Consider the following 57671-nt stretch of genomic DNA (forward strand, 5'->3'; position numbering starts at 1 on the left):
TCAATACCGGGGTTTTGCGGTCGAAACCATATACAGCCCGACGGTCATCGGCCCGTTCGCCAATCCGAACACCATCATCACCACTACATTTGGCGGACAAATGGATTTCTCCTTTGTTTCCAACGAAGCATTCATGCCACGCGATGTAGCCCTGAAAATCCGTGAAAAAGCCATGGAGATCCTGTTCGAAACCGTGCCCGTTCCTGAACCCGTGCGCCTATGAAAAGAAAGATGGAATTCCTGGAAGCTTCCATGTACGCAGGCCCTGATACACCGGTGAATGTGGTTTTTCCCGTAACAGTCGAAGGACGCCTCAACGAGAATGCCATTCGGACTGTATTGCACAAAATCCAGCGGAAACATCCTTTTCTCCGGGTAATCATAGAAACCGGCATCGATGGCATCCCCTGGTACGTCACACCGCCCGCCATTGCGCCCATCCCGGTGCGGATTGTTCCGCGGTCGTCCGAGGAAGTGTGGATAGTCGAAGCGGACACCGAGTGGAAAAATCCCTTCAGCGCGCCCTATGCTCCGCTTGCACGCCTCGTGTGGGTACGCGCACATGAAGTGTCCGAGCTCCTGATCGTCTGCCATCATTGCATTGCCGACGCCACGTCCATCATAACCCTTATGCGTGAGCTCCTGGAATGCCTCGCCGACCCCGGCAAAGAACTGGAACCTTACCTCCCTTTTGTTCCCGAAGCGCTGGTAGGTACAGCGATCAGGGAAAGTCTCGTAAACCGGCTCGCTGCCAGGACGCTAGCAACGATCACAAAAATCTTCCTGCTAACAGTATCGGGCATGAATGTGGTACGAAAAGACCGGTTTTACACCATCCGGTGGAAACTGGATGCTTTCCAAACCAGTGCATTACTATCCATATGCAAGGATCAGGACATCAATCTGAACGCCGCATTGACGCTCGTCTTCATGCGCGCCTTCGGACATGCCCGCAATGTACCCACGACCGGCAAAATGTACACTTCGGTAGACATGCGCCGCTTCATACCCGGTATCGACAGAGACCATCTCTTCGCATTCCCGTCCATGGTCGGACTCAGCACACCCGCCGACACGGAAAGCTTCCGCGATCAGGCCAATTCATTGAGAGACAAGCTATATCGGCATATAAAAAAGACGAATGCCCAGAAAATACTTTTTTTTACGAAACACCTTCTGCCCCTTTACCCACAGAGCATCCGCTACGCCAAAGCCGGCAAAGGCGACCACGATTTCGCCTTTGCCAACCTGGGAAGGATCCCATTGAACGATCACTATGGAGATCTCAGGGTCACAGACGTGTATAGTCCGTTTTCAAGGTTCCCGATGGGTAATCCATCCAAAGTGTCAGTCTCCACTTTTGGCGGCCGGATGGATTTTGCATTTACTTCGGAAGAAGGTTATCTCTCCTACGACGACGCCATTTCCATTACCCGACAAGCCATGCTGTTACTCCAACGGCATTTACCCATTCCCGAACCTCTTATCAGCCCGGACTTGAAATGAACAGACCCATGATCGTCGGAGAGCGGATTATGTATGCCGACGGGCATGCGCCCGTCAACTGCGTTTTTACCGCCACTGTGGAAGGAAGTTTTACCGTTGAACAGATCACAAATGTCCTCGCAAAACTACAACAACGACATCCGCTACTTCGCGTCAATGTCCGTCATGAAAAGACAAAAGTCCCAACTTTCGTTACCAATACCGCCATTCCCCCCATTCCTTTACACATTATTCCGCGGACATCCGACCTGCAATGGCAGGAAATCAGTCTGAACGAATGGATCATTTCCTTCGATCTCGCAAACGACCCGCCCGCGCGTTTGGTTTGGTTGAAATCCGACGATATCTCCGATTTTCTGCTTGTGTGCCCGCATTGTGTGTGTGACGGATCCGGTTTCGTCACCCTCATGCGCGAGTTGCTCATTACACTGGATCAGCCTGATACCGTGTTGGAACCTTATGAAGGGTTTCAATCAATCCGTGAGCTGGTCCCCCCGGAAATCCGCAACAGCAAATCGATCCGTTTCAAAGGAACCTTGTTTTCATGGTTGGCAAAAGGATTTTTCACTTTCCTCAACCCCAGACCCGCCGATCGGGAAGGCGGTTTTTATTTCCTGACCGGCCCGCTGGATGTGGATACGACCCGTGCATTGGTACGTAAATGCAAAGCCGAAAAGACATCCGTGCAGGCTGCCTTATGCGCCGCTTCTTTGCTGGCCCACCGGTCGGTAAGAGGTAAAATGGCCCGGAACAAGGCTATCAGTCCTGTCGATATCCGGCGTTACCTGCCCCTGATTGGTCGTGATCACCTGTTTGCATTCGCGCCCATCGTCGAATTATCACTTTCAGGCAACAGCGCTGATAGCAACCTTTGGGAGGAAGCGCGGAAAATGAAAGAAAGCCTGGTTCAAAAAGCCGACAAATTGAATGCGGCCGAAATGCTGTTCATCACCGAGTATTTTCACTCGTCAACAGGCGCACTGCTGCGGCACATGCGCAGCACACGCGGAAGCCACGACGTTACCATCTCCAACATGGGAGTACTCGACATCCCTTCGGACTTCCGGTCTTTTAAAGTCAAAGCCATTCACAGCCCCTCCGTGGGATTCCCCTGGCGCAACAGCAACACATTGGTGATCAGCACCTACAACGGACAAATGGATTTTTCCTTCTGCTCCCACGAAAGTTTCCTTCCCCAGATCGAAGCCCAAAAAATATGCGGCGAAGCCATGCACTTGCTGATGAAGGATCTGTATGTCAATGCTTCTTTACCTTCGTCTTCAGGAGAAAATCTCACCAGGTAAGGAGGGACCGTAGCTTTTTGAATTCACTGAAATGCTCAGGAAAGCAAAAAATAAAGCATATTTATGAGTTGGCGACAAGTGTAAGCACCCTGCATACACACCTAAAACTATTGATTAACGCCAAAATTATAGTCAACCAAGAAATAACACTAAAACCTAAATGTACATCATTGAAAGTTACTCTACTGCCGTCTTGTTTTGCATTGTTACAATGATTTCCTGGGGTTCCAGTTCGAACACCCAGAAGCTTGTCACTTCGACCTGGAGAGCTGAACTTTATTGTTGGGACTATGCTTTGGGCATATTAATAACGTCTCTCATTTTTGCTTTGACTATTGGCAGTTATGGAGCAGAAGGGCGAAGTTTTATTGTTGATATTCAACAAGCAGATATGAGAAGTATCAGTAGTGCATTATTAGGAGGAGTTATTTTCAATGTCGCCAATATTCTATTTATTGCTGCGGTATCTATTGCCGGAATGTCCGTAGCATTTTCAGCGGGCTCGGGTTTAGCGTTAGTAATTGGTGTAATTGTTAACTATTTAGACATCCCATTAGGAAATGTCTATCTACTTTTCTCAGGGGTCTTTCTTATTGTAATTGCTATTCTGCTTAATGCTGTTGCTTATAAAAGAATGGATGACAAGGCAACTTCCAGTTCAACAAAAGGGCTATTCATATCCATTATGAGTGGCATTTTAATGGGGCTTTTCTTCAAATATGTCGCTAACTCGATGTTTCCGGATTTCAATAACCCTATTGAAGGCAAACTTAGCCCCTATTCCGCCACTTTTATTTTCTCATTGGGTGTATTTGTCAGCAACATATTTTTCAACACTTTCATTATGTTCAAACCATTTATTGGTACTCCCGTTGCTTTTGCTGATTATTTTAAGGGAAGTATCAAAAATCACCTTTTAGGAATTTCAGGCGGGTCGATATGGTGTATTGGAATGTGTTTTAGCATTATTGCTTCTGATAAAGCCGGAACTGCTATTTCATATGGGTTAGCTTCCGGTGCAATCGTAGTAGCCTCTATTTGGGGGATTTATTTTTGGAAAGAATTCAAAACTGCTCCCAAAGGCACGCCTTTCTTGCTTCATATCATGTTGTTATCGTTTTTCGCCGGGCTCATATTAATTGTAATTTCAAGATAGCATGACCCAAATGAAGGCTATACAAACATAGCGTCTGATAATCAAATAATTACTTCCTATCTAATAGGGCTTTCACGCGATGTATTTTGCACTGATGCCATTGATCCGGCAATTCAAAGCAATAAAAAAATCTCCTAACTCGATCTTTTATCCCTTAATAACATATTCATCGCATCATCGAGGGAACCGGCGCGGTTGATTTCGCCGGAATTGACGAAGAAGATCTCGTCGGCGTTTTCAATGGTGTTGAGCCGGTGTGCGATGATCACCTGGGTAGTAGTTTCGGGAAGTTGTTTCAGGATGTCGCCGAGCAGTTTTTCAGTCACTGTGTCGATGTTGGCTGTGGCTTCGTCGAGGATCAGCAACTCCGGGCTTCTCAGCACGGCACGCATGAATGCGATCAGCTGCTTCTGTCCGAGGCTTGTACTATCGCCCGTTGCCGACACTTTTGTGTCCAGGCCATGCTCGAACAATGCCAGAATTTCGCCGAGGTTGGCGTTCCGGATCACCTGCTCGATCTTCTCGTTGGAATAACCCTTAAACTGCTCGTTACCGTACAGGATGTTATCGCGAATGGTACCTGTAAACAGGAAGGGCTCCTGCAATATGAAACCGATCTTGCGGCTGCGCTCCTCAGGCGTGTAGGTGCGGATATCCCGCCCATCGAGCAGTACAGTACCATCCCTCGGATCATAAAGGCGCGCAATCAGCGAAGCCGTGGTCGTTTTTCCGCCTCCGGTCGGACCGATCAATGCATAGGTTTTACCGCGTTCAAGTTTGAAATTGACCTGGTGCAGGATTTCACGGCTGTCATAGCCGAAACGTACATTCCGGAATTCCAGCAATGAACTGTCAGTTTCCCGGGTCGTTTCTGCCAGCGGAACCAGGTCCGTTTCCAGCGACAGGATCTGCGAAATGCGGTCCCAGCCCGCCATCGCGACCTGAAATGTGGTCCACAATGCCGCCAATTGCCGTAACGGATTGTAAAAATTGGCAGCATAGGCCAGGTAGCTGACGAGCAAGCCCACGCTGAACTCGCCGGCGGCGATCAGATGGATGCCGTAGCAAAGCACGATCAGCTGTGCGATGTTGGCGAAAAACGAGTAGGTAGGCAGAAAAATGTTATTGGCCAGGCCGGCGCGGATCGCTGTGCGATAGTTCCCCAGGTTAGCAACCTGGAAACGCTGGCGGAAATAGTCGCGCCGGTTGAATGCGATCACCACCTTGAAATTACTCAGGCTCTCCTGAATTTCGGCACTGAGGTCGCCCGTGCTTTTCAGATTCTTCGCGTTGGTTGCCTTTACCCAGGGCGAAAGCAGCATCGTAAAAATCAGGATCACCACAGCCGGGGCCAGCGTGGCTGCGCCCAGTTTCACGTTGATGACAAGGAGAAATATCCCCGCTCCGATCATCGTAAAAATGCTTCCTACAAACTGCATCAGGGATTGGGAAAAGAACTGATTCAGTTTATCCGTGTCGTTATTGACACGCGAAATGAGGTCACCCGCCTTGTTCTGGTTAAAAAATGCGACCGGCAACTGCTGCAACTTATTGAAAATAGCATTCCGGAGCGTGAACAACAACCGTTGCCCCACACCGCCCATGAGTTTCGTTTGCTGATAGGCAGTGAGCAATCCCAGGAGGTACATGCCCAGCAGAATCCCCCCGAAAACGAGCAGTCCGTGAAACTGTTTGGTCACTACATACTGGTCAATCGCATGGCCGATCAGATACGGGCCGAGCAGGTTGACGGCCGTATTCAGCGTGATCGCACCCAGCGCCAGTGCGAGATTCCCACGCTCATGTGAAATCAGCTTCAACAACTTTCCCAGCGCCTTGCGGGTAGAGGTCCTGGCTTGCTGTTCCGAAAGTTTGTTAAGATCGTAATTCATAGTTGCTGGTACTTTGTTGCGAATTGAAAATCTGCACATATTCCGGGCTCGTATGCATCAGCTCCTCGTGCGTACCGCATCCGATGAGCTCACCTTCCATGAGCACGACGATCTGGTCGTAATGCCCGATTGCCGCAATTTTCTGCGTTACCGATATCAGTGTGGTCCCCGGATAGTTGCGCTCCACATTGGCCAGGATTTTCTTTTCGGTATTGGTGTCCACGCGCGCCGTAAAATCGTCCAGCAGCAGCACCCTGGGGTTCACTGCCAATGCTCTCGCCAGCATGATCCGCTGTTTCTGTCCGCCCGAAAGGCTGGAACCACGCTCGGAAACGATCGTATCGAGCCCATCCGGCAGGCCTTCGATAAAAGCCGTCAGTTCGGCGGTGTCAATGGCTTTTTGCAGGGATTCGTCTGTTACGGTGGTACTGAATGCGATGTTTTCACGGATACTCATGTTGAAAATGATGCTATCCTGAAACACAAAGCCCACCTGCCTGTGAAATGATTCACTATCGTAATAATCAATGGGCTTGCCGTCGTAGGTAACGCTCCCTTCCTGCGCCGCGATGAGACCGGTGAGCAGGTAGAGCAACTGTGTCTTGCCGGCTGCCGTTGGCCCGATCACCGCGATCCGGGACCCGGCCTGCACCGACAGGTTAATATCTTTGAGCGCAGGCTTTTCGCCATAGCGAACCGTCACATTCCGAAGTTCGGTATTCCCTTTCAACAGCTCTTGTGAAGCACCACTCTCCACGGGGTCCGGCGCATTCAAAACAGAAGAAATCCGCTGAAACGAGGCCGTCGCCTGGGCAATGATGTTGCTCATGAACCCGATGACCAGGATCGGGAAGATCAGGATCATCAGGTAGCTGTTGAATGCCGCAAAACTTCCCAGTGTCATATCCCCTTCGATGACGAAATGCCCCCCGAGTACCAGGATCGTAAGCCCCGCAAGGTTCGCCGTAAATGTCACTACAGGAATCAGCCCGGCAAACAGGTTCAGAATCGCCAGACCGAAGCCTTTCGCCTTGGTATTCGCTTCCAGGAACTTGACATACTCGAGTTGCTGGGAATTGACCACACGGATCAGCGCGGAACCCAGGATACTCTCATTGATGATCTTGTTGAGCCAGTCGATCACTTCACGGCTTTGAACAAAGAGCGTACGGACCTTTTTTAAGGTTAGGAAAAAAGTACCCCCGATGATCGGGATAATGGCTATGACCGTCAATGCGAGTTTCCAGTTAATGCTCAGTAACAGGACACTCGCCCCGATGATGATGAAAATGGATGAAACAATGGAAACGATAGCCTGGGATACGAACAGCTTGATCGAATCGGTATCTGCTGTGAGGTTGGTCAGCAGTTTCGAAGGGTTGGTCTGCTCGATGAATGCATGGCTTTGGCGTGAGATCTTGTCGGAGAGCTTCGTGCGCAGGTCGCGTGCCACCTTCTCCGAGGCATAGGTCTGAACCACGCTCTGAAGGTACCCGAAAACAAACACCAGCGTCACGGAAATGGTAAATTCAATCAGAATGCCTTCCAGGTCGAAGCGCTGATGGGTGTAATCGTCGATGCCGTCGGCGATTAATGTGGGTAACCAAAGGTTGATCCCATTGCCCAGCAACGCAAACAGTAACAATAACACGATCAACCCCTTATATGGAGCCAGCAAGCTGAATATCCCCGGCTGTTTGGGTGCTCCGGGTTTGGCTTTTTCGGACATGCGGGTTTAGTTTTGAATAAGTCCGTAAATATACACGAACCCGGAGGTTTCGGGAAACACAATGCATTTGTTATCGGAATTTAACAGAATAACTGCCCTCCCCCTTATCTTTGAAAACTGCCCGCAGCAGACCTTTATCCTATACCCAAACCTTTATGCCCAACCTGACCCTGTTTCTCGCCGCCAGCCTGGCAGGCCTTTCCTTTACACACCAGCCACCAAAACCGAAAGACCCGCAGCGCCCGAATATCATTTACATCTATGCAGACGACCTCGGATACGGTGAACTGGGTTGCTACGGACAGCAAAAGATCAAAACACCCAACCTCGACCGTCTCGCCCGGGAAGGTATGCGGTTCACCCAGCATTACACCGGCACACCCGTATGCGCCCCCGCCCGCGCCATGCTCATGACCGGCAAGCATGCAGGCCACTCGGCCATCCGCGGGAATCTTGAACTGGGTGGTTTTAAGGACGAGGAAGAACGCGGACAAATGCCGCTGCCCGCCGGAGAATTCACAGTAGCCGAATTGCTGAAACAAAAAGGCTATGCTACCGCGCTCACCGGTAAATGGGGAATGGGAATGAACAACACTGAAGGGGCCCCCAGTAAACAGGGCTTCGACTATTACTATGGCTATCTCGATCAGAAACAGGCCCATAACCAGTACCCCTCGCACCTCTGGGAAAATGATCGCTGGGACACCCTTGCACAACCCTGGCAGGACGTTCACCGGAAACTGAACCCGGCTACCGCTACCGACGCCGACTTCGAGTCCTTCAAGGGAAAAGAATATGCCCCGCTGAAAATGACCGAGAAAGCACTGGCATTCATGGAAAAGAACAAGGACAAACCATTTTTCCTTTATATGCCTTACACAGTACCACACGTGTCGTTGCAGGCGCCGGATGAATTTGTAAAACAATATGTAGGCCAGTTCGACGAGAAGCCCTATTATGGCGAAAGAGGTTATGTCTCCACCAAATACCCGCTTTCCACCTACGCCGCCATGATCACATTTCTGGACGAACAGGTGGGAATCGTGATGGACAAAATCAAGGCCATGGGACTGGAAGACAATACGATCATCATGTTCAGCAGCGATAATGGTGCTACTTTCAATGGAGGAGTGGATGCGAAATTCTTCAACAGCGTGGCCGGATTGCGTGGGCTGAAAATGGATGTGTACGAAGGTGGTATCCGCGAACCATTCATCGCCCGCTGGCCGGGTAAGATCAAGGCCGGAAGCGTGAGCGACCACATTTCCGCCCAGTTCGACCTGCTGGCGACATTAGCCGAATTAACCGGACAAAAAACACCGCCTACCGACGGCATTTCCCTGCTTCCTGAGCTGCTGGGACAGAAAAACAAACAACGGCAACACGCCTATCTGTACTTTGAATACCCTGAAAAAGGCGGACAGATCGCCGTCCGAATGGGTGACTGGAAGGGCGTCAAGACCGACCTCCGTAAAAATCCAGGCAATGGCTGGCAGTTGTTCAATCTCAAAACCGACCGTAGCGAAACGACCGATGTCGCCGCTCAGCGGCCTGATATTTTAAAGCAATTTGACGATATTGTAAAAAAAGAACACCGGGAAACCGAAGTGCCTGCCTGGCAGTTTGTAATGCCGGTGATCGCAGCAAGCACGAAGTGATATGGCCTATGTCGAATATCGCCCCCACCCCGCCCTGACGCCTTACATCGATGCCTACTGGCAGTTTAGGGGCGACGGAATGCCTGCGACCGTCCAAAGCATTCTGCCGGATGGCTGTGTGGATATTATCGTCAACCTCGGCGACGACGAGTTGCCCGACGCGAATGGCTTTTTCATGAAAAGCGAGCAGAGCTATCTCGTCGGGACGATGTCGCACAGCATCGACTCGACCGTTTCGCCTCATTCCCAACTGATCGGCATACGTTTCAGGCCGGCTGGCTTTTCTGCTTTTTACCGATACGGACCGTTGCACGAGTTTACCAATTTGACCGTCGAATTCGATAACAAACTCGCTCCGGACCTCCACCGTACGGACATTTCGCCGAAGGTATGTCTCGACGAGTTTCTCCTGAAAAGACTGCATGGGGCACTGCCCCGCCTGATGCCGGTTATCGGGGAAATAGAAAGCAAAAACGGCATGATAGAGGTCACCACCCTCGCCCAAAACCACTGCACGACCGTACGCCAATTACAGCGCGCATTCAAGGAATACGTAGGCCTAAGTCCAAAGGAATTTATCAATGTGATCCGATTCAGATATGCTTTGCAATTGATCAAAACCAGCGACCGGCATGCGCTCCTGGACATTGCACTGGAAGCAGGTTACTATGATCATGCCCACTTAACCAACGAAATCCGGAAATACGCGGGCGTCGTCCCATCGCTGCTCTGATTTTGTCGCATTTTTCCAAACACGACCTGCCCGGCAGCCATTAGTTTTGCTCCATCAACAAATTACCTATGATGATGGAACAAAGAATGAGCGTATTGATGCTGGCAGCGGACGATCTGCCAAAACTACGGGACTTCTACGCCGGAACGCTGGGGTGGCATATCGAAGCTGCCAACCAGGACATTGTATTCTTCAAACTGAATGGCATATTGCTGGGTTTGTATGGGCGGAAAGATCTTGCGAAATTCAACAATGCGAGCCCCGAGGGTACGGGATTCCGGCCGTTCAATCTGGGATACATGGTCAATTCACGCCGGGAGGTAGAGGATATTTATCATGATTTGCTAGCCAAAGGCGTCAGCATCATCCAGGAGCCCACAGAACCTGCTATCGGGGGCTGTTATTTTCTGTTTTCCGATGTGGAGGGAAATATCTGGGAAGTTTGCTACAACTTGTACATTCCGATCGACGCAGCAGGGAATGTGATCCGGCATGCGCCCATCGATCATCTATAACCATCATAAACATGGCACAATTCGCATACACCATCTTGTACGTCAGGGATGTAACCGCATCGATTACCTTTTATGAAAGGGCATTCGGCTTTGAAAGAAAATTCATCTCACCTGACAACGACTATGGCGAACTCAATACCGGGAGCACGACGCTCTCATTTGCCGCCGCCGGCCTGGTACAAACCAACATTCCCGGCGGCTTCACCGAGAGCGACCCGGCAGGAAAACCGTTCGGGATCGAGATCGGCTTTACGGTCGGCAATGTGGAAGAAGCATTCCAAACAGCATTGACGGCCGGAGCCACGCTGGTTTCAAAGCCCCAGACCAAGTCCTGGGGACAGGTTGTCTCTTACGTCCGCGACCCGAATGGCTTTCTGGTTGAAATCTGCACAGCTATGGGATAGCAGGTACGATAACACCTCATTCAATTCACTGATCCGCTCGCGGAGTCGTTTAAGTCATGGAATGTGGATGGTACCATCCACATTCCATGACTTGAACGATTCCATCAGGGTGTCATTATTTTTGGACCGGCAACTTCTGTTCAAGGCTCTACCGGAAACGGCCCGTCCTCAAATTCCTCCTCGTGATAACCTTTACTCCCTACCTTCCGGGCCAGCTCACTCCTGAAATCCGTTCCGTTTTGCAAGCTTTGGAGTACGTACCCAAAGTCATATTCCGCCCGCCAGCCCAGTTCCTGTCGGGCCTTTTCATTCACATATACCCGATCTATTCCAGAGAAAAACTTCCACCCGTTCACTTCAAAAAGTGCTTCACATGACGGATAGAGTGATCGGATGACCGCCGCTGCGTTGGAATGGAGTTGCGCCAGGTGCGGAGGCGTAAAAGGGGTGGTCGCCGAAATAATATATTTACCAAAGCCTATCTCCGGCGCTTTTTTCATGGCTAATAAATGCGCGGTGACGGCATCCGCCACGTCGACCCGGCGATAGAGCAGTTCGAGGGCCTGCACGTTGGGCGTGCTGAAAAGTCTGCGGGTTTCGGCATTGTCGTCGTCTTCCGGAAAGAAGCGTGACGTCCTCAGGATGAGCACAGGCAAGCCGGTTTTGCGGTGCATCAGCTCACAAAGGTTCTCCGCGGCAAGCTTCGTTACACTGTATATGTTTTTTGGCAATGGATTAACATCCTCGGTGATCCATGCCGCGGGCTCGTCCTTGGCCGGATTCATCGCCGCACCGAACGTGCTGGTGGTACTTGTGAAAATAAACGAAACTACGCCCTGCTCTGCGGCCTCTTCCAGAAGATTGAGTGTGCCGGTAATGTTTGTATCCACAAAATCCTGCCTGCCGTGCGTGGCGACATGCGGCTTGTGCAGGGTCGCGGTGTGGATGATATTTGTAATGCCTTTAACGGCCACGGCGACAAAGGCCCGGTCGGCAATGTCGCCCACCAGGTCGGTGTAGGCCGACGGCTTCATGTCCAGCCCTGTCACAGGTGTCCCATTCGCCCTCAGCGTGCGCATCAGCGCCTCACCCAAATGCCCTGCGCTGCCTGTTACTAAAATGCTCATTTCAATACAAACTGGTTTTAGGCAAAGGTATGATCGCGCGGCTTTGAAAAATATTGGGATAGAGGATAAAAACATTGAAATTTGCATATGGCCTATATCATTGATCATGAATCATACCGGGAGATCGCGGCCAGGAAGTTCCTTACGCAGCCCTCGGTGGATACTTTCGAGCACGATGCGCCGCGAATACCCTTCGTGAACCACCGCGTGAAGAATCTTTACGCCCGCAATTTCGGCATTATCCGTTTTCAGGCCGATTTTATGGAGGACATGCAAATCCGGGGCATGAAAAGCGAGCCGCACATCAGCCTCCACTTCCAACTGACCGGGTTTTCCAATGCACGGTTCCGCGATATCCCCGGAGAGCATCCGCTGCAACCCGCCGAGTACAACATTTATTATTCTGAAAATTTCGATTCGGATATCTTTTACAACCGTCAGAAAGGATTTGAATACCTTGCATTGATCCTGAAAAAGGAGCATTTGCTGCAATTTCTGCAACAAAATGGCAGTCCGGTAAAAGAACTTGAAACTGCCCTGGAAAACCAACGGCCTTTGGCGCTTTTCGACAAGGCGGCACCGGTCAATGCTGAAATGCATTCCGTTTTGCACCGCATCCTTCATGCACCCGTCGCTGATGACCTCGCTGAAATGTACCTGAACGGCAAAATACTCGAACTGCTGGCTTTGCAATTGCAACAATACCAGGAAGAACATACCGCATATCGCCCATCGTCGGAAACGAACCGGCAACTTGCTGAAATCCACGAATACCTGAGTACCCATTACCTGACCATTCATTCGCTGGAAGACATTGCAAAACATGCTCGCCTTTCGGAACATCAGATCCGTGAAGGTTTCAGGCGGAATTACAATACGAGTGTGTATGAGCTCATTCATGAAAAAAGGATGCTATACGCCAGGCACAAGCTCCTGTACTTCGATATGACGATCGATGAAGTAGCAAGCCAGGTCGGTTATGCCAATGGCAGCAACTTTATCCAGGCTTTCAAAAGAAAATTCGGCATCACACCCAAGCAAATGCAGCTGAGCTGCCGGCGTTAAGACAGGCCCAGTGATTCAGATCATCCATTTTCGCTCGGTGGTGAAGGAGATCGTCAGCCACATTTTGTAGTCGCCCCGGATGCGTTCGTAGAGCTCTTGCCGGACACCATCCAGCTCCCTTACCTGCATGGCCGCCAGCTCTTCCGGCAGCAGAAAGTCGATCTCGATGGTGTAGCTGCTGCCCGTTTTGGCCACCCTTACGTATTCATCGACAAAACCGTAGCGTTTCGAAATAGCTTCCGCCTCGAGATGGATCTTTTCCTCCACATCGTCATCGGGTGCGAATTGCAGCAGTTCCCGCACATTTTTCCAGAACGTGCGCACAGGAATGCGCAGAAAAAGGATCGAAATGATGATCACCATACCAGGATCGAGGTAGGGGATCAGGTATGCCAGAGGTGTGTCCCGCAAAAAGTAGCCCAGCGATAGCACCACCAGTACACCGGTGCTCAGTAATGCATCCAGCTGCCATTCGGTAGCCTCTATCCGGACGTACTCCGACCGGATTTGCAGCGCCATTTTTCGAAAATACAGCCATAGCAGAAAGCATCCGATGATGGATGCGATCAGGTAGGGCAACGCAATGTCGAGCTCCACCAGCTTGCCGCCGTTGATCATATCCATGACGGACGTCGCAAGTGAATACAAACAGAGGAAAATGATCACCGCCGATTGCAGCGTCATCGAAAACGGCTCGAACTGTGCCCGGCCGAATGGCAGGCCGTCGTCGTCCGGCTTACGAACAAAATTATTCACAAGCAGCGACACCCCTGAAAGGCTAATGCCCACCATTGAAAAAAGTGCGTCGAAAATAATGGATTTGGAACCACCTGCTATACCGACGATGATAGCCCATATCGTAAAAACCGATCCGGTAAGGATGGAAAGTTTGATGAGTCGTCGCTCCCGGAGCCGTTTCTGTCTTTCGTTCATATCAACCCGGTCGTGACCGATCGCCGGCACGACACCTTTACATAAGATAAAAAGACATTCCAGATAAAGCAAGTTCCAAAAGGTACGTTAACAGATTGTAAAGCATTGCCCAAGCCCTGGCCATCGCAAATGTTACGAAAACCATTACTTTTATGCACTACAGCCAGGCCCGCAGGAATTAATCATCGCGAACCATCGTTTACCCCGAATAATATATTTTGTATACAAAAATTAAATGAAATCAGATTCCCAAGCCAACAAAGTGTACCTTGAAATGCGGCGCAAGATCCTCTCGAACCAGCTTGCGCCGGGCAGCAGGCTCAAAGAAGACGAATGGGCACGTCGTACGGATGTCAGCCGCATTTCGGTCAGAGAAGCCCTCAACCGCCTTTTGGGCGAAGAATTGGTTGTTTTCGGCGAGAAGGGAGGTTTTTTTATTCGCCCGATGACAGCCGACGATGTGCGTGAGATCCGGCAGATGCGGCAGATCCTTGAAATTGGCGCGTTGCGGATACTGGTACAAAGCGCTACCACTCAAAACATTGCAGAACTCGAAGAGATATGCGAGGATTTTTCATCCATGATCCGCCGGGGCTACCTGAGCGGCGCATGCGAAGCCGATGTTAAATTCCATGAGACATTGATTGCCAGCGCGGGCAATAAAAAGCTGATTTCTCTCTACCAGGTCAGCAACATTCCGCTTTTTCATCAAAAACTCGGTCAGGCCCAATCCCATATGGATGACTACGAGCTCACCGACAAAGAGCACCGGGAGATCGTCAGGGCTATTAAAGAAGGAGATCTCGCGCAAGCGGAAACCGTCCTGAACAAACATCTCCTCCGCGGCGAAGCAGCCGTACTCGACGGCGTCACCGAATAAGCCGTCGCCCACCCAGCATTTCATAAAATTCCGTATTCTATTTTCCCGGCAAGTGGATTCTTTGGCAAAAACCGCCCAGGGATCCACTTTTTAGCATTTTTCGCCAAAAACATGCACATAAATTTTTTGTATACAAAAATAATATATATTTGTATACCATAATAACCACTCGCTTAACCCAATCCTGCCCGATGAGAAAATCAAACCTTTACTACCTGAGGTTCGTCCTCCTGCTCCTGTACTTCTGTTGCGGCTCACTGGCAGCCGAATCCTTTCCGATCCAGCAGATCGAAGGAACCGTCACCGAAAAGGCTAGCGGCCAGCCGCTGCCCGGCGTCAACATCATTATCAAAGGCACCAGTCGGGGCACGACTACGGACAACCAGGGCCGTTTCAACATAGACGCCACCGCCGATCAGGTGCTCACATTTTCATTCATCGGGTATATCAGCCAGGACGTGACGGTCGGCACGGCTTCGGTACTCAACGTCCAGCTCGCTACCGACGCGCAGGCATTGAACGAGATCGTAGTAACAGGCTATTCGAGTCAGCGAAAAAAAGACATTACCGGTTCAGTAGCGGTCATCAGCATGGATGCGGTAAAGTCAGTCCCAACCGGGTCCACCTTCCAGGCGCTGCAGGGACAGGCAGCAGGTGTAAACGTGATCAGCTCGGGGGTCCCGGGCAAGGGAAGTAATGTATTTGTGAGAGGGATTTCCTCTTTTGGAAACTCTGCACCACTGGTACTTGTGGACGGCGTAGAAGCGGATCTTAACAATATAGCCGCCAACGACATAGCATCCATACAGGTACTGAAAGATGCCGGGGCCGCGGCGATTTACGGCGTCAGAGGCTCCAACGGCGTATTGATCGTCACTACGAAGAAAGGCCAGGCAGGAACAACAACTGTCAGCTACGACGCTTACGCTGGCGTGCAGGTCCCGCTTTCGGGCAACCCGTTCAACACCATCCGCGACCCGGAAACATTTTCAAGGCTATCCCTGATCGCCAATCCGCAAAACCCATTGTTCGTCAACGGCATACCCGATTATCTGTACGCCGGCCCGCAGGGAAACGGCATTGCCAACGAAGGTAATCCACTGGTTGATCCGTCGCGCTACCGGTTCGACCCGATCAATCCCGCCAACAACTACCTGATCCAGAAAGTAAACAAAGCCGGAACCGACTGGTTTCATGAGTTCTTCAAACCCGCCATGCGGACCGACCACAACCTGTCGGTCCGGGGAGGGAACGACAAGTCCAGCTACTTCGTGTCTGTCGGCTATCTCAACCAGCAGGGAACTGCCATTGAAACCTATCTCAAACGCTACTCTGGAAGGGTGAACACCTCGTTCAACATCGGCAAAAACGTGGTGGCCGGACAAAATCTGAACCTGTATTATCGGTCGAGCCCCGGCATGGCCACCGACAACCAGTTCGGTAATGTTGCGGAAGTTGCGCGGATGATGCCCATCATCCCTACTCACGATATCATGGGCAACTACGGCGGTACGCGTATGGGCGTGAACGTTGGCACCGGTACCAACCCGGTTGCAAGCCAGGAGCGCACGGCCATTAATCAAAATAACTCCTGGAATGCGGTGGGTAATGTCTTCCTGGAGATCACGTTCCTGAAAGATTTCAAACTCAGGACCAGCTATGGCGGAGTCCTCACTAATGCCTACAATTATGCTTTTACCTACACCCCTTACGAACGAGCCGAGGGATTTCTCAACCCCAACTCGTTTAGCGAAAGCTCTTCCTTTTTCAGAAGACTGGTTTGGACCAACACATTGACTTACAGCAAATATTTCGGCAAACATAGCCTCACCGCACTCGCCGGTACAGAATCCATTGAGCAAGCGGGAAGATCGCTGTCGGGCTCGCGTGCCAAATACTTCTCCGCGGATCCCGATTATCTCACACTGGACAACGGCACCACCAATATTGCCAACTCCAGCGGAGCCAGCGAGGAAGCATTGTGGTCTATGTTTGGCCGGCTCGACTACGCATATGACGACAGGTATTTGCTGGGTGCGACCGTCAGAAGGGACGGCTCTTCCCGCTTCGGGCCGGAAAACCGATACGGTAACTTCGCCTCGGTCTCGCTGGGCTGGCGCTTGTCGGGGGAAAAGTTCATGAAGAATGTAAATTGGGTAAGCGACTTAAAGATCAGGGCCAGCTACGGCGTGCTCGGCTCCCAAAACAACGTAGCCCCCGAGAACCAGTTCGATCTTTACGGAGGAACGGCCGGTAATGCGTACTACGACATTAAGGGTACAAGCAACAGCTCCGTGCAAGGATTTATCCAGACCCGCTCGGGCAATCCCCGGACCGGTTGGGAACGGAACGTCATCTCCAACATTGGTCTCGACGCTTCGCTGTGGAACAACAAGCTGGATTTCTCCATCGAATACTACAAAAAATCAATCAAAGGTTTGCTCTTCGGCCTGACCTTGCCGGGCATTGCCGGCGGGGTAACTCCCGCAACGGTCAATATCGGCGATATCCGGAACAAGGGCGTCGATATCGCAGCCACTTTTCACGGCAAAGGAGGAGAAAACCTCTCCTACTCGATCGGAACCAACATCACGGCCTACAAAAACGAGGTTATCAAGGTTCCTCAACCGGGCTACTTCGATGCGGCTAGCCACCAGCAGCTGGGACCCATCGTGCGGAATCAGGTCGGCCAGGAGGTGAGTGCGTTCTACGGCTACAAAGTCACGGGGCTTTTCCGGGATGAAGCGGAGGTAACCGCTGCACCTACCCAGAATGCAGCCGCACCGGGGCGTTTCCGTTATATGGACGTCAACGGAGACGGAAAAATCGACCCGTCCGACCGCACATTCCTCGGCAGCCCGAACCCGGACTTTACTTATGGCGTAAACCTGTCCCTAAAATACAGACGGCTGGATTTTTCGGCTATTTTCTTCGGCTCGCAGGGTAACCAGGCCGTCAATGCGATCAGGGTGCAAACTGACTTTTTCGGTACTTACGTCGGCGCAAAGAGCAACCGGCTCCTGAATGCATGGTCTCCCGAAAATCCCGACACGGATATTCCAAAGATCGAAGGACAAAACAGTTTTAGTACCGCTGGCGTTTTTAACTCCTACTTTGTCGAAAACGCGTCCTTCCTAAAACTGAGGACATTGAGTGCCGGCTACAACTTCGGCAATCTGCCTTTGCTGCAATGGGCCAAGTTCAAAAACCTGCGGGTTTATGCACAGGCAATGAATCTGTTTACCATCACGAAGTATACAGGTCTCGACCCCGAGCTGGACGGAAGCAGTTCAAGCTTCGGGATCGACTGGGCCAACTATCCCAACAATGAGCCCGTGTACCTGCTGGGGTTAAACCTGTCATTTTGAAATACCTAAACCAAACAGCGATTGGAAATCATGAAAGCGATAAAAGCAAAAATCACAAGAATAACCCTGCTGGTCCTAACAGCCCTGCATATCACCTCCTGCCAGGATGACTTCCTCGACAGAGCACCAAAGGGGGCATTGTTTTCAGGCAGTCTTGCCAACGAAGCAGGTGTCAATGGCCTTCTCATCGGCGCATACTCGCTCCTGGATGGCAACCCCGGCGGGGGCTGGGCAGCGGGAAGGTGGATCTTCGGCGGCGTCACCTCCGACGACGCCCATACCGGAACGGAAGCAGGCGCTTTGCAGCCAGTCCCGACCTACGAAAGCTATACGCATACCGCCGCCACCCAAGGCATGAACGAGCGCTGGAAACAGCTGTATGCAGGCGTCCAGCGGGCAAACGATGTTTTGCGACTGCTCAAAATAGTGGAAGAAAACGGCGGGATTGCCGAGGCGGCCGCCGGACAGATCAGAGCGGAGGCGCGCTTTCTGCGCGGGGAATACCATCTGGAAATAGCCATGATGTGGAAGAACATTCCATTTGTGGATGAAACAATCAGCGCCACGGCAGGCAATTATTACGTCCCGAACACGGCACCCGCATGGCCCCTGATCGAAGAGGATTTCCAATATGCGGCAGACCATCTTACGCCGACCAAAACGGAGGTGGGCAGAGCCAACAAATGGGCTGCCAAGGCATTTCTGGTAAAGACCTATATGTTCCAGAACAAACACACGGCAGCAAAGCCGCTGCTCGACGACATCATCCAGAACGGCGTCACCAGCAACGGGCTCAAATACAACTTGCACGAGCATTATTTTGATAACTTCCGGCCATCCACAAAGAACGGTCCCGAGCAGGTTTTCGCGATTATGTATTCGGTCAACGACGGAGCCAATGGCGCCAATGGCAACGGACCGGGCGGAGATGGAAATGCCGGTCCTTACGGCGGCCCCTTTCCCAGTTATGGTTTCTATCAACCCTCCTTTTCGCTGGTCAATTCCTACAAGACCGACCCGGCTACCGGTTTGCCGCTGCTGGACACTTTCAATGATTCGGATGTCAAGCACGACCTGGGGATTTTATCCTCTAGTCCTTTCGAGCCCTACAAAGGCACACTGGACTCACGCCTGGACTGGACGGTCGGCAGAAGAGGAATCCCCTATCTCGATTGGGGGGTTAATCCGGGATTGTCCTGGGTACGGCAGCAAAGTGTAGCCGGCCCGTACCTGCATGTGAAGCACGCCAACCCACAGGCAGAACCACTTTCACGGGAAGTCCAAAGCACAGCCAATACGTATAACCTCATCCGTTTCGCAGACATATTATTATGGGCAGCCGAGGTAGAAGTGGAGGTAGGAAGTCTTGCGCAGGCGGAGATCTACGTAAACAGGGTAAGGGCGAGAGCCGCAAACCCGAAAACATGGGTCAAAAAATACATCGACGACAAGGATCCCATGAAAGGGGTCACCAACGAATTCGCCGCCAATTATAAAGTAGGGCTATACAACGGCCATTTCACTCAAAAAGGCAAGGATTTTGCCCGCGAGTCGGTGCGCTTCGAACGGAAACTCGAGCTGGCCATGGAGCACCACCGCTTTTACGATCTGCAGCGGTACGACAAGGGGACCGGTTACATGGCCAAGGTACTCAACGACTACATCAAACATGAAGTCAATGTCCCTAATTTCAACCATTATTATATGGTGGGAGCCCAGTTTGTGCAGGGCAAGAACGAAATTTACCCGATCCCTCTGGCACAAATTGACCTGAGCATAAAGGACGGCAAGGCGACGCTGGTCCAAAACCCGAACTATTAAGTAATTTCAATAAACTACCCGGAAAACGATATTAAACCTAATTCCCAAATTCAATGAGCATGAAAGAGATACAAAATCAGATTGATCGCCGCAGGTTCCTGACGCTGGCAGGCGCCGCTGCCTCGGCTTTGTCGATATCACCACGATTTGCATTCGCCGGGCCTCCTGTTTCAGACCGGAAATTGCGCGTCGGCGTGGTGGGTGGCCGGTTCGGGCTTGGCTTTTACTTTCATGAACATCCCAATTGCGTTGTAGAAGCCGTCAGTGATCTCATTCCCGACCGTCGCGCCGCATTGATGAAGACCTACCAATGCAGCAAGTCCTACGAGTCGCTCGAAAAATTACTGAAAGACCCCAAAATAGAGGCCGTTGCATTGTTTACGCCCGCACCCGACCACGCAAAGCATGTGATACAGTCGTTGCGGGCGGGCAAGCATGTATTGTGCGCAGTGCCGGCAGCTATGAACATCGAAGAATGCGGGCAGGTGCTCGACGCCGTTAAAAAGACCGGACTTACTTACATGATGGCTGAAACCTCGGTATTTCGCGAGGAAACCCTTACGGCCAGGCAGCTTCACAAGGAAGGCAAGTTCGGCACGATCTTCAGCAGCTCGGCCCAGTACTATCACCCGGGACTCGAAGTGCTGTATTTTGAAAATAATGGCAAACCTACCTGGCGCCACGGACTTCCGCCAATGCTCTACCCTACCCACGTCACGTCTTTCCTGATCGCCGTCACCGGTGAAAGACTGACGCATGTGTCCTGCCAGGGCTGGGGAGACGATAGCCCCATGCTGAAAGGCAACCCCTACAAAAATCCATTCTGGAACGAAACAGCTTTTTTCAGAACCAACAAAGGTCATGCATTCACAGGCGAAGTATGCTGGAAAGGCGCATTGGTAGGTTGTGAGCGGGGTGAATGGCGGGGCGACAAGATGAGCCTTTACAGCGAATACAAGCACAATGAGCCGCACAAAGTATTCGCAACGGAAAAGGTTGGGACCGACGACGGCGGCTTTAAAATCGCAGAACCGGAAATGCAGCCGTACAAACCTGCCGACTGGTGGAACACCGACCTGCTTCCGAAAACGCTTCGCCACAATAGTGGCCACGGCGGTTCACACACGTTCATCACGCACGAATTTGTGGATGCCATTATCAACAACCGCAAACCCGTGATCGATATCCACGAAGCGCTGGCTTACACCGCCCCGGGCATTGTCGCACATCAGTCGGCGCTGAAAGACGGGGAATACATGAAAATCCCCAGTTTCGACTAGAACTATGACAGTGGTGATGTATGCTGATACCACATATTGTCCCCCCGAGCGCAGCGACAGCGCTCAGGGGACATTACCAGGATATATATGCAGATTGACCGGCTGCGTTCCGGGCCGCAGCGTCGAAATGTATTTTTACATTAACAACCATCTCCAATAGTATCGAATCGGTGCTACTCCGCTATGTTTCTAATTTTGTATACAAAAAATTAATATATTTGTATACTAATTAAAAGTCATACACTACCTTCACTAAACAATAAAACTCAGCCAGCACCGACAGCCCTTTCCTAAACCTGATAACTACGCTCCGGGCACGTTCCCGGTCCCGGAAAACACGATACTCATGCAAATCCATTACAGCTTTTATCCAATTCAAATACCAAACAAACACATCCGATGAACAAGTGGCCAAAATCACTCGCACTTCTGAAAAACAACGAACAATGGATTCCTGGCGGCGTGGTGTCGCTCAACAGGAAATCTGATCCGAATATCTGCTTTACAAAAGGACAGGGAAGCCGCGTGTGGGACCTCGAGGGCAATGAGTATATCGATTATCAGGCTGGTTTTGCAGCTTCTTTTCTGGGGCACAATGATCCCGACATTAACCTGGCCGTACAGGACCTCCTCGGTCAGAATGCCGTACTCATGGGCGCCGGCCCTACCGACCTCGAAGGGCAGTTTGCAGAACTATTCTGTCAAAGCGTACCGTCCGTCGATAGCATCCAGATCACCACTACCGGTTCCGAGGCGACCTATCACGCCATTCGCATTGCGCGTTCGGTGACCGGCAAAGATCATGTGATCGTCATGCAGGGCGGCTACAACGGCTGGCATAACGACGTGGCCTGCAATGTGATCAGCGCTCTCAGCGACGTCGGCGAACGTGTGAGTCCGGGTGAATATCCTTTTGATTCACTGTCTGCCGGGATCCCTGACGAGCATAAATCACTGATCCACGTCATCAACTACAACGACCTTGAATCGGTGGAATATATCCTGAAACGCTACCCCGTGGCTTGCCTGATACTCGAACCGGTCCTGCAAAACATCGGTATCGTAAAACCGCAACCAGGTTACCTTGAAGGCCTGCGTAAACTGGCGGACGAAAACGGCTTCCTGCTGATTTTTGACGAGGTAAAAACAGGTTTCCGCCACGCGCTGGGCGGTTATCAGAGCATCAGCGGCGTTACTCCCGACCTGAGTACGTTTGGCAAAGCCGTCGCCAACGGGTACCCTCTGGGTGTGATCGGCGGCAAAAAGGAGTACATGGATTATTTCGTGCATCCCGAGCGCAGCAAACGTGCGCTCATCGCCGGAACCTACAATGCATTCCCCCTCACGACCGCAGCAGCCATTGCGACCCTGAAAAAACTGGCATCGCGGGAACACGATGTGTACGGTCATATCTACAAACTGGGACAAATGATGGAGGATGGGCTCAACGCCATTTTTTCGGGTCTCGACAAACCTTACCATATTGCCCGCCAGGGGTCGGCCTATTGCATTTATTTCATGGACCACGCACCGGTGGACTTCCACGACATCGCGAAAAACCATGATTTCGCATTTGATAAAAACTACCGCCTGAAACTGATTGAAAAGGGGATTTTCAACTTTCCACTGCCGATCAAGCAGGGAAGCATTTCATTTGCCCATACCGAAAAAGACATTGAAATCACGCTTGAAAAAACCCAGGAGGTCATTAGCGAAATATTCCAGACCATTACCCAGTAGCACGCGATGAAGATTACCGCCATTGAAACCCAGGTTTGCCATGCCCGTATGCGCAACTGGATTTTTGTAAAAGTAGTAACCGACCAGCCCGGCCTCTGGGGCTGGGGTGAAGCCACGCTCGAATGGCACACCCGCTCGGTCGTAGGAGCCATTGAAGACCTTTCGCAGTTGCTAATCGGCGAAGATCCGCGACGGATCGAACATCTCTGGCAGATGATGTACCGCCAGCATTTCTGGCACGGCAATGGCGTTGTACGGGGTACAGCCATCAGCGGCATCGACATCGCGTTGTGGGATATCCTTGGAAAAATACATGGCGTACCTTGCCATGAACTGTGGGGAGGCCGTGTGCGCGACTATATCCGCTTGTACTGCCATTTGGGTGGCGGTAAAATGGAAGATTTTTACAACACCCGCCCCGACGACGCCAAGCGCTTCGGAGAACTGGCGCAGCGTGCGGTGGAGGATGGTTTTACTGCATTCAAATCCATGGCGGTGCCTGAGACAGCCCCGCTGGAAGGCCTGCAACCCGTACATTATGCGGAAGCCTGCGTAGCCGCCATGCGCGAAGCCGTTGGCGACGAGATCGACATCATGGTCGACTGCCATGCACGCCCTTCCCCCCGCATGGGAATGCTTTTCGCGAAGGCGCTGGAACCCTATGGTCTGTACTTTTTCGAAGAACCCTGCTGGCCGGAATGCGTCGACGACATTGCGCTGATCCAGCGTGCCGTAAAAACCCCGATCGCGAGCGGAGAGCGCCTCACAGGGGTACATGCGTTCCGCGACATGCTCGAAAAACGGGCCGTGAGCGTAATCCAGCCTGACATTACGCATTGCGGCGGCCTGAGCGAGGTCCGCCGGATAGCGGCATTGGCAGAGGCTTACAAAGTGGCCGTTGCGCCGCACAATCCCCAGGGACCGGTAAGTACCGCGGCATCCATCGAATTTGGCTTCGCCACGCCTGCCTATGCGATCTGCGAAAGCGTGCACAACGACGTCCCCTGGCGATCCGATGTCGTGAGTGAAGGTTTTAAGGTAGAAGAAAAAGGGCGGATCGTGTATCCCAACTCCCGTCCCGGGCTCGGAATTGAGATCAATGAGGAAGAAGTGCGGAAATATCCCTTTCAACAGGAAGTGCTGCAACGTTCATTTTACAAGGATGGCAGCGTAGGCGATTGGTAAAATTATATGGATCATACATTCAAAAACAGGATTGTACTGCTCAGCGGCGGATTGGGAGACATCGGTAAAGCCATTGCATTGGAATTTGCGCAAAAAGGGGCTTCCATGGCGGTAGGTGACATCAGAGAACCCAAAAAGGCCGCTGAACTCCTCGCGCGCCTGCATACGTACGGGGCAGCACATACGTACCATCAGGTAGATGTGGGCAATGCCTCCGCGGTACACGCGTGGATCGATGGCGTAGAACAGGCACTCGGAACACCCGATCTGATCATCGCCAATGCGGCGACGGTCACACTCGCGGGTATCCACGCCATCACGCCGGAACAATGGGCGGCCGAATTGAACGTAAACCTCAACGGTGCCTTTTTCATGACACAATATGCCACATCCCGGCTTCTTGCCCGCAAGTTACCGGGACGGGTCGTTTTTACAGGCAGCTGGGCGGCACACGCTGTGCATCCCGGATTACCGGCCTATGCGGTTTCCAAGGCGGGCATTCGTATGCTCTGCCAGAGTATGGCCCTGGAACTGGCACCGCATGGCATCCTCGTCAACGAAATAGCCCCCGGCTACGTGAATGCAGGACTGAGCGCGGGTATCTGGGCTGCCAATCCCGAGCTGCGCCACCAGGCCGAACAGCGGGTACCCATTAAAAAACTGATCAGCGTGGAGGAAGTAGCGCAGCAGGTCGCGTATCTCTGCCATCCTGATAATAACCATATGACCGGCAGCACGTTGCTGATGGACGGAGGGCTTTCCTTACTAACCTAGATGCAAAAGCAAAACTATCCCGAATTCCGTAATCCTTCCTTTGCCGGACGGATCGGCGTGGCGCAGGAAGATATTACGCCACCCGTTGGCATTTATGCGCGCAACTGGGGCGCTGCCACCCATGAAGTGGCCGAGGGCATTCACCGTCCGTTGATCCTCACCTGCCAGACATTTCGGGTATCGCCGGATGCCGCGCCGCTGGTATTGATCGGAGCTGACCTGGGCTGGTGGAAAAGCGCGGAAGACGAACGTCTTCTCAGACAGGGCATCCTCGACGCGCTGGGACTCGGCCCGGCGCAACTCATGTTTTGCCTCTCCCATACTCATGCAGGACCCAGTCTGTTCAGTGAAGACGCAGATAAACCGGGCGGATCACTGATTGCCCCCTACCTGCAAAAGGTAATGGACGCGGCTATCCGGGCTGCACTCAGTGCTCTGGCTTCTGCCTGCGAGGCTACACTTTCCTGGGGTTATGGCCAATGCGGCCTGGCCGCCAACCGCGACCTGCCTGAAACCGACAGCGATCGGCTACTCGTCGCATTCAACCCTGGTATGCAGGCAGATGAGACACTCCTGGTTGGGCGCATTACCGACAGCAATGCAAAGGTGATCGGCACGATCGTCAACTACGCCTGCCATCCCACCACCCTGGCCTGGGATAACCGGCTGATATCCCCGGATTACATCGGCGCCATGCGCGAAACCGTTGAATCCGAAACACGGACGCCCTGCTTGTTCTTGCAGGGTGCGTCGGGCGAGCTGGCACCCCGCGAACAGTACAGCGGCGACGTCACGCTGGCCGATGGTTACGGACGGCAGCTGGGACACGCAGTGCTTTCGGTGCTGTATGGTATGCAACCGCCACAAACCGGTCTGCGGTTCAGCGGTGCGGTGGAATCCGGTGCTCCCCTCGGAATCTGGAAAAAGGAGAAAGCGGCACCATCCCGGCATTTGGCAGTGGTCCAGATCGATGTACCGTTTGCATTGAAACCGCTCCCTTCACTGCATGAAATCGAGCAGGAATGGGAGGTTTGCGAAGATAATGTACTGAAAGAAAGACTCTGGCGAAAACGAGGGATCCGAAAAACGGTAGGCGACGGCGACACTTCCCCTATGCCGCTCTGGGTTTGGAAACTTGGCGATTCTTTCCTCATCGGCCAGCCCAACGAAGCTTATTCCTCGTTCCAGACCGACCTGAGAAACGCGCTGGCGCCACAGGCGGTCGCCGCCATCAACATTGTGAACGGCTATGCAGGCTACCTGCCACCTTCCGGACTGTATACGAGCGATAGGTATGCAGTATGGCAGACTCCTTTTGCACCCGGCTCGCTCGAAAAACTGACTACCACAGCCATCGAAACGGCTCAACGTATGAACTAGCCCTATGAACCTTAACCTTACCACCCTGGATGCCAGCATCTTTGCCATTTACATGCTCGGAGTGCTGGCGTTGGGCATTTATGCTTCCCGCCGCGGCAAGCAAACGAAGCGCGACTATTTCCTGGCCGGCGACAAACTGCCCTGGTGGATGATCGGCGGCAGCATCATTGCCTCGAACATCAGCAGCCACCACCTCGTAGGGGCCATGGGTGCCGCCTACAACCGCGGTTTCGTGGTGATCGCCATGGAATGGGGTGCAATCCTGATGGGTTTCAATGCACTGCTCTGGATATTCCTGCCCTTTTACATCCGTAATGGCTTTTTCACCATCCCTGAATTTCTTCACCGGCGTTTCGGCACAGCCACCCGCGCTACGTACGCCGGCCTGATCCTGCTTACTTATGTTTTCGTGGAAATCAGCGCGGTGCTGTATCTGGGGGCACTTTCGCTGCATTCGTTGCTAGGTATTCCGGTGCTGGTGAGCGTGCTTGTGCTTGCTGTCATGACTGGCATTTACACGATATCGGGCGGGTTGCGGGCCGTTATCTGGACTGAAATGCTCCAACTTGGCGTACTTGTCATGGGTGGCATTATTCTCACCATCGCGACCGTGAAAGCCTCCGGTGGCATTTCTGCGGTAATGGAAACGACCAAAGACTGGAAACTTCTGCTGCCTGCCGACGATCCGGATTTCCCCTGGACGATGTACCTCGGCGGCGCGCTCTGTATCAGCATTTTTTATTGCGCCACCAACCAGTTTATCGTGCAGCGCGTGCTGGCCGCCAAAAATGAATGGCACGCCCGGATGGGCGTGATTTTCGGGGATTACCTCAAATTCCTGGTGCCGCTGATCATCACGGTGCCCGCCCTGGTCGCACCCAAAATCATCCCGCATCTCGACAATCCCGATTTACTCTTTCCCACCCTCGTAGGCACATTGCTTCCTTCCGGGCTGGTTGGGCTGGTAATGGCGGGGCTCATTGCCGCGGTGATGTCGCATTTGTCCGGCGCAATCAACTCCTGCACAACCATCCTGACAGTGGATGTGTACCTGCCCTATTTTGGTAAAAATGTGAGTGAAGAACAAGCGGTGCGCTTCGGCCGCATTGCCGGAGGGGCGATTATCGTGGTAGGTATCCTTTGTACCAGTGTGTTGATGAATTATTCGGATAAACCGATTTTTATCTACCTCATGAATGCCTACGGACTTTTCACCCCGGGCATTGCCACGATGTTTCTGCTCGGCATCCTCTGGAAACGGACCACCGAACAGGGGGCGCTCACGGCCGGCATCCTCACTATCCCCTTTTCCATTGCCATTGAATTCATGTTCCCTCAAATGCCGTTTTTCAACCGTACGGGCATTGTTTTCTGGACTTGTATGTTGCTTTGCGTAGCGGTCAGTCTGGTCACAAAACCCAAACCCGAAAGCGAACTGGCCGGGCTGATCTGGAACAAAGAAAGCTTGTCGCTATTGCCGGAAGAACGCGAACAGCAGCGTGGGATCCGCAATCCGGTGATCTGGTGGGCAATTATTACTGCCGCGGTGCTGTTCTTTTATATTCGCTACGCATGACAATTGAAACCGTCCTTCCCCATCGCTGCGAGCTCGGCGAGGGGCCTGTATGGGATGCTGCAATAGGTGTGATCTGGTGGGCCGACATCATGAAGGGAGAAATTCACCGGTACGACCCAAAAACTGCCTTGCACGAACTATGCGCAACCGGTCAGATGGCCGGTTCGATCGCACTTCGGAAAGACGGGGGACTTATAGCGGCTATGGAGCACGGTTTCTACTTTATCGATTTTAAAAACCGGCTGCTGGCAGCGATCTCGGATCCCGAACGGCATTTGCACGGGAACCGTTTCAACGACGGCAAGTGCGACCCGGCGGGCAGGTTCTGGGCAGGCACGATGTCGATGCGCGATGAACCAACCGCGGGCACACTGTACCGGCTGGATAACGACCTTTCTGTTACGGCTGAAATCACGGGCGTGGGTTGTTCCAATGGCCTTGCTTGGAGCGCGGACGGAAATACACTCTACTTCATCGACAGCCTGGCTCACGACGTCAAAGCATTTGATTATGATGCAAAAACAGGCATAATGTCTAATTCCAGAACGATCGTTCAAATTTCACCGGAAATGGGCTATCCGGACGGCATGACGATTGACAATGACGGTATGTTATGGATTGCATTGTGGGATGGCTGGAAGATAATCCGGTGCGATCCCGGGAATGGGAAGTTATTACATGAAATAATCCTGCCCGTATCGCGCGTAACCTCCTGCACCTTTGGAGGTCCTGGTTTAACCGATTTATATATTACCACCGCCCGGACCGGTTTAAGTGATGAAGAATTGAAGAAACAGCCATTGGCAGGGTGTTTGTTCGTCGTAAAAAACAGTGGGTATCAGGGCTTGCCTGCTGATTACTGCTCCTACTGATTAATCGCTTCCCCTTTTATTTGTTGTGTCGATCAGGAGGCTCCTTTGGAGCCAAAATGTGGTACATGCTACCATTTCCTATAAGCCGGAAGCCGTTCTGCGGCCGGGTCCCTCACTGTCATTTTACCGGCGCACACTTTGTTAATAACCTCACTAACAACTACTTTAAACTCATACACTACGAACTTTAAAGCTCCTTCGTGGCTTTCAGATAAGCATATCCAAGCGGCGATATTTCATATCCTACCTCATGACTGATCGTCAGTCCCAGGTTTTTGAGTTTACGGATGTTGAGTTTCAGCCATTCCTTTTCATAACCAGTTATCCCGGCGAGATCGACGGCCCTCAGGCGGGGATGCAGCGCAATGGCGTTCAGCACTTTTGAAGTCCAGTTGCTATGCGTCGGATTGTTGTCCAGGCGGGCCAGGCGTTTGTTCAAGTCCGCAAATGCATCGACCGTTAACGCATCCCGTTCCCTGAGCATAATCCTCGGATCTTCGGAATGGTACGAAACCTCTAATTTAAAAATCCGTCCGTCGGGATTTTCGGGCAAAGAATCCATCAGTGCTCCACGATCTTCAAAACCCGCGTGCATGGCATCGCGGTCCGAAATCGCGTACTCCTCTACTTCGGAAATATCCACGATCCTGACCAGACCGATCGAAGTTTTCTGCAAACTGCCCTTTTTGACGGCAGATTTCGCCCAACGCCGGAATGCCAGTGTCACGGCCCCTGCACGGATGCCTTTCAGATGCGCCTCTTTGAACAGCATATTGAATCCGGATTTACAGCCGGACAGTGCCCGGCTGTACATTTATTTGCCTGGAACCTGCGCCCGACCGACACCAAACTGATCGCCTGACTTTACAAGCTTTCCATCCTTGAACTGCACCTCGATCACCTTCTCACTGGCGACATTGTTGTGAAATTCATCGGTCAATGTGGTTACGATTTTCCGGGTCTTGACATCAATGACCTCACCGCTCGATGGATAAGCGTAGCGTCCATCAAGGCTGAATGTGACCCAACCGGGCATATCCTGTACCGGAATCGTAGTGAGTTGCTGGTAAGGCGGCTTGGCGCTGAAAACATGCATACGCATGTTGTGCCCATCACAAAGCCATATTTCTGTTTCATCAGGTGTCAGTCCAATCCCATGACTCGGGTTACCATGACGCCGCACCGGCCCGCGCTCCCAGCCCTCTACATCGATATGGGCGATTTTAGTGCCCTTTTTCAGGTCACCTACCTCAAATCCCAGCAGACTGTCGACCGTGACATACACCAGTGATTCATCCGCATTGATGGTGAATGGCCTCACATAATTGGCAAACTCGCCTATCTTGCCTACCAACTGGTGCGTTTTGGGATCGGCGACGTGCAGCCATGGACTGGCGATATCACCCATATAAACCGCACGGCCGGAAGCACCGTAAATGGTGTTATGCGCCCGCTTATGGACATCTATTTTTTTGATGATCTCGCCGGTTTCGCAATTCACCACGTTCCAGAAACCCTTTTCCAGTGAAGGCAAGTACATCGTGCGGCCGTCGGGAGAGATGGCCATCCGGTCGCAACCTCCTTCAAACGCCTTTTCCCAAACTACTTTCTCCGAGGTAAGGTCGATGCGCTGCAGTCCTTCGAGTGTGCTGATGAAAATACTGTTCAATGGCAAACTCGCCGCAATTCCTTTCACGTTCGAAGGTTTCCCGTTCGGATGCAGGCCCTTTGTCATGATCCTTTTGACGAACCGGTGATTATGGTCCATATCAAAAACCAACAAGCCGTGACCGCCATAGCCAAGGTAATCCCTGATGCCAGGCGTCGCCACGTAAAGATACCGCCCGGAATCCTCCGTCGTGTCCGACTTCCTTGTGGTTTGCGCTATACCTGCCTGCGCAACAATCAATGGAAGAAAAATCAACCCGAAATAAATCTTTCTCATTTCAAATTCAGGAAACGGACGGGAGTTTATAACCATTATGGTATTCTTTTGCGATCAGTTTATTGGCCTCATCATCGGTGAATTTCCCTTTTTGTTTATCCCAGTAAATCTTCTTCCCCGTACGGTAGGCGATGTTACCCATCTGAGAGAATATCGCAATATCGGCCCCAACCTGAATAGGCGCATTCAAATCGGCCATTTTCCTGGACCTGACGACGTCGATGAAATTCTTCGTATGTAGATCCAATCCATTATCCGAAGATTTCTGAAATGCTACTGCTTCCATTCGCTTGCCTTCCGGGATCACTTCCCAACCATCGCGGTTCAGCACCAGTGTGCCGTTGTTGCCGATATAAGCAATGCCATGTTCGCGGGCATAAGGTCCTCCGTCGATCCCCATGGCATGTTCCCACTGGATGTTGAAATCGTCGAACTCGAAAACCGTCGTGAGCGTATCGGGTGTCTCGGCGCCGGAATCCTGGTTGGCGAATTTGCCTCCCGCCGCCATAATGCTGTTGGGCGTTGCCGATTTCATGCCGAGCAATGCGTAATCCAGTAAATGTACGCCCCAGTCGGTCATCAACCCACCGGCATAGTCCCAGAACCACCGGAAATTAAAATGAAAACGATTCGGATTGAATGGCCTTTTTGGGGCTGGCCCGAGCCACATATCATAGTTTACACCGGCAGGCGGGTTAGCATCCGGCAGCTTTGTAATGGGATTGACCCATGCAAAATAGCCCCATACTTTCACCAGCCTGATCTTACCCAGCTTGCCCGAATGCACAAAATCAATAGCATCCCGGAAATGCTTCTGGCTGCGCTGCCATTGCCCTACCTGAACGACCCGGTTGTAACGTTGCTGCGCCGCAACCATCGCACGGCATTCGGCGATGGAGTTCCCGATCGGTTTCTCCACATAAATGTCTTTTCCAGCCTGACAGGCCTCCACCATCATCAGGCAATGCCAATGATCGGGCGAACCGATCACCACCGCGTCGACATCTTTGTCTGCCAGCAACTGGCGATAGTCCCCATAGGTTTTGACCTTCATGCCTTTCGCAGCCAGCTCGGCCGAGCGCTTGCTGAGCACATTCTGGTCGACATCGCAAAGCGCGACGCAAGTTGTATCCGGGTTTTTCAGAATTGCATTCAGATCCGCCCAACCCATCCCATTAACACCGATGGCCCCAATCCGGATTTTATCTGCCGGAGAACCAGCAAAAGCGGAAGCATGTGAAGGTAAAATTGCCGAAAGCCCCGCACCCACTGCCAGTGCGGAAGCGGTACCAAGGAATTCACGTCTTGAGTTTGCCATAATCGATCGGGACTGGTTTGGTTCTTCCTATAAAAGGGCATAACCTGTCCGATGTTACCCATGGCCTGCCCGGGCAATCCGTGTCATGAGCGGCAGACGCCGGGGCCTTGAGCCGGGTAAGGTCACTGCGCGTCTCTGGGTGTGGTCACAATGCTGTGGATCAGCTTGTCGAGCTCTCTTTCCATATCTTTCAGGCGGGCAAGAATGTCGAGGTCACGGGTGGCCGCGTATGAATTTTGCAAATCCCTTACTTCTTTGATACGAAGGGCAAAACTGAGAAGTGTCATGGCTCGTTGAATAAGTGTATTTAAAATTGTAACAAATAAAAAGGGATTTCAGTACCCGGGTAACAGCCACTTCATATTATAATAAAAATCTAATCCCGATCAACGTCCGATCGATCTCTCCGTTTCATCCGGAATGTCCTTTTGGGATATTCCGTCGTCTTTCCGGGCTAACTTCCTGGTCCTGATCTGTTTTAATTTTGCATTATTAAAAAACCTGAACACGATCAATCATGAAAAAGAACACTCAATTCGCGCTGCTGGCATTCTCCTTCTTATTTTTAGCAGCATGCAGCACCGGATACAAACACCTGAAAACATCCAGGGAAGCAGGCTTCTCGGTCCGCGATTACACCACATTTGACCTTCAATATACCTTCCCCGAGGGAGCCGATACCCTGACGGCCGGATATGCCGGCAGCAAGGAACTCGCCACCCGAACCATTGCCGGCAGTATGGCCTCCAAGGGGCTGGTCAGGAGCGAAAATCCGGAACTGATGGTCAACCTCTCGGTATTGGTGAAGGAAAAAGCACAGACACGTCAGACCGATTTCCGGACCGACGGCTTACCAAGGTATATGGGTCAACGTCGCTATTCCTGGAAGAGCGAGGAAGTGGAGGTAGGGAAATACCAGGAAGGTACGTTGATCCTAGACATTATCGACACCAAAAACGATAAGCTCGTCTGGCGCAGCGGGGTCAAAGGAGTACTGCCTGAAAACACCGCCAAAGCAGAAGCCGGCCTGACGGCAGCCATCCATGACCTGATGGGCAAGCTGCAATAAGCAAACCGCCATGAGGGAATGAAAAAAATGCCCGGACAGCCGAAAGGTGTTCCGGGCATTGGCTTTTATAATATATTTAAGGTGATTTGACCATTCTCCTGGACCGACACCTTCATGCCCGCACCGAAACCGCTTACGATCAGCTATAAAAACGACGACAACTGGTTCGGTCAGGTCGGCCCGCAGCTGCTAGCTGCTTTCGATGACGATTCACTGACCTTTGATAACGAGATCGGACGGGGCGAATTTTACCGGGTTAATATTGACGAAGGGTTACGGGTCAGGCGTGTTACAGTTACTTTTCACCGACCTGTCATTTTCAAGCGAAAAATCACCCATGATCCGGGATATTATGTACTGGTTTCCAATCTCAGTGAACAGCATCTGGGGACCCGCACCGGCGAACAGGAGTTCAACCTGGGTTATGGAACCGAAAACGGCCTCTATTTCAGCTCTCCTCAGTTGAGCGCCTCCTATTCTTTCAGCCCCGGCATTCATTACCATCTCATTTTCATCGTATTGACTTACGATCGCATCCGGAATTTCATTTCACGCCAGCCCGAGACTCAGCAATCGTTGCTCCGATCGTTCGTCGAGGCCGACAGGCCCGTTTATCACGTGGAATGCCTGGATAATTATTCGCTGAACCTTTTGAAAGAAATGGACAAACAGATGCATGGGCAACGCGGCAACAACCTGCTTATCCATGCGCGCTGCCTGGAACTGTGTTACCACGTCCTGCAAAAGGTTGAGGACCGCAGACACCGTAGCAGCCGTACTGCGCCGGTTCATCCGTCAGATATTGCGAAACTCAATGAAGTCCGTCGTTCGCTGCTTAACAACTACCAGGAGCCCTGCCCACCCCTGCGCGAGGCCGCGCAACGGGCGCTCATGTCACCTACTAAGTTCAAGGCGCTGTTCAAGCAGATGTTCGGGCACACTTATTACCAGTTTTACAAACAAATACGGATGCACAAAGCCCGCGAACTGCTCATGACCCGAAAAATGAATGTTTCTGAGGTAGGATACCTATTGGGCTACAACAACCTCAGCAAATTTACACGTGCGTTCAAGGATGCTTTTGCCGTCACCCCGGGCAGCATGGTTACGATGCCAGTCATCCAATCGCGTGATCCCGCATTGTAACATTCGGGCGTTGGTCGATTTAAAACGTCCTTCATCGATTACCGGTTGAAATGCGGCCAGCGCCCGTCTAAGTTTGGGTATAACATCCTAATACCCAGAGACCATGCACGCCACCACCATCAAAACCATCCTGGTACATCCCAATCCCATCGAGCGCGAGGCATTATGCGCCTGGTTCCGGCAACAATCCGTGGTGACCATGATCGGCCATGTCAGCGACCTGGCATTTGGCTCCCAGCTCCTGACGGAGGCGGAAATGATCATCGTGTTCGACTACGGCTTCCGGGCTTTGCCCGGGCAAATCATCAGCCTTAAACGCACCAACCGGCATTTGAAATTCATGGTGTTACACTACAACCGTTCCGTGTCCAATATCCGCGACATCATCTGCGCGGGCGTCCATGGCTATATCGATCTTTTGTCAGAAACCGATGAATGGTACGAAGCCATCAGGGCGATATCCGACGGTCACGTATTTTACGGTCAGCGGATTATGCATCACCTGGCGGTAAGCCCGGCAGAAATGCAGGAATACTGCGTTCCCGAAGCGTCCGACCGGGCGCTGAGTACAAGGGAAATGGAAATACTGGACCTGGTAACCCGCGAATATTCGACTTCCCGGATCGCAGACGAACTTTTCATCAGCGTTAAAACCGTAGAAACCCACCGGCGCAACCTGTTCCAGAAACTACGGGTCAAAAATGTGGTGGGACTTACCAAGGCGGCCCTGCGTATGGGGGTGCTGGAATAGCCATTAAAAAACCCGGACGTCAGTGCCTGAGCGCCGCGCATCCGGGTTGAATCACAACAAAAAACCAAATCTTGCGCAAAACTATTCGATTGGCTGAATGGGCAATGTTTAGGTAATCCTGCGGCTAAGATGAGATTTTTACCGGCAAAGCAACTATATTGGCCGCAGTCCATGATGTTACTTCGCATATGAAGAAAATTGCTTTGTTCCTGATGCTGGCGCTGACCGGCGCTGCCTGCCGCCAAACTTCTGAAAAGAAAAACGAAATTGCGGTTCGCGATACAACCATTACGGTCGAAAATTCTTTCACCGAATTGTTTATCGACACTACCGCCCTCGCTAACTATATTGCCGGGCATCCGCTCGAAGACAGCCTGACCGTCAAACTGAAAAGCTTTTACAATCACCGCAATTACCAGTTTGCGTGGTTCTTTCCCGATGGCATGGCCGAGTTCGTTCCGACTTTCCGAAGCTTGCGGAACGATTATATCCACTATTCCGGTGACAGCTCACTATATGATCCTTCACTCGACAAGGCCATCGACTCATTGGCGCTATTGAAAAAAATTACGCCCGACAATCCGCTCGCCGTCAAAGCCGAACTGGCATTAACCGAACAATTTTTCCGCTATACCGACCGCGCCTATTCCGGCGACCACCGAATCAACACACAGGAACTCAACTGGTTTATTCCAAGGAGAAAACTCAATCCGGAGATTTTCCTGGATTCGTTGCTGAAAAACAAGGGTCAAAACCTCTCCGCTTACGAACCCGTCAACCGGCATTATAATCTACTCAAAGAGAAGGTCTTACAATACTATGCACTAACCCGCAACGGCGAACCGGCTACCGTAGATACGGAAAAGAAACTCCGCGAAGACGACCGTGACACATTGATCATCGCATTGAAACAACGGTTGCACGTATTGGGCGACCTGCCCGAAACCGATAGCACGGCCATTTTCGATAGCACATTAACCCGCGCCGTGAAGCACTTTCAACAGCGTGTAGGACAAAAGCAGACAGGCGTTACCAGCCCCGCATTCTTTAAGGAGTTGAACATTCCCGTCGAAAGCAGGATCCGGCAAATGCTCATCAATATGGAGCGGATACGGTGGATGCCCGCTGCGCCACCTACAGATTATATCCTCGTCAACATCCCCGAGTTCACGCTCCATGCTTACGAACAGGGCAAATTGTCATTCGACATGGTCGTGGTGGTGGGTTCCGAGGCCAATAGTACTGTCATTTTTTCAGGTACGCTCAACCAGATTGTTTTCAGCCCCTATTGGAATGTCCCTACGAGTATTCTTAAAAAGGAAGTGCTTCCCGGTATCAAAAAGAACCCCAATTATCTGGCACGGCATCATATGGAGTGGAACGGCGGCTCGGTGCGCCAGAAACCCGGCAAATCAAACTCGCTGGGGCTTGTCAAATTCCTCTTCCCCAACAGTTACAGCATCTATTTCCACGACACCCCAAGCAAAAGCCTCTTCAATGAAAGTCAGCGCGCGTTCAGCCACGGTTGCATCAGGCTGGCAGAACCCAAAAAGATGGCTGAATGGCTGCTGAGACGCGACAGTACCTGGACCAGTGAGAAAATTACAGCCGCCATGCATGCGGGGAAGGAGAAATACGTGCGCCTCCGCGGCCGGAACGAAATACCTGTTTTCATCGGCTATTTCACCTCCTGGGTCGATCAGCACGGCAACCTGCAATTTCGCAGAGACGTATACGGACACGACCGGAAGATGGAGGAAAGATTATTTGGGAATTCCGAAATGCCTGTTGCTCAAATCATCAAGCGCTGACAGCCTTCACTGCCGGGCATCCTGCCGGGCACGATTTTTACTTGTGAAGACACATAGCAAAGACGGCCGGGAAGATCCCGGTCGCTGGGAATTGACAATGTCATAGCGTATCCGTAACTTTGCTAACATCGTTAGGTAAACTATGCAGCGTTATGGGCATTCTCGAACGAAAAATACGGCAGAAGGAAAATATGCGGACCAACATCCTCGCAGTCGCGCTGCAGTTGGTCAAGGATGAAGGATGGCAATCGCTGTCCATCCGGAAAATAGCAGACGCGATCGAGTATAGTGTGCCGGTCATCTACGATCACTTTGAAAATAAAGAAGCGATACTTTTTGAACTTTCTATGGACGGTTTCCGGTTACTCGAAAGGCTGCTGGAAAAAAACAAGCGAAAATACCCTAATCCGGAGGATCAGCTAAGAGCCCATGCTGAGACGTATTGGACCTTTGCATTCAAAAATCCGGAATATTACCAACTAATGTACGGACTGGGAATGCCCTGCTCGGGTGCGGGAAAGATCAAGCCGGAGTTTAACTGTTTCCGTGATCACATCGGTCAGGCAATCGAAGAAATCGTAAAAAATAAAAAATCTTCGGATGATGAAACCTGCTTTAAAATTTATGCGTTCTGGTCTGTACTGCATGGTCTGATTTCGATTGTCATGATGCGTTGCTCCGACATCGATGATTCCACAATGAACAAAAAAGTCATGGACGACACTGTAAACGCTTTCATCAAGAACCTATAATTTTTTTCATTTTGGCTAACACTGTTAGTAATAATAACTTCACTACCTATTCATAACTAGCTCATCATCACCACAAAGAATCGTCCACACCCATGAAAAAAAACCAATCAAACACAACCAAAAGGCTTATTGCACTCCTTTTACTAGCCTCGGGATCTGCGGCAATTTACAGCTGCGGATCGTCCACCGCCAACGACGCACCGATGCAAATGCCTGCCCAGGCCTTGCCGGTGATTACGGTCAGCGACCATCAGGTAACAGCGCACCGTGAATTTACTGCTTCCATCCAGGGTAGCCGCGATATCGAAATCCGCCCGCAAGTAGATGGTTACCTGGACCGTATCTCGGTCGACGAAGGAGCTTATGTGCACAAAGGCCAAGTGCTGTTCCACATCGATGCCCGCCCTTATGCCGAACAGTTGAATAACGCTAATGCAAGCCTCCAGTCCGCGAAAGCCGCCTTGGAAAGCGCTGCGATTAACGTGGACAAACTGACCCCGCTGGTAGCCAACAAGGTGGTATCCGACGTGCAGCTGAAAACGGCCAAGGCCGCCTATGACGCCGCCAAAGCGAATGTGTCGCAGGCACAGGCCGCAGTGGAAGCCGCAAAAATCAACATCGGTTACACGAGCATCAAAGCACCGGCCGACGGTTATATCGGCGTGATTCCTTTCAAAACAGGCAGCCTGGTGGGTAAAGGAACTATGGAGGCGCTAACGGTACTGTCCGAAACCAAGGACATCCATGTTTACTTCTCCATGAGCGAGCTGGACTTCCTGGACTTCAAGCAGCAGTTCCCCGGAGCTACTATCGAGCAAAAAATCAAGCAGATACCACCTGTGGAACTACTTTTGGCTGACAACAGCATTTACCCGCAGAAAGGTAAAGTGGAGATCGTGGAGGGCCAGTTCGATAAGACCATGGGTGCCATCAATTTCCGCGCCACCTTCCCGAACGGCAACGGACTGCTGCGCTCCGGTAACACGGGCAAGATCCGCATTCCGCGTGAACTCACCAAGTCGGTGCTGATCCCGCAGGAAGCTACATTCGAGTTGCAGGACAAGGTGTTTGTATACACCGTGCTCGACAGCAACAAGGTGGAGGGGCGTCCGGTAACAGTTTCAGACAGAAGCGGACGGTACTATCTGATTTCCAAAGGCTTGAAACCGGGAGAAAAGATCGTCTATGCCGGACTTGACAGGCTGCGCGACGGAATGGCTATTGCGCCTCAGAAGATGTCGATGGACAGCCTTCTGCAAGCTAACCCGATCTGACGGACCTTTTGACATTACCCACCACACCAGTTATATGGGCTCCATCGCATGCCCCATGCGATGGTAAGCCCCTGTTTTGCCCAAAAAATACATCATGTGCCCCGTGAAGGGGACAAACCAAATCCGTATGTTCCAGAAATTTATAGAAAGGCCCGTCCTTTCGACGGTTATATCTATCCTGATATTGCTGCTGGGGATCATATCGCTCACCACGCTACCGATCACCAAATTCCCCGATATTGCCCCGCCAACGGTACAGGTTACCGCCGTATACCCGGGAGCGAACGCAGAAGTCGTTGCCCGTGCGGTTGCGACACCCATTGAAGAAGCCGTAAACGGTGTCGAAAACATGACCTACATGACGTCATCGTCCAACAATGACGGCACCATGGCCCTGAATGTGTATTTCAAACAGGGAACCGACCCCGACATCGCCGCTGTAAACGTCCAGAACCGCGTTTCCAAGGCCATCAGCCAGATTCCTCAGGAAGTAGTGCAGGCTGGTATTTCGACGCAGAAACAACAGAACAGTATCATTATGTTCGTCGCATTGTCGAGCGAGGACAGCACTTACGATGAAACATTCCTGCTGAACTATATCAAAATCAACCTTGTACCTCAGTTGCAACGTATACCGGGGGTCGGTCAGGCGCAGCCGTTCGGTACGCGCGACTATTCGATGCGGATCTGGCTCAAACCCGACCGCCTCGCAGCTTATGGACTGTCGCCTCAAGAAGTAACCGGCGCCATCCGCGAGCAAAGTCTCGAAGCCGCTCCGGGACGACTGGGTGAAGCCAGCAAGGAGGTTTTTGAATATGTTTTAAAATACAAGGGAAAACTGACCCAAAACAAAGAGTACGAAGACATTATCATCAAAGCCAACAGTGATGGATCGGTGATCCGGCTGAAAGATGTGGCAAGGGTGGAATTCGGATCCTACACCTACTCTTCCAACGGCTTGCTGAACGGAAACGCCTCATCCGGGGTGGCCGTGTTCCAGACAGCCGGTACTAACGCCAACGACATTCTGATCCAGGCGGAAGCATTGATCGACGATTTCTCCAAAACCCTTCCAAAAGGGCTGAAAACAACGATCATGTACAACTCCAAGGACTTCCTGGACGAATCGATCAATCAGGTACGGTCCACGCTGCTCGAAGCATTCATATTGGTTTTTATCGTGGTTTTTATCTTCCTCCAGGACTTCCGCTCGACGCTGATTCCCGCCATTGCGGTACCGGTCGCGATCATCGGGACCTTCTTTTTCATGCAGCTCTTTGGGTTCACGATCAACTTCCTGACACTCTTTGCATTGGTACTTGCAATTGGTATTGTCGTGGATGACGCCATTGTCGTCGTCGAGGCCGTGCACTCGAAGATGGAACGATCCCATTTAGCCGCGCGACCGGCGACGGTCGAATCTATGAACGAGATTTCAGGCGCCATTATCTCCATTACCCTGGTGATGGCAGCAGTATTCGTACCGGTCGGCTTCATGCAGGGCCCGGCGGGGGTATTTTACCGACAGTTTGCATTTACGTTAGCCATAGCCATTCTTATTTCCGCCTTGAACGCCTTGACGCTCAGCCCGGCATTGTGCGCATTATTCCTGAAAAACACCCATGCGGAGGAAGCCAACGGCACACTCGTGCGCAAAGGCTTCTCAGCCCGGTTCTTTGCCGCATTCAATGCCGGTTTCGAATCGATGACCGGACGGTACATCAAAAGCCTGCAATTCCTGATCCGCCGCAAATGGATCACCATCGCCGCATTGGTCGTAATATCAGGAACAACGCTTTGGCTCACCCAAAAAACACCGACCGGCTTTATTCCTACGGAAGATCAGGGTTTCCTCCTGTATGCGCTCAACACGCCTCCGGGCAGTTCGCTCGACCGTACACACAAGGCCATGGCTCAGGTGGACAGCATTGTGAAACGCTCCCCTATCGCCGACCAGCGGTACATTGTGGAGGGTATGAACATCATTTCAAACTCCAATGCATCGCCTTACGGAGTAGGTTTTATCCGCATGAAACCCAAAGACCAAAGGGGTGAAGTGCAGGATTTCAACCAGATCGTAGGCATGATGTCACAGCAGGTACGGGCCGTGAGCGACGCGAATGCCTTCTTCTTTACATTCCCTACTGTCGATGGTTTTGGTAATGTCAGCGGCTTCGAGTTCATGCTCCAGGACCGCGGCAATGGCTCACTCGAAAAGCTGAGTGCCACTACCAATGCATTCCTGGGTGCCTTGATGCAGAAAAAAGAAATTGCTTACGCATTCACCACCTTCGCGACGGGCAACCCGCAGTTTATGCTGGAAATCGATAATGCGAAGGCCAAACAGCTGAATGTACCCGTAAACGAACTGCTGCAGACTTTGCAGATCTATTACGGCAGCAGCTTTGTCTCGGATTTCAACCGTTTTGGGAAATACTACCGCGTGATGGCGCAAGCCGACGCATCGTACCGCGCCGACCCCAATTCGCTGAACAGCATTTATGTTAAAAACACCGAAGGCGAAATGGTACCAGCCAACCAGTTGGTTAAACTTAAACGCGTATTCGGACCGGAAACCGTAACCCGCAACAACTTGTACAATGCGGTGATGATCAACGGAACGCCGAAACCCGGTTACAGTACAGGTGACGCCATCCGGGCCGTAAGAGAAACGGCCGCAGAAGTACTCCCGAACAACTACAAAACAGAATGGACCGGTATGACCCGTGAGGAGATCAATGCAGGTTCGCAGATCATCCTGATCTTCGTGTTGAGCCTTGTGTTTGTATACTTCCTGCTGGCAGCCCAGTATGAAAGCTACATTCTCCCGCTGGCCGTGATCCTGACGATCCCGCTGGGTGTATTCGGGGTAATGCTATTCATCAATTTGATGGGTATCGAAAACAATATTTATGTGCAGGTCGGTCTGATCATGCTCATCGGGTTGCTAGCTAAAAACGCGATCCTGATCATCGAGTATGCCGTACAGCGTCGGCGTGCCGGCATGAGTATCGTCGAATCCGCGCTCGAAGCATCGAAGCTGCGTCTGCGCCCCATCCTGATGACCTCATTCGCGTTCATCGTAGGGTTGCTTCCGCTGATGCGTGCATCCGGTGGCTCAGCTCTGGGTAACCGCTCGATCGGTACCGGTGCTGTGGGCGGGATGCTGACAGGCGTGATATTCGGGGTGTTTGCGATCCCCGTGTTGTATGTGATCTTCCAGTATTTACAGGAAAAGGTTGTCAAAAGGCCGATCGAACCGGTCGCTGTGGCGGAAGATACCCATTAAAATATCATTCGTTTCAAAGCCTTTCACGACGACTCCATTATCCAAGAATCATGAAAAAACATATCAGTTTATATCGAATACCGCTCATCGTGCTGCTGACCGCTTTGCTTGCCTCCTGTAAGGTGAGCAAAGACTACCAGCGGCCCGAACTAAGCCTGCCCAACCAGTACCGCAATGTGGCTTACGGCGACACCGCGACCATTGCGGATATGGGTTGGAAAGAATTTTTCCCCGATACCACGCTGCAAAAGCTGATCGACCGGGGTATCGCCTATAACTACGACCTGCAAATCGCGCTCAAACGCATTGATGTTGCACAGCAGCAGGTAAAACAAGCCAAAATGCTGCAATTGCCACGCGTGGATCTCCGAATTGCCGGACAGTACAACCGTCCATCGAGCAACAGCTTGAACGGGATCAGCGCCAGCAGCTTTCTCAAAGCGAAGCACATTGAAAACTACGTAACTGCTGTCGATGTGTCGTGGGAAGCCGATATCTGGGGTAAAATCCGCAGGCAGCAGCAGGCAACGCTGGGCCAATACCGGCAAACTTATGAAGCCACCAAAGCCGTACAAACCCGCCTCGTGGCCGATATCGCAACAGGCTTTTTCAACCTGCTGATGCTGGATAAGCAACTGGAAGTGGCGAAACACAACCTGGAACTGAGCAACAATACCCTCCGCCTGACCAACCTGCTGAAAGACGCTGGTGAAGTAACATCGCTCTCGGTACAGCAATCGGAAGCTCAGCGGGAAGCTATTTCATTACTCATTCCCCAGCTCGAACAGGACATCGCGATCCAGGAAAATGCTTTGCAGATTCTGGCCGGCCAGATGCCGAGCGCTGTTGAACGCAAAACCAAACTCGCCGATTTCAAGGCTAATGACAGCCTCGCTACCGGCGTACCAGCCGCCCTCGTAAGCCGCCGCCCCGACGTACGGGCGGCCGAGTTGTCGGTGTTGGTAGCCAATGCAGAGCTGGGCGTGGCGCAGGCCAGCATGTATCCATCGCTCGTGATTTCGGCCAGCGGCGGTATCGAGTCGTTCAAATCGAGCAACTGGTTCAATATTCCCGGATCATTGTTTGGCATTGCCACCGGTACTATCGCACGACCGATATTTGCACGCCGGCAGCTTAAAACCAATCTGGAAGTCGCCAAAATCCAGCGGGAACAGTCGGTGCTTGAATTCCGCCAGTCGGTATTGAACGCGGTAGGAGAAGTCTCCAACTCCCTGGTGGCGACGCAAAAACTGAAAGAGCAGGAAGCAATCGCCAACAACCAGGTAATGATCCTCCAACAAGCCATCAACAACGCGCAGCTACTTTACCAGAGTGATATGGCCAACTACCTGGAAGTGATCACTGCTCAGGGCAATGCGTTACAGGCCGAACTCAACCTGGCATTCATCCGCAGTCAGTCGCTTGTCGCGCGCGTCGATCTGTACCGGAGCCTGGGAGGTGGCTGGAAGTAATTTTCAGCTTCAAGCCGCAAACCGAAACACACCCTATGGATAAACATCTTTGTTAAGTGTAGTTAAGTAACAAAAAGCCGTCAGACCAGATCCGACGGCTTTTGTATTTTTTAGTGACGTTTCATTTTCGCGACCAGGTAGGGAGGCAATGCGTTTGTGGCTAACCTCAGCTTAGCTTTGTCAACATTCTTAACATTTTCCTTCGCCAGGTAATAATGGAAATTTCGGAAAAGATAGAATACCAGTGCGCGATTGTAATCGTCCAGCCCGTCATCGGCGATCATCCGGAGCATCAAGGCCTCCATTTCCGCGGCCTGCTTACTTTCTGACAACGATCGCCCCAGCCTGCTGATCGATCCGTAGTAATGGTTTGCGTGTAGATTTCCCGCCCTGAGTGTGATACCCATCATGAGGTCCGGCACATTGATATCGAGCACTTCCAGCTCTCGAATATACGTCTTACGCATGCCCTGAGCGTAGCTCCCGTCAGAAAGCCGGTCAAAGCGGTCGTTCATAATGTCGAGATGGGCACGCAGGAATATCTCCCAGTTTACTGTTTCAGCAGAAAGCCGGGCAATGTCCTGTGCATGGAGACGCGGGCTACTATCCATACTACACTTACCAGTCACGCTTCGGCTTCTTTTCAGATCGAGCGCCAGTTTCTTCGAACGGTACAATTCTACGTACTGTTCCAGATAAGTATTGCTTCCGCCACCGCCCATGGCCTCCATAACGGCGGCATCCAGCAATTCGTCAAAATGCTTTGTCGTTTTCCGAACGCTATCGATCCGTGACACCCTTAGCGAATCCCAAACCTGCATAAACCGGAGCCAGTTTTGAAGTGCTTCTTGGGTGGTATCTGCCGGAAGAGCCGGCGCATGGGTGACCTGCTCTACATATTCCATCAAATCCCCGACTTTAGAGCCAGCTGAATCAGACTCCTGAAAGGCGCGACTAAGTGCCTTCTCATGGTAAATCCGCGCGGAAGTATCGACCAGGCAGTCGGCATACCGGATCATACGCGCATAGTTTTCAGTAATGGGCTTTTGTGAGAAGTTTTCCAGGAAGTAAAAAGCGCTCACCGCTTCTTTTTCATCATTGTCGTACCGGGAAAACCATCGCCTGCCCAGCATCATATCAGGGAGCGTTTCTCCGTTCCGTGTCCTCAGTGAATACTCGTCGTACCGGTCGACACCCAGGCTCCTGAATGTGGTGACCGCCTTACCTTCGTCGTCAATTGACGGGTACCTTATCACCAGCAGATCCTTTTCCTTATAGACACGCGCATATTTGCGGACCAACTCGTCAAATGGCATCCCGTTCTCCATATCTGTCATGGCGGCTCTGGCATTCTTGCCGTTTACTCTTACATAATGAGCACGTGCCTGGGCGTTGGACAGGTATGCTTTTTCCAGGTCACAAACCTTGAATTTAAGATTCAGAGAGTCGACGATGAATTTCAGTTTGCGGATCGTGGCGTCGGAGTAAATCAACCCGTTTGGAAATTCAGCAAACTCGGTGTTCTGCGCAAAGCTGGTCAGCGTGAGCAGTATCAATGCGATAACAGGCAGTTTTTTCATAGCAGTTCGTATTAAAAGTCCATGCTTTTTCTGCTTGCCGACAGGTCAGTTTCTGCACTCGAACGTTCCTGCAAGCGACACTGCCAAGTAACACCGTTTTATTTATTTAATCAATATTTATATTAAATTTAATTATATATATTTTACCCCAGGATCGGTTCACTGAGTATCAATGTAACCAATGCAATTTTCGACCTGAAAAATAACTATCTTAACCCCATGCGTAAAAAAACCGATCGTCTTCTTTTAATGGTCGCCCCGGCGATCGTCCTGTCACTCACCTCTTGCCATTCTCCGAAATTACAGGTAGTTTATGAATCCAACAGCCGGGATAGCGCAACAGCGCTCCATCAGCAGCAGGTGTATCATTTGAAAAAGAAAGCGGTCCATGCGGATTTCACCTACCACAAACTGGCCGACATCGATGCAAACATTGGGCGGGCTCTAACGCCAACCACGCTGATGCCGGCATTTGCTCCGGTGAATGGCCCATACAACTATTATTTATTTCAAGCTACCTTCCAAGGAGAAGCCTACCACGCGGACGACAGCGAGCCAGCCGTCAAAAACTTCCACGATATCCTGATTATCAAAACAAACGATGATCACCGTATCATCGACGCTTATCACTATACCATGGAGTGGGCCGAGGTTCCATTGCAGCATGATCTCTTCCGATTAAGCCAACCCGGTTTGACGTTAAAAAATGGTCTGAACATCAAAGACCTGAAATTAGCAAGAACGGACTACTGGACAGAAGCCGATAAATTCCTGACTCAAACCGGCATCCTGAAATTACTGTGACCGAAACAACGGTGCGGTCGTTCCGGATCACCAACAAATCACCCATCTCTTTACGGCCTGGTAAATGTCTCGATCGCGTCCCCTACCCCCATAATCACCCGGGTGGCAACATTGATAAACAATCCATGCTCCACCACGCCGACGATGCCATCCAGTTGCCCGGCCAGTGACGCAGGATCGGCGATCAGGCCAAAATCGGTGTCCAGAAGATAATTACCCTGCTCGGTCACAAGCGGCTTGTCATCTACCAACCGAATCCGGCCGATTCCATTGATTTTCTTCAGTTGCGCCATGACATAGTTCCGGGCGTAGGGAATCACTTCCACCGGGACCGTAAACTTCCCGAGCAGATCGACTTTTTTGGAAGAGTCCGTGATAATAATTTGCGAAGCCGAGAGTGACGCCACCACCTTTTCCTTCAACAAGAAGCTGCCGCCGCCTTTGATCAGGTGCAGGTCCGTCGTGAATTCATCTGCCCCATCGATCGTGATGTCGATGGCATCCACCTCCTCGATTTTCAACAAGGGAATGTTCAGCGACTCAGCCAGCTCCCGGGTCTTTTCCGACGTCGGTACGCCTTTGATTTGCAATCCCTCCTTCACCAGCTCCCCGATTTCCCGGATCGCGATATATGCTGAGCTACCTGAACCCAGGCCGACGATCTGCCCGTCGGTAAGCCATTTGACCGCTTCCTTTGCGGCCAATATCTTTTCATTTGTCAGATCTTTCATTTTGCTATGATGCTGTCGAACCGAAATGGCGTGTCTTTGTCGGCAAATAAAGCTTATTTTTCAATAGTGTGGGTATTGGTTATGGCAAGGTTTTTGCGACGTATATCGTTAAAGTAAGATACAATGTCGTGCATTCCGGCACTTTTTAAATATAAACCACTCGTAACGTTATCCTTATGCCCAAATACCTACTTACAATGTCCGCCAAGCACAATGGGGAAATTGTCACCAGTTCGTACAATTTTGAAGCAAAATCACAAATCTCAGAAAATAAACTGATCAGCGACTATCAGGATTTCAATCCCCGTCACAACGACATTCGCGTGATCTCCTATATCGAAATCGCCTCGGACCTGCGCATGGAAATGCTGATCGATAACTCAACCCTATTGAGTAAGCTGGCCTATGCATAGGCTTCAATAAGGCACCGGCCACATTCAGGTTACTTTTTCCGGCACCTTCTTTCAGAAGCGTGCAGATATATGTATGTAGTCGAGTAGATGGAAGAATGGAAACCCATACCATGTAACGCCTGCACCATCTTCAGGATCCGGATGGATTTGCCGCCGCTTTAACATGGTATAGGATTCCAGGCAGTCTTTCGAATTACCTACATTAACGCTGCTACCTGATATCACGCATCACTTAGCCCGCTCGTACTGCACCGGCCAGGCCACATCTCCCTTCAATTCTTTCCCAGCCTGCAAAGGGAAGTAAGGGTTTCTTAACAGCTCCCGCGCCATGATGATCATGTCGGCGTCGCCATTGACCAGAATGGTTTCAGCCTGGGTTGCGCTTGTAATCATACCGACGGTACCGGTGAGAATACCTGTTTCACGCTTGATACGCGAGGCAAATGGCAGCTGGTAAGCCGGGCCGACAGGAATTTGCTGATGGCTGGCCACGCCTCCCGTAGAAACGTCGATGAGGTCAACGCCCCTGTCTTTAAGGATGTGCACAAGCTGTACCGATTCGTCGGGGTTCCAACCGTCTTCGGCCCAGTCGGTGGCTGAAATCCGGGTGAATAATGGCAGGTCTTTCGGCCAAACGGTCTGAATCCCGTCGATAATGCGAAGCAGTAGACGAATGCGGTTCTCAAATGTGCCGCCATACTCGTCTGTGCGGGTATTGCTTAGCGGTGAAAGAAACTGGTGAACAAGGTACCCGTGCGCTGCATGGATTTCGATCACGTTGAAACCAGCTTGCAAGGCACGTTTCGCGGCTGCTGCGAAGTCGCCTACAATCTTTTCAATACCGGTATCATCCAATGCGATTGGTTTTGGATAGGTTTCTGAAAATGGAATGGCAGACGGTGCGACAATCTCCCAGCCACCTTCGGATCGGGGTATTTCCCCCCGGCCTTTCCAGGGGGCGTTTGTACTTGCCTTACGGCCAGCGTGTGCCAGCTGAATCCCGGGGACGCAGCCCTGAGCGCTGATAAAAGAAGTGATTTGTCTTAGCTTTTCCAGGTGTTCATCCTTCCAGATACCTAGGTCGTCGGGGGAGATCCGGCCTTCTGGAGAAACGGCCGTAGCTTCGGTAATGATCAGCCCCGCTCCACCTACGGCCCGGCTACCCAGATGGACTAAATGCCAATCGGTCGCAAAGCCGTCGACGGACGAATACTGGCACATGGGCGAAACGATGATCCGGTTTTTAAACCGGATATTTTTGATAGTAACAGGAGAAAATAGTTTTGACATAGCAACAGGATTAGAATGGGGCTAATATAAAAAACAATTGCCACGCTCTGTCCTGTTGCCGTAATATCGGGAACGCATCAGCCTGCGGCTTTGGGATAACTTCCGCAGGAAAGGCTGTCAATAACCCGGGTTCTGCCGCATATTCACGTTGGAAGTCATTTCATTGACCGGTATCGGCTGCGCATAATCGGTTGGTGCCCATTGAATGGGTCCGCCCCGCACTTTCTGATAATAAACCGCCTCCTGGTCCCCTATTTTCCACCGGCATACATCGAACCACCAGTTGAATTCCCCGAAAAACTCAGCCCAGCGTTCGTATTTGAGCGGATCATTTTTCAGGACATTGTCGGATGCCATCGTGCCGGCGGTCAGGCTTGTGTAATCAACAGCCGATGGTTTATCGACCGGATGGTTATATGCGCGGCGTTTCACTTTATTGATGTATTCCAAAGCGTTAGCCTTGTCGCCGGTGTGCGCAAGCGTTTCGGCATAGAGCAGGTAAATGTCAGCGAGCCTCAGCCAGAGAATGTTGCTTCCGTTAGCCCGGTTGATTTCCAGTTCCGTACCATTCAGGTTAATGTATTTCCTGAAACTCCATGCCTCCATGTCCAGCTCATTGACATCCAGAAAATGTGAAATCGGCTTTTTCGCTCCGCTCACCACCATGGAATCCACATAGGGTTGCAGGCAGGCCACCCATAGCCGCGGGTCCACGGTTTTATTCGCCCGGGCGGCAACCGATTTGGTGATGTACGCTTTATCCACATTCGAAATATTCGGTGATGTCGTTCCGGCCGGGAAGTAGTGTCCTTCATCAAAGCCAAACCGGGCGATGTTTTTGGCATGAGGAAACACATTCGACCAGGCCGAGGCGATCGGCGCGCCGGTTGCGCCCACGTAAGATGGAGAGATCAAAGTACCCATCATGGAGCCCATCGACAAGTCTGTTGCGCCCGCAAAGCTCATATCGACATTCAGGTTCAGTTCGAACAGCGATTCTGAATTGAATTCGTTCTGCCCGTTGAACATTGTCTTGTACACATCGAAAGGCACCAGCGATTTACCACTCCCGCTGATCACATTGCCCAGAGTTGTTTTAGCATTACTCCAATCCTGCGTGTACACATAAGCCTTGCCCAGGAAACCTTTCACGCCCCATTCATCTACTTTATGCCTGTCAGTTGCCACGGTCCACTTCTTTCCGGCCAGCAGCGCTTCGGCCTTTTTCAGGTCACTGATGATAAAATCCCAGCATGCCCGGACCGTCGAACGGGATACCTGCGTTTTGGACAGGTCGTTGGCCACCGTCTCCTGGATCGGAACACCCATCTTATCCCGTCCGTTGCCGTCGATGATGAACCCCTCTCCCCAGAAGGTTGTGAGGTAGAAATAATACCAGGCGCGCAGGAAAAATGCCTGTCCTTTGATGAGCCCGATGGCCGCCTTATCGGTATCGGACGCGGTAGCGCTCAGCTTTTCAGCCCCGGCCAGCAAGGTATTGCAGCGCTGCACACCCCGCCAAAGGTCGGGCCAGGTTTGCAAAAGGAAGTTATCGCTCGGAAGCGCATTGTTTTGGGCCATCTGGATCCAGTTGGGCGATCCCTGCCAGCTGAGATCGCAGGTATGGTCCCACAGGTGCGTATTGTACGGGCCCATGGCGCGCCCGAATGTGCCCGCGGCATGCTGGGTCGCGTAGGCGCCGGTCAACAATTGTTCCAGGTCCGAAATTTTGTTCGGGTAAGCTGATGTGGCGATCGCGGTCGGGTTTTCGACATCCACGAAGCTTTGTTTACATGCCACCACAACGGCCAGCAGGGCCAGGAAGGACAGCTTTATGCATATTTTCATCATCCGTCTGTTTTGGTGTTAGAAACTGAGATTGAGGCCCATGGAAAGCAGCATGGATCGGGGGTAGGAAAAAATGGTGTCGATACCCCGCGCGGTAGTACCGTTCCGCCCCAGCACTTCGGGGTCGAGGCCCGAGTACTTCGTGATCGTGAACAGGTTCTGTCCCTGCGCATAAATCCGTAAACCCTGCATATGAAGGGCTTTCAGCAAATGCTGCGGCAAGGTGTAGCCGATTTGCAGGTTCCGGAGTTTCAGGAATGAACCGTCCTCCACAAAGTAGCTCGAAATCCGGCCGTAATTGGAATTCGGATCGCGGGCGAACGTGCCGCCTGCATTGGTAGCCCCCACCCTCGGCTGATCGGTAAGCCCGTTTCCGTTAAAGAACGAGGCGTTAAAAATATCCCGGGTAGAGGTGTAGTCCCCGTAAAAATATTCGGTGTAGTACTTATTCCCATTATACACGTCGACGCCCTGGATTCCCTGCAGCAATGCCGTCAGTTCAAGCCCTTTCCAGCCCAGGTTGAGGGTCAATCCATAAGTGAGCTTCGGCCAGGGGTTCCCAATAAACGTTTTATCGAGGGTCGTGATGCGACCGTCGTTGTTGACATCCCTGAACCGCAGATCGCCCGCAGCCGTGCCTGCATTCTGATAGTAAATACTGGTCGAACCGGCCGACTGCTGTGCCTTTTCGTTCAGGGCCGACACTTCTGCATCGCTTTGGAAGATACCGTCAACCTGATAGCCGTAGAACTGGCTCATCGGATTGCCGATCTGCGTCCGCCCGGCATTGCCGTCCAGGTCGTTTCCGGCTGCCCCGTCGCTGATGGGATTGTTATTGTTCCCGTCCAGCTGCTTCACGAGGTTGCGGTTGAACGAGGCATTGGCTGCAATGGAATAGGTAAAGTCACCCTTACGGCCACGGTAATCCGCCGCCAGTTCCAAGCCCTTGTTGCTCATCTGGCCAATATTGGTGTACACCGATGTGTTCCCAAAGCCCGCCGTGGGCGCAACAGGTACCTGGTAGATCATCCCCTGTGTCTGACGGCTGTACCAGTCGAGGGTGATGTTCAATGCATTTTTAAGAAGGCCTACATCCAGCCCGATGTCAGTTTGCAATACCGACTCCCACTTGATGTTTTCATTGACGAGCTGTGCCGTCAGCGCATAACCTTTCGACCGCGATCCGTCAAAGAGGCCCATCGCATTGGTACCGCCCGTGCCGCCGTACGACGATTGATAAGTGTACTGCGGTATGTTGCTAGTACTACCCAGTTTTCCATAGCTCGCCCTCAGTTTCAGGTTCGAAAGATAGGTAAGGTTATCCCTGATAAAAACCTCCTCGCTCAGTTTCCATCCCACAGAGGCCGACGGGAACACGCCCCATTTGTTGGCCGGACCGAACCGGTCGGAGCCGTCGCGCCGCACGGTGGCTGTGAGCAGGTATTTGCCTGAATAAGTGTAGTTCAAACGCCCGAATTGCGAGAGTAAACGAGTCTGCGGCAATTCCGCACCATTGGTCACGTAGCTGCCGGGATTGGTAGTTAACCCCAGGTTATAGGTAACATAAGGAAAGCCTTGTGCCTCGCCATGCAACGTGCTCAAGTCCGACTTGTAGGCTTCGTAGCCAGCCAATGCCTTCAATTCGTGCTGACCGAACGTTTTGGCGTAGGTCAGCACAAAGTTCGAAGTCAAGTTGCGCTGGTTATTGATATCCCGTCCCAGGAAAGCAATGCGGTTGGCAACAATTCCGTAGTCAAAAGCTTCGGTAAATCTCAGGTTCTTAGCGTTGTAAACCGACGCCCCGAAAGTAGCGCGAAAACTGAGTGCAGGAACGATCTGCCAGTCGGCATAGACATTTCCTTCCACCGCATAGGTCTGGTTCGACATGTGGTTCTGATATTCCTGTCCCACCAGGTTGGGTCCGCCAAAAAAGCTGCCCGTTTTGGCCCAGCCGCCATAGGAATTCGAGGGATCATCAATACCCACCACAGGAGCGGAGCGGAAAGGGTAAGTCGCACTCACCGTCGGGTTCATCTCCGTCATCCAGGCGTACATCGTTTCGCCTACTTTAAGTTTCGAATTGATCCTGTAATCCGAATTGGTGCGTAACCCGTACCTTTTGAACCAGTTATCGATGATCGTGCCACCCTCTTTCTGATAATTCGCCGAAATATAGTAATTACTTTTCGCGGACGCTCCCGAGAGGTCCAGGGAATAGCTTTGCTCTACACCGTTGGTAAAGAGCGCATCCGTCCAGTCGTTATCGGGTAATGCAGCCGGATCTCCCCAGCCGCCGGTGGCCACGCCGAATGCAGTTTTAGCTTTGTAATAATCACTGGTATTCAATAATTTATACAAATTAACCGGCTTTCTCACCCCATAGTAAGCATTGAGATTGATACTCATTTTATCCATGGAAGTACCTCGTTTGGTGGTGACCAGCACGACACCACCCGCCGCCTGGGCACCGTAAATGGCAGCAGCGCTCGCATCTTTCAGGATCTCGATCGATTCCACATCCTGTAAGTTGAAATTGTTACCCGCCGACATCCGGATGCCATCGACAATGTACAAAGGCGACATACCGCCGATGGAACCTGCGCCACGAATAATGATGTCGGAGCTGGCACCCGGCGAACCGTCGTTACGGGTAATCTGTACCCCGGCCGCCCTGCCCTGCAATGCTTCATTGACGCTCCTCACCGGTAGGTTCTTGATATCGTTGGCCTTCACGGTCGACACCGAGCCCGTCAGGTCGGAGCGCTTCTGCGTACCGTACCCCACCACCACCACTTCCTCCAATGCTTTCGTATCGACTTTCAAAGCAACCTCGATGACCGTCCTGTTGCCGACCACAATTTCCTGCGGAACATATCCGACAAACGAAAAAATCAGTGCAGCGGATTGGTCTCCGGTCTCAATGGAGAACGTACCGTCGCCCTGGGAAGTCGTTCCGGTCTGCGTGCCTTTAACCAGAATGCTTACACCCGGGAGGGGCGCGCCGGTTTCGTCCGTCACCTTTCCGGTAATGAATTTATCCGGCACTTCCGCCTGATCGCCCGGCTTTCGCAGCCCCTGATCGGGTTCGCGGGTCAGTATAATGTACTTCCCGGAAGCATTGTAATGGAGTCCCAGCGGTCTCAGCAGCTTATCGAGCACCGAAGCCAGCGGCTCGTTGTATGCCGTGAGGTTAATGTGCCCGCTCCGTTGAAGTAATGCGGGGTCGTAGCTGAATTTCACCCTGGCCGATTTCTCGATCCTCGCGAGGGCCGTCCTGACGTCCTGATTCACGAGCGTCACCGTCACCGGGCGCGTGAGCATTTCCTGCGCCAGGCCATCACCCGCCACGCTGACCCCGAAGGTCAGCATGATCAGAAAGAGATGAAAACAGGAGAATTTAACCATAGCTATCATGATCTCGACAGGCAGTCGATGTTTTTTCATACCTTTGATCGTTTTGTGATTTCCCGAAAAGATTTTGCAAAACCGGTTCCCTGCTCTTGCCACAGATGTCCTGGGAACCAGTATCAGGCCGGCTATGCATCCGCACTGCCGGCTTTTTTGTGGTAATGTCCTATGTCATGCGGTATCCGGGTTTAGGGTTTACAAACTATTTTCAACATCCTGTTTGTCAACAAGTATGCGAGCATCCACGATCTGATACGACATTCCCATCGTTTTACAGATCACATCCAGCTTTTCATACAGCGATTCGTCTTCGAGACTTACTTTCAGCGAGCGGCCTTTGACCAACTCGGGATCGAAGAGTATTTCAACACCATAAGCCTGTTCCAGCGCCCGGAACACATCCTGTAAAGGCGCATTGTCGAACTCGAATATATTTCGGCGGGCAGCTTCCAGGATCACCGGCTTGTCCACCAATGTTTTATTGAAATGCAGTTCTTCCCGGGAAAATTCAGCTTGCTGATTTGCCGTCAGGATCACACCCGTGAGATGCGGGCTCTTGGGGTTCTCCTGATAATCCTTTTTCCCGAAGACCGACACCTTACCCGTAACGACAGACACAATCACTTCCGGAGCACTAACGTAAGCCCTTATACGAAAACTTGTACCGAGCACTTTCGTCACGGTTTCATTCGCATAGATCAGGAAGGGTCTTTCAGTATCGCGCTTCACTTCGAAAAATGCTTCGCCACTCAATTGCACTACCCGTTCCTTTGCCGTAAACTTTTCAGGGTAAATCAACCTGCTGTCCTTACCCAAACTCACGACGCTGCCGTCATCGAGGCGAATCCGCTTGATATCCCCTGCTTTGTTGACTTCCTCCCGTAAAGGCTCCCCCTGCGGGCCATTCAGGCTGATCGTTGTCAGCTGGCGCGCAGTTTCGGATTTCCAGAGCCAGGTTCCCAGCCCGGCGGCAATCAGCAGGAGCGATGCTGCAACATGCCAGGCGGTCAGTCGTCGCCATACACCCAGACGAACCGGGCGCGTCCGGTGCTCGACGTGCTCCCATATATCCTGCGCGAGCAGCTCGTCGTGATCCTTCGCGTCGTCAGCATGCAGGTCCAGCACGAGGGTCCTTGCCGCTAGTATCTTGTCGGTTTGCGCAGGATGGGCGGCCAGATACTGATCCCAGAATGCTTCATGAACCGCATCCGTTTTCAGGACCCAGTGCTGAAATGTTTCCTCGAATGCAAAATCCTCAATCTCAAAATCGGCAAAATCTCCTGCCATGTCCTGTCAGTTCGGTTGATATGACCCAGTGTCAAAACCCGGACGTTTTAATCCATTTTTTTTAGAAAAATTTCAGAATTCTCTGAAAAAAGAAAATAATACCGGGATAATGGACGACAAATGCATGATTTCCCGCAACGTCCTGAGACCGGTGTAGATGAATTTGCAGGCAGACTGATAGTTGACCCCCATAATCCGGGCGACCTGTTCGTTGTTCAGGTCGTTGAAAAAACGGAGATGAATCGCTTCCTGCTGGCGTTTCGGCAGCGTTGCCAGGGCCGCTTCCAGCTGTTGCGACTGCCTGGTCACGGTTTCTTCGTTAACCGCCCGATTTTCGAAATGGTCATGGTCCGCTTCCATATGGTCCTCGTCGAAATCGACGGACTGTTCGAAACGAAGGTGGCGTACGATTTTATATCGCAACGATTTGAGCAGGTAAAACCGCAGGGAACGGATTTCAGACAAGCTTTCGCGACTTTCCCAGAGCTCTACGAAAAGATCCTGGGTACAATCCTGGATGAGGTTACGGTTGGTTGTGATCTTATAGCCGTATCGGATCAGATACTGCACATGCGCCTGGTACAAACGCGCAAAAGCCACCCTGTCGCCCTGTTTGAAAGCTTTCCAGAGTGAAGCGTCGTCGGTCCATCCGGTATGATCCGGGGATATAGCGCTCATGAGCGGCAATTTGAGATGATTAGAGCATCAAAAATACGATTATTTGAATGTTGTAACGAAATTTTATTAAATAAATAAGAAACCCGCACGCCATCATCCCCTTCCGTGCTGCAACCGCCTGATATTCCTGAGGATAACCGCCTTATCCGAATCCGAATGCGCCAGTTTCACCGCGGTCTCATAATGTGCCATAGCCTGCGCGTCGTCTACATCCGTGTAAAGGTTGCCCAGCAGTGAATAGTAAAAGTGATTGCCCGTCAGATTCAGTCGCTGTGCCTCGGCGATGGCTGTCTGTTTGCTTTTTACTTTCGCCAGGGCAAAAGTGCGGTTCAGTGCGGCCACCGGTGAATATTCGAGCGCCAGTAAATCGTCGTACAATTGCAGGACGCTCTGCCATTTTCCCGAAGCATCCTCCTTCTGCGTATGCCAGTAAGCAATGCCGGCTTCCAGATGGTACTTGCTGAGTTTGTCGCCTGTGGAAGCGCGGGCGAGATAAAATGCGCCCCGGTCGATGAGCTCCTGGTTCCATAGTGTCTCATCCTGCTCTTCATACAGGATCATTTCTCCGTTCCTATTGATCCGCGCTTCGAACCGCGAGGAATGGAAACACATCAGCGACAGCAATGCGCTTACTTCCGGTTTATCGATGAGCTCATTTTCGACGAGCAGGAAATTGAGCCGCATCGCTTCCGCGCAAAGGTCCTTCCGAACCGTTATATTCTGAGAAATGGAGTAATATCCTTCCGAGTACAACAGGTAAAGCGTTGTCAATACCGTTTCGAGGCGCTCGCTAATCTCGGTAGTGCTGGGCTGACCGATCCTGATCGTACCTTCTTTAAGCTTTTCCTTCGCGCGACTGATACGCTTATAAACTACCTCTTTGTTGACCAGGAATGCGTCGGCTATTTCCTGCACCCCGAAACCGCAAAGCAGGTTGAGTGCCAGGGCTACCTGGGAATCGACAGGGATCAGCGGGCTGCATACCGCAAAAATCATGGCCAGCTGGCTATCCGCAATATTTTTCGGCGACATATCGATCTGGATTTCTTCCTCCTTTTCCGTCGTGTACCGGATTTCCGAAGCTACATTCTGCTCGAATATCGCATTCCGTTTCAGGTGGTTCTTCGTCTTGTTTTTAGCCACGGTATAGAGCCAGGCAGCAGGATTCTCGGGCAGCCCCTTAACGCCCCAGGTTTCAGCAGCCGCCAGGAACGTGTCGCTCGCGATATCCTCGGCAATTTCGACGTGCTCGATGCCAAAAAGGTAACAGAGTACCGCCACGAGTTTCTGATATTCCGTTCTGAAAAGATGTGGTAAAAGTTCTTCTTGTTCCATAGCGAGCCCGGCATTGTGAGGTGCCGGGCTCTAAAAATATTAAAAAAGAACGGGCGATCACATGCTGTCACATCGCTTTGCGGATTTCAACGGTTCCCCTCAAATCCAGGATGGGCGATGCTTTGGCGATTTCCACCGCCTCCTCGTAGCTGGCCGCGCGGATGATCGCCACGCCGCCGATGGATTCCTTGATCTCGGCATAAGGGCCGTTCAGGACGGTTTTATGATGATCTACGACCCGGCCTTCGGCATCCCAGCGCGTCTGCGGCCTGGCCAGACGGTCTTCGTCCGCCAGCCCTTTGTACCACGCCTGCCATTTCCGAAAATGTTCCTGCAATTGTTCAGGAGATAGTTGTGCATCCTTTGTCTGGTGATCCCTGCGGAAAATCAATAAGAACTCATCCATTGCTTGTTGTACCTGTTAAGTGATGAAATACCCATTAGCGTCTGTAAGCTACTCAGAATTCCGGAATGCCGGGCTCAACCGAACTGACCTACGCGATACGTCCCTACTCCGCCAGGAAATGCGATGTTGATCCGGTTCCAGGTATTAATGCTGGTGACGGCGATGG

Annotated in this window: 47 protein-coding genes (2 of these 47 running past the window's edge); 29 read left to right on the top strand and 18 right to left on the bottom strand. The window is 51.7% G+C overall.

From position 1 onward, the window contains the following. The 4 genes from BP71_RS09605 to BP71_RS09620 all read left to right on the top strand — a co-directional run. Positions 1-223, top strand: the final stretch of a protein-coding gene (locus BP71_RS09605; protein ID WP_496378499.1) for a condensation domain-containing protein. Its footprint begins 1073 nt before the window's first position; the window shows 223 of its 1296 coding nt (coding positions 1074-1296); its start codon lies beyond the left edge, outside the window; its stop codon occupies positions 221-223. Further along, the gene (locus BP71_RS09610) at positions 220-1506 is read left to right on the top strand and encodes a condensation domain-containing protein (RefSeq protein WP_496378501.1); all 1287 of its coding nucleotides are present in this window, start codon (positions 220-222) and stop codon (positions 1504-1506) included. Before BP71_RS09605 ends, BP71_RS09610 begins: the two co-directional genes overlap by 4 nt. Continuing rightward, positions 1503-2810: a phthiocerol/phthiodiolone dimycocerosyl transferase family protein gene (locus BP71_RS09615; RefSeq protein ID WP_496378503.1), complete on the top strand. Its 1308-nt coding sequence runs from the start codon at positions 1503-1505 to the stop codon at positions 2808-2810. The genes BP71_RS09610 and BP71_RS09615 overlap by 4 nt, the downstream gene beginning before the upstream one ends. A 160-nt stretch (positions 2811-2970) precedes the next feature. Further along, positions 2971-3966 carry a GRP family sugar transporter gene (locus BP71_RS09620; RefSeq protein ID WP_496378505.1) on the top strand — a complete coding sequence of 332 codons (996 nt, stop codon included), beginning with the start codon at positions 2971-2973 and terminating at the stop codon, positions 3964-3966. Between the two features lie 134 nt (positions 3967-4100). Here the strand turns inward: BP71_RS09620 and BP71_RS09625 are convergent, their stop codons facing one another. Further along, complete coding sequence (locus BP71_RS09625) at positions 4101-5858, bottom strand: ABC transporter ATP-binding protein (RefSeq protein WP_496378507.1); 1758 nt, start codon at positions 5856-5858, stop codon at positions 4101-4103. Continuing rightward, on the bottom strand, positions 5842-7587 hold the full coding sequence (locus BP71_RS09630; RefSeq protein WP_496378509.1) for an ABC transporter ATP-binding protein: 1746 nt from the start codon (positions 7585-7587) through the stop codon (positions 5842-5844). The genes BP71_RS09625 and BP71_RS09630 overlap by 17 nt, the downstream gene beginning before the upstream one ends. A 155-nt stretch (positions 7588-7742) precedes the next feature. Between BP71_RS09630 and BP71_RS09635 the strand changes: the two genes are divergently transcribed. From BP71_RS09635 to BP71_RS09650, 4 genes are all read left to right on the top strand, one after another. Continuing rightward, a complete protein-coding gene (locus BP71_RS09635) occupies positions 7743-9245 on the top strand; it encodes an arylsulfatase (protein WP_496378511.1) in 1503 nt (500 codons plus the stop codon). A gap of 1 nt (position 9246) precedes the next feature. Next, entirely contained in the window at positions 9247-9978 is a 732-nt protein-coding gene (locus BP71_RS09640; RefSeq protein WP_496378513.1) for a DUF6597 domain-containing transcriptional factor, read from the top strand. Positions 9979-10052: 74 nt separating this feature from the next. After that, a complete protein-coding gene (locus tag BP71_RS09645; RefSeq protein WP_496378514.1) occupies positions 10053-10493 on the top strand; it encodes a VOC family protein in 441 nt (146 codons plus the stop codon). 11 nt (positions 10494-10504) lie between these two features. Continuing rightward, positions 10505-10897 (top strand): VOC family protein, encoded by a 393-nt coding sequence (locus BP71_RS09650; protein WP_496378516.1) that lies wholly within the window; start codon positions 10505-10507, stop codon positions 10895-10897. Positions 10898-11037: 140 nt separating this feature from the next. Here BP71_RS09650 and BP71_RS09655 read toward each other — a convergent pair whose 3' ends face one another. Further along, a complete protein-coding gene (locus BP71_RS09655; RefSeq protein WP_496378518.1) occupies positions 11038-12024 on the bottom strand; it encodes an NAD-dependent epimerase/dehydratase family protein in 987 nt (328 codons plus the stop codon). 87 nt (positions 12025-12111) lie between these two features. Here BP71_RS09655 and BP71_RS09660 point away from each other — a divergent pair, with 87 nt between their 5' ends. Further along, positions 12112-13089 carry a helix-turn-helix transcriptional regulator gene (locus BP71_RS09660; RefSeq protein ID WP_496378520.1) on the top strand — a complete coding sequence of 326 codons (978 nt, stop codon included), beginning with the start codon at positions 12112-12114 and terminating at the stop codon, positions 13087-13089. A gap of 15 nt (positions 13090-13104) precedes the next feature. On the opposite strand, the gene BP71_RS09665 is transcribed toward BP71_RS09660, so the two are convergent. After that, positions 13105-14022: a cation diffusion facilitator family transporter gene (locus BP71_RS09665; RefSeq protein ID WP_496378522.1), complete on the bottom strand. Its 918-nt coding sequence runs from the start codon at positions 14020-14022 to the stop codon at positions 13105-13107. Positions 14023-14257: 235 nt separating this feature from the next. On the opposite strand from BP71_RS09665, the gene BP71_RS09670 reads away from it, so the two are divergent. The 10 genes from BP71_RS09670 (at position 14258) to BP71_RS09715 (ending at position 28898) form a co-directional block, all read left to right on the top strand. Further along, on the top strand, positions 14258-14902 hold the full coding sequence (locus BP71_RS09670; protein ID WP_496378524.1) for a GntR family transcriptional regulator: 645 nt from the start codon (positions 14258-14260) through the stop codon (positions 14900-14902). Between the two features lie 191 nt (positions 14903-15093). Beyond that, complete coding sequence (locus tag BP71_RS09675) at positions 15094-18270, top strand: SusC/RagA family TonB-linked outer membrane protein (RefSeq protein WP_496378526.1); 3177 nt, start codon at positions 15094-15096, stop codon at positions 18268-18270. 30 nt (positions 18271-18300) lie between these two features. Beyond that, entirely contained in the window at positions 18301-20091 is a 1791-nt protein-coding gene (locus BP71_RS09680) for a RagB/SusD family nutrient uptake outer membrane protein (protein WP_496378528.1), read from the top strand. Positions 20092-20150: 59 nt separating this feature from the next. Continuing rightward, positions 20151-21371, top strand: a complete 1221-nt coding sequence (locus BP71_RS09685; protein ID WP_496378530.1) for a Gfo/Idh/MocA family protein — start codon at positions 20151-20153, stop codon at positions 21369-21371. Positions 21372-21770: 399 nt separating this feature from the next. Next, positions 21771-23111 carry an aspartate aminotransferase family protein gene (locus tag BP71_RS09690; protein ID WP_496378532.1) on the top strand — a complete coding sequence of 447 codons (1341 nt, stop codon included), beginning with the start codon at positions 21771-21773 and terminating at the stop codon, positions 23109-23111. 6 nt (positions 23112-23117) lie between these two features. Continuing rightward, complete coding sequence (gene dgoD / locus BP71_RS09695) at positions 23118-24296, top strand: galactonate dehydratase (protein ID WP_496378534.1); 1179 nt, start codon at positions 23118-23120, stop codon at positions 24294-24296. Between the two features lie 6 nt (positions 24297-24302). Then, positions 24303-25070 (top strand): SDR family NAD(P)-dependent oxidoreductase, encoded by a 768-nt coding sequence (locus tag BP71_RS09700; protein WP_496378536.1) that lies wholly within the window; start codon positions 24303-24305, stop codon positions 25068-25070. Then, positions 25071-26450, top strand: coding sequence for a hypothetical protein (locus tag BP71_RS09705; RefSeq protein WP_496378538.1), 1380 nt, complete (start codon positions 25071-25073; stop codon positions 26448-26450). It begins immediately after the preceding gene. A 4-nt stretch (positions 26451-26454) separates the two neighbouring features. Then, entirely contained in the window at positions 26455-28026 is a 1572-nt protein-coding gene (locus tag BP71_RS09710) for an SLC5 family protein (protein WP_496378539.1), read from the top strand. Beyond that, positions 28023-28898, top strand: a complete 876-nt coding sequence (locus BP71_RS09715) for an SMP-30/gluconolactonase/LRE family protein (RefSeq protein ID WP_496378541.1) — start codon at positions 28023-28025, stop codon at positions 28896-28898. Before BP71_RS09710 ends, BP71_RS09715 begins: the two co-directional genes overlap by 4 nt. 187 nt (positions 28899-29085) lie before the next feature. Here the strand turns inward: BP71_RS09715 and BP71_RS09720 are convergent, their stop codons facing one another. From BP71_RS09720 to BP71_RS09735, 4 genes are all read right to left on the bottom strand, one after another. Next, a complete protein-coding gene (locus BP71_RS09720) occupies positions 29086-29670 on the bottom strand; it encodes an ASCH domain-containing protein (RefSeq protein ID WP_496378542.1) in 585 nt (194 codons plus the stop codon). Between the two features lie 42 nt (positions 29671-29712). Further along, a complete protein-coding gene (locus BP71_RS09725; RefSeq protein WP_496378544.1) occupies positions 29713-30843 on the bottom strand; it encodes a YncE family protein in 1131 nt (376 codons plus the stop codon). Positions 30844-30850: 7 nt separating this feature from the next. Further along, positions 30851-32161: a Gfo/Idh/MocA family protein gene (locus BP71_RS09730; RefSeq protein WP_496378546.1), complete on the bottom strand. Its 1311-nt coding sequence runs from the start codon at positions 32159-32161 to the stop codon at positions 30851-30853. Between the two features lie 122 nt (positions 32162-32283). Next, on the bottom strand, positions 32284-32448 hold the full coding sequence (locus BP71_RS09735) for a hypothetical protein (protein ID WP_496378548.1): 165 nt from the start codon (positions 32446-32448) through the stop codon (positions 32284-32286). A 230-nt stretch (positions 32449-32678) separates the two neighbouring features. On the opposite strand from BP71_RS09735, the gene BP71_RS09740 reads away from it, so the two are divergent. The 8 genes from BP71_RS09740 (at position 32679) to BP71_RS09775 (ending at position 43725) form a co-directional block, all read left to right on the top strand. After that, positions 32679-33230, top strand: a complete 552-nt coding sequence (locus BP71_RS09740; RefSeq protein ID WP_496378550.1) for a DUF4136 domain-containing protein — start codon at positions 32679-32681, stop codon at positions 33228-33230. Positions 33231-33344: 114 nt separating this feature from the next. Continuing rightward, positions 33345-34376: a helix-turn-helix transcriptional regulator gene (locus BP71_RS09745; RefSeq protein ID WP_496378551.1), complete on the top strand. Its 1032-nt coding sequence runs from the start codon at positions 33345-33347 to the stop codon at positions 34374-34376. A 103-nt stretch (positions 34377-34479) separates the two neighbouring features. Continuing rightward, complete coding sequence (locus BP71_RS09750; protein ID WP_496378553.1) at positions 34480-35127, top strand: response regulator transcription factor; 648 nt, start codon at positions 34480-34482, stop codon at positions 35125-35127. A gap of 188 nt (positions 35128-35315) precedes the next feature. Further along, positions 35316-36938, top strand: a complete 1623-nt coding sequence (locus BP71_RS09755) for a L,D-transpeptidase family protein (RefSeq protein WP_496378555.1) — start codon at positions 35316-35318, stop codon at positions 36936-36938. Between the two features lie 152 nt (positions 36939-37090). Further along, positions 37091-37690: a TetR/AcrR family transcriptional regulator gene (locus tag BP71_RS09760; protein WP_496378557.1), complete on the top strand. Its 600-nt coding sequence runs from the start codon at positions 37091-37093 to the stop codon at positions 37688-37690. 92 nt (positions 37691-37782) lie between these two features. Then, a complete protein-coding gene (locus tag BP71_RS09765; RefSeq protein ID WP_496378559.1) occupies positions 37783-38964 on the top strand; it encodes an efflux RND transporter periplasmic adaptor subunit in 1182 nt (393 codons plus the stop codon). A gap of 127 nt (positions 38965-39091) precedes the next feature. Next, complete coding sequence (locus tag BP71_RS09770; protein ID WP_496378561.1) at positions 39092-42253, top strand: efflux RND transporter permease subunit; 3162 nt, start codon at positions 39092-39094, stop codon at positions 42251-42253. A 50-nt stretch (positions 42254-42303) separates the two neighbouring features. Beyond that, a complete protein-coding gene (locus tag BP71_RS09775) occupies positions 42304-43725 on the top strand; it encodes an efflux transporter outer membrane subunit (RefSeq protein ID WP_496378562.1) in 1422 nt (473 codons plus the stop codon). Between the two features lie 110 nt (positions 43726-43835). Here BP71_RS09775 and BP71_RS09780 read toward each other — a convergent pair whose 3' ends face one another. Continuing rightward, positions 43836-45305: a hypothetical protein gene (locus BP71_RS09780; RefSeq protein ID WP_496378564.1), complete on the bottom strand. Its 1470-nt coding sequence runs from the start codon at positions 45303-45305 to the stop codon at positions 43836-43838. Between the two features lie 219 nt (positions 45306-45524). Between BP71_RS09780 and BP71_RS09785 the strand changes: the two genes are divergently transcribed. Then, entirely contained in the window at positions 45525-46109 is a 585-nt protein-coding gene (locus BP71_RS09785; RefSeq protein ID WP_496378566.1) for a hypothetical protein, read from the top strand. A gap of 50 nt (positions 46110-46159) precedes the next feature. On the opposite strand, the gene rpiA is transcribed toward BP71_RS09785, so the two are convergent. Further along, entirely contained in the window at positions 46160-46840 is a 681-nt protein-coding gene (gene rpiA, locus BP71_RS09790) for a ribose-5-phosphate isomerase RpiA (RefSeq protein WP_496378568.1), read from the bottom strand. A 197-nt stretch (positions 46841-47037) separates the two neighbouring features. Here rpiA and BP71_RS09795 point away from each other — a divergent pair, with 197 nt between their 5' ends. Continuing rightward, complete coding sequence (locus BP71_RS09795) at positions 47038-47253, top strand: hypothetical protein (RefSeq protein ID WP_496378570.1); 216 nt, start codon at positions 47038-47040, stop codon at positions 47251-47253. A gap of 228 nt (positions 47254-47481) precedes the next feature. Here BP71_RS09795 and namA read toward each other — a convergent pair whose 3' ends face one another. From namA to BP71_RS09835, 8 genes are all read right to left on the bottom strand, one after another. Further along, complete coding sequence (namA, locus tag BP71_RS09800; protein ID WP_496378572.1) at positions 47482-48543, bottom strand: NADPH dehydrogenase NamA; 1062 nt, start codon at positions 48541-48543, stop codon at positions 47482-47484. Positions 48544-48660: 117 nt separating this feature from the next. Continuing rightward, positions 48661-50391, bottom strand: coding sequence for a RagB/SusD family nutrient uptake outer membrane protein (locus BP71_RS09805; protein WP_496378574.1), 1731 nt, complete (start codon positions 50389-50391; stop codon positions 48661-48663). A gap of 18 nt (positions 50392-50409) precedes the next feature. After that, on the bottom strand, positions 50410-53835 hold the full coding sequence (locus BP71_RS09810) for a TonB-dependent receptor (RefSeq protein ID WP_496378576.1): 3426 nt from the start codon (positions 53833-53835) through the stop codon (positions 50410-50412). A 159-nt stretch (positions 53836-53994) separates the two neighbouring features. Then, positions 53995-55086, bottom strand: coding sequence for a FecR family protein (locus tag BP71_RS09815; protein ID WP_496378578.1), 1092 nt, complete (start codon positions 55084-55086; stop codon positions 53995-53997). Between the two features lie 72 nt (positions 55087-55158). Then, positions 55159-55764: an RNA polymerase sigma factor gene (locus tag BP71_RS09820; protein ID WP_496378580.1), complete on the bottom strand. Its 606-nt coding sequence runs from the start codon at positions 55762-55764 to the stop codon at positions 55159-55161. A gap of 93 nt (positions 55765-55857) precedes the next feature. Next, a complete protein-coding gene (locus BP71_RS09825; protein WP_496378582.1) occupies positions 55858-57099 on the bottom strand; it encodes an RNA polymerase sigma factor in 1242 nt (413 codons plus the stop codon). A 67-nt stretch (positions 57100-57166) separates the two neighbouring features. After that, positions 57167-57505, bottom strand: coding sequence for a YciI family protein (locus tag BP71_RS09830; RefSeq protein WP_496378584.1), 339 nt, complete (start codon positions 57503-57505; stop codon positions 57167-57169). Between the two features lie 74 nt (positions 57506-57579). Next, positions 57580-57671, bottom strand: partial view of a carboxymuconolactone decarboxylase family protein gene (locus tag BP71_RS09835; protein ID WP_496378586.1) — the final stretch only. Its footprint extends 361 nt past the window's final position; 92 of the gene's 453 nt are visible here — the last part of the coding sequence; the start codon falls outside the window, past its right edge — the gene reads right to left on this strand; the stop codon is at positions 57580-57582.

This window comes from Dyadobacter ginsengisoli DSM 21015, assembly GCF_059568735.1.

What these genes read in the sequence shown, in the direction of transcription:
- rpiA (WP_496378568.1), bottom strand. Translation starts at nt 46,840, where the DNA reads ATGAAAGATCTGACAAATGAAAAGATATTGGCCGCAAAGGAAGCGGTC.
- BP71_RS09795 (WP_496378570.1), top strand. Translation starts at nt 47,038, where the DNA reads ATGTCCGCCAAGCACAATGGGGAAATTGTCACCAGTTCGTACAATTTT.
- BP71_RS09770 (WP_496378561.1), top strand. Translation starts at nt 39,092, where the DNA reads ATGTTCCAGAAATTTATAGAAAGGCCCGTCCTTTCGACGGTTATATCT.
- BP71_RS09630 (WP_496378509.1), bottom strand. Translation starts at nt 7,587, where the DNA reads ATGTCCGAAAAAGCCAAACCCGGAGCACCCAAACAGCCGGGGATATTC.
- BP71_RS09730 (WP_496378546.1), bottom strand. Translation starts at nt 32,161, where the DNA reads ATGGCAAACTCAAGACGTGAATTCCTTGGTACCGCTTCCGCACTGGCA.
- BP71_RS09660 (WP_496378520.1), top strand. Translation starts at nt 12,112, where the DNA reads ATGGCCTATATCATTGATCATGAATCATACCGGGAGATCGCGGCCAGG.
- BP71_RS09655 (WP_496378518.1), bottom strand. Translation starts at nt 12,024, where the DNA reads ATGAGCATTTTAGTAACAGGCAGCGCAGGGCATTTGGGTGAGGCGCTG.
- BP71_RS09805 (WP_496378574.1), bottom strand. Translation starts at nt 50,391, where the DNA reads ATGAAAATATGCATAAAGCTGTCCTTCCTGGCCCTGCTGGCCGTTGTG.
- BP71_RS09615 (WP_496378503.1), top strand. Translation starts at nt 1,503, where the DNA reads ATGAACAGACCCATGATCGTCGGAGAGCGGATTATGTATGCCGACGGG.
- BP71_RS09755 (WP_496378555.1), top strand. Translation starts at nt 35,316, where the DNA reads ATGAAGAAAATTGCTTTGTTCCTGATGCTGGCGCTGACCGGCGCTGCC.
- BP71_RS09735 (WP_496378548.1), bottom strand. Translation starts at nt 32,448, where the DNA reads ATGACACTTCTCAGTTTTGCCCTTCGTATCAAAGAAGTAAGGGATTTG.
- dgoD (WP_496378534.1), top strand. Translation starts at nt 23,118, where the DNA reads ATGAAGATTACCGCCATTGAAACCCAGGTTTGCCATGCCCGTATGCGC.
- BP71_RS09710 (WP_496378539.1), top strand. Translation starts at nt 26,455, where the DNA reads ATGAACCTTAACCTTACCACCCTGGATGCCAGCATCTTTGCCATTTAC.
- BP71_RS09625 (WP_496378507.1), bottom strand. Translation starts at nt 5,858, where the DNA reads ATGAATTACGATCTTAACAAACTTTCGGAACAGCAAGCCAGGACCTCT.
- BP71_RS09830 (WP_496378584.1), bottom strand. Translation starts at nt 57,505, where the DNA reads ATGGATGAGTTCTTATTGATTTTCCGCAGGGATCACCAGACAAAGGAT.
- BP71_RS09675 (WP_496378526.1), top strand. Translation starts at nt 15,094, where the DNA reads ATGAGAAAATCAAACCTTTACTACCTGAGGTTCGTCCTCCTGCTCCTG.
- BP71_RS09775 (WP_496378562.1), top strand. Translation starts at nt 42,304, where the DNA reads ATGAAAAAACATATCAGTTTATATCGAATACCGCTCATCGTGCTGCTG.
- BP71_RS09680 (WP_496378528.1), top strand. Translation starts at nt 18,301, where the DNA reads ATGAAAGCGATAAAAGCAAAAATCACAAGAATAACCCTGCTGGTCCTA.
- BP71_RS09690 (WP_496378532.1), top strand. Translation starts at nt 21,771, where the DNA reads ATGAACAAGTGGCCAAAATCACTCGCACTTCTGAAAAACAACGAACAA.
- BP71_RS09720 (WP_496378542.1), bottom strand. Translation starts at nt 29,670, where the DNA reads ATGCTGTTCAAAGAGGCGCATCTGAAAGGCATCCGTGCAGGGGCCGTG.
- BP71_RS09620 (WP_496378505.1), top strand. Translation starts at nt 2,971, where the DNA reads ATGTACATCATTGAAAGTTACTCTACTGCCGTCTTGTTTTGCATTGTT.
- BP71_RS09725 (WP_496378544.1), bottom strand. Translation starts at nt 30,843, where the DNA reads ATGAGAAAGATTTATTTCGGGTTGATTTTTCTTCCATTGATTGTTGCG.
- BP71_RS09610 (WP_496378501.1), top strand. Translation starts at nt 220, where the DNA reads ATGAAAAGAAAGATGGAATTCCTGGAAGCTTCCATGTACGCAGGCCCT.
- BP71_RS09750 (WP_496378553.1), top strand. Translation starts at nt 34,480, where the DNA reads ATGCACGCCACCACCATCAAAACCATCCTGGTACATCCCAATCCCATC.
- BP71_RS09785 (WP_496378566.1), top strand. Translation starts at nt 45,525, where the DNA reads ATGCGTAAAAAAACCGATCGTCTTCTTTTAATGGTCGCCCCGGCGATC.
- BP71_RS09820 (WP_496378580.1), bottom strand. Translation starts at nt 55,764, where the DNA reads ATGAGCGCTATATCCCCGGATCATACCGGATGGACCGACGACGCTTCA.
- BP71_RS09745 (WP_496378551.1), top strand. Translation starts at nt 33,345, where the DNA reads ATGCCCGCACCGAAACCGCTTACGATCAGCTATAAAAACGACGACAAC.
- BP71_RS09665 (WP_496378522.1), bottom strand. Translation starts at nt 14,022, where the DNA reads ATGAACGAAAGACAGAAACGGCTCCGGGAGCGACGACTCATCAAACTT.
- BP71_RS09705 (WP_496378538.1), top strand. Translation starts at nt 25,071, where the DNA reads ATGCAAAAGCAAAACTATCCCGAATTCCGTAATCCTTCCTTTGCCGGA.
- BP71_RS09635 (WP_496378511.1), top strand. Translation starts at nt 7,743, where the DNA reads ATGCCCAACCTGACCCTGTTTCTCGCCGCCAGCCTGGCAGGCCTTTCC.
- BP71_RS09700 (WP_496378536.1), top strand. Translation starts at nt 24,303, where the DNA reads ATGGATCATACATTCAAAAACAGGATTGTACTGCTCAGCGGCGGATTG.
- BP71_RS09765 (WP_496378559.1), top strand. Translation starts at nt 37,783, where the DNA reads ATGAAAAAAAACCAATCAAACACAACCAAAAGGCTTATTGCACTCCTT.
- BP71_RS09685 (WP_496378530.1), top strand. Translation starts at nt 20,151, where the DNA reads ATGAAAGAGATACAAAATCAGATTGATCGCCGCAGGTTCCTGACGCTG.
- BP71_RS09760 (WP_496378557.1), top strand. Translation starts at nt 37,091, where the DNA reads ATGGGCATTCTCGAACGAAAAATACGGCAGAAGGAAAATATGCGGACC.
- BP71_RS09650 (WP_496378516.1), top strand. Translation starts at nt 10,505, where the DNA reads ATGGCACAATTCGCATACACCATCTTGTACGTCAGGGATGTAACCGCA.
- BP71_RS09670 (WP_496378524.1), top strand. Translation starts at nt 14,258, where the DNA reads ATGAAATCAGATTCCCAAGCCAACAAAGTGTACCTTGAAATGCGGCGC.
- BP71_RS09810 (WP_496378576.1), bottom strand. Translation starts at nt 53,835, where the DNA reads ATGAAAAAACATCGACTGCCTGTCGAGATCATGATAGCTATGGTTAAA.
- BP71_RS09780 (WP_496378564.1), bottom strand. Translation starts at nt 45,305, where the DNA reads ATGAAAAAACTGCCTGTTATCGCATTGATACTGCTCACGCTGACCAGC.
- BP71_RS09740 (WP_496378550.1), top strand. Translation starts at nt 32,679, where the DNA reads ATGAAAAAGAACACTCAATTCGCGCTGCTGGCATTCTCCTTCTTATTT.
- namA (WP_496378572.1), bottom strand. Translation starts at nt 48,543, where the DNA reads ATGTCAAAACTATTTTCTCCTGTTACTATCAAAAATATCCGGTTTAAA.
- BP71_RS09815 (WP_496378578.1), bottom strand. Translation starts at nt 55,086, where the DNA reads ATGGCAGGAGATTTTGCCGATTTTGAGATTGAGGATTTTGCATTCGAG.
- BP71_RS09640 (WP_496378513.1), top strand. Translation starts at nt 9,247, where the DNA reads ATGGCCTATGTCGAATATCGCCCCCACCCCGCCCTGACGCCTTACATC.
- BP71_RS09715 (WP_496378541.1), top strand. Translation starts at nt 28,023, where the DNA reads ATGACAATTGAAACCGTCCTTCCCCATCGCTGCGAGCTCGGCGAGGGG.
- BP71_RS09645 (WP_496378514.1), top strand. Translation starts at nt 10,053, where the DNA reads ATGGAACAAAGAATGAGCGTATTGATGCTGGCAGCGGACGATCTGCCA.
- BP71_RS09825 (WP_496378582.1), bottom strand. Translation starts at nt 57,099, where the DNA reads ATGGAACAAGAAGAACTTTTACCACATCTTTTCAGAACGGAATATCAG.